46 protein-coding genes are annotated in these 48,455 nt (G+C 53.4%); 25 read left to right on the plus strand and 21 right to left on the minus strand.

The annotated features are described in order from the left end of the window. The first annotated feature begins 435 nt into the window (after window positions 1-435). From GOV53_RS20040 to GOV53_RS20055, 4 genes are read left to right on the plus strand one after another with little or no spacing between them, the layout of a single operon-like run. Window positions 436-1,086, plus strand: coding sequence for a histidine phosphatase family protein (locus GOV53_RS20040; RefSeq protein ID WP_170469936.1), 651 nt, complete (start codon window positions 436-438; stop codon window positions 1,084-1,086). Between the two features lie 20 nt (window positions 1,087-1,106). Next, window positions 1,107-1,721, plus strand: a complete 615-nt coding sequence (locus tag GOV53_RS20045) for a glutathione S-transferase family protein (RefSeq protein WP_170469939.1) — start codon at window positions 1,107-1,109, stop codon at window positions 1,719-1,721. Window positions 1,722-1,735: 14 nt separating this feature from the next. Beyond that, entirely contained in the window at window positions 1,736-2,791 is a 1,056-nt protein-coding gene (locus GOV53_RS20050; RefSeq protein WP_170469942.1) for a saccharopine dehydrogenase, read from the plus strand. Between the two features lie 3 nt (window positions 2,792-2,794). Further along, entirely contained in the window at window positions 2,795-3,937 is a 1,143-nt protein-coding gene (locus GOV53_RS20055; RefSeq protein WP_170469945.1) for a saccharopine dehydrogenase family protein, read from the plus strand. Between the two features lie 93 nt (window positions 3,938-4,030). On the opposite strand, the gene GOV53_RS20060 is transcribed toward GOV53_RS20055, so the two are convergent. From GOV53_RS20060 to GOV53_RS20085, 6 genes are all read right to left on the minus strand, one after another. Beyond that, window positions 4,031-4,234, minus strand: a complete 204-nt coding sequence (locus GOV53_RS20060) for a hypothetical protein (RefSeq protein WP_170429771.1) — start codon at window positions 4,232-4,234, stop codon at window positions 4,031-4,033. 42 nt (window positions 4,235-4,276) lie between these two features. Continuing rightward, window positions 4,277-4,504: a DUF1127 domain-containing protein gene (locus GOV53_RS20065; RefSeq protein WP_217361266.1), complete on the minus strand. Its 228-nt coding sequence runs from the start codon at window positions 4,502-4,504 to the stop codon at window positions 4,277-4,279. 210 nt (window positions 4,505-4,714) lie between these two features. Then, window positions 4,715-5,209 (minus strand): universal stress protein, encoded by a 495-nt coding sequence (locus GOV53_RS20070; protein WP_170469948.1) that lies wholly within the window; start codon window positions 5,207-5,209, stop codon window positions 4,715-4,717. Window positions 5,210-5,226: 17 nt separating this feature from the next. Further along, window positions 5,227-6,567, minus strand: coding sequence for a TRAP transporter large permease (locus GOV53_RS20075; RefSeq protein WP_170469951.1), 1,341 nt, complete (start codon window positions 6,565-6,567; stop codon window positions 5,227-5,229). A gap of 17 nt (window positions 6,568-6,584) precedes the next feature. Next, window positions 6,585-7,121 (minus strand): TRAP transporter small permease, encoded by a 537-nt coding sequence (locus tag GOV53_RS20080; RefSeq protein WP_170469954.1) that lies wholly within the window; start codon window positions 7,119-7,121, stop codon window positions 6,585-6,587. A gap of 67 nt (window positions 7,122-7,188) precedes the next feature. Continuing rightward, on the minus strand, window positions 7,189-8,205 hold the full coding sequence (locus GOV53_RS20085; RefSeq protein ID WP_170469957.1) for a TRAP transporter substrate-binding protein: 1,017 nt from the start codon (window positions 8,203-8,205) through the stop codon (window positions 7,189-7,191). Between the two features lie 99 nt (window positions 8,206-8,304). Between GOV53_RS20085 and GOV53_RS20090 the strand changes: the two genes are divergently transcribed. Together GOV53_RS20090 and GOV53_RS20095 are read left to right on the plus strand one after the other, a co-directional pair. Continuing rightward, window positions 8,305-9,303, plus strand: coding sequence for a LysR family transcriptional regulator (locus GOV53_RS20090; RefSeq protein WP_367648812.1), 999 nt, complete (start codon window positions 8,305-8,307; stop codon window positions 9,301-9,303). Between the two features lie 193 nt (window positions 9,304-9,496). Continuing rightward, window positions 9,497-9,739 carry a hypothetical protein gene (locus tag GOV53_RS20095; protein ID WP_170469963.1) on the plus strand — a complete coding sequence of 81 codons (243 nt, stop codon included), beginning with the start codon at window positions 9,497-9,499 and terminating at the stop codon, window positions 9,737-9,739. A gap of 646 nt (window positions 9,740-10,385) precedes the next feature. Here the strand turns inward: GOV53_RS20095 and GOV53_RS20100 are convergent. The 5 genes from GOV53_RS20100 to GOV53_RS20120 form a co-directional block, all read right to left on the minus strand. After that, window positions 10,386-10,820: a hypothetical protein gene (locus GOV53_RS20100; RefSeq protein ID WP_170469966.1), complete on the minus strand. Its 435-nt coding sequence runs from the start codon at window positions 10,818-10,820 to the stop codon at window positions 10,386-10,388. A 610-nt stretch (window positions 10,821-11,430) separates the two neighbouring features. Further along, complete coding sequence (locus tag GOV53_RS20105; protein WP_170469969.1) at window positions 11,431-12,117, minus strand: hypothetical protein; 687 nt, start codon at window positions 12,115-12,117, stop codon at window positions 11,431-11,433. A gap of 192 nt (window positions 12,118-12,309) precedes the next feature. Then, window positions 12,310-13,320, minus strand: coding sequence for a HupE/UreJ family protein (locus GOV53_RS20110; RefSeq protein ID WP_254439354.1), 1,011 nt, complete (start codon window positions 13,318-13,320; stop codon window positions 12,310-12,312). Then, a complete protein-coding gene (locus GOV53_RS20115) occupies window positions 13,313-14,110 on the minus strand; it encodes a peptidyl-prolyl cis-trans isomerase (RefSeq protein WP_170469972.1) in 798 nt (265 codons plus the stop codon). The genes GOV53_RS20110 and GOV53_RS20115 overlap by 8 nt, the downstream gene beginning before the upstream one ends. 204 nt (window positions 14,111-14,314) lie before the next feature. After that, window positions 14,315-15,589 carry an arginase family protein gene (locus GOV53_RS20120; RefSeq protein WP_170469975.1) on the minus strand — a complete coding sequence of 425 codons (1,275 nt, stop codon included), beginning with the start codon at window positions 15,587-15,589 and terminating at the stop codon, window positions 14,315-14,317. 68 nt (window positions 15,590-15,657) lie between these two features. Here GOV53_RS20120 and GOV53_RS20125 point away from each other — a divergent pair, with 68 nt between their 5' ends. After that, window positions 15,658-16,752: an AraC family transcriptional regulator gene (locus GOV53_RS20125; RefSeq protein WP_170469978.1), complete on the plus strand. Its 1,095-nt coding sequence runs from the start codon at window positions 15,658-15,660 to the stop codon at window positions 16,750-16,752. Here the strand turns inward: GOV53_RS20125 and GOV53_RS20130 are convergent. Further along, the gene (locus GOV53_RS20130; protein ID WP_170469980.1) at window positions 16,749-17,684 is read right to left on the minus strand and encodes a helix-turn-helix domain-containing protein; all 936 of its coding nucleotides are present in this window, start codon (window positions 17,682-17,684) and stop codon (window positions 16,749-16,751) included. The genes GOV53_RS20125 and GOV53_RS20130 overlap by 4 nt on opposite strands. 145 nt (window positions 17,685-17,829) lie before the next feature. Between GOV53_RS20130 and GOV53_RS20135 the strand changes: the two genes are divergently transcribed. The 3 genes from GOV53_RS20135 (at window position 17,830) to GOV53_RS20145 (ending at window position 21,346) form a co-directional block, all read left to right on the plus strand. After that, on the plus strand, window positions 17,830-19,116 hold the full coding sequence (locus GOV53_RS20135; protein ID WP_170469983.1) for an arginase family protein: 1,287 nt from the start codon (window positions 17,830-17,832) through the stop codon (window positions 19,114-19,116). A 537-nt stretch (window positions 19,117-19,653) separates the two neighbouring features. Next, on the plus strand, window positions 19,654-20,598 hold the full coding sequence (locus GOV53_RS20140; protein WP_170469986.1) for a cation transporter: 945 nt from the start codon (window positions 19,654-19,656) through the stop codon (window positions 20,596-20,598). 244 nt (window positions 20,599-20,842) lie between these two features. Continuing rightward, window positions 20,843-21,346, plus strand: a complete 504-nt coding sequence (locus GOV53_RS20145) for a hypothetical protein (RefSeq protein WP_170469988.1) — start codon at window positions 20,843-20,845, stop codon at window positions 21,344-21,346. A gap of 183 nt (window positions 21,347-21,529) precedes the next feature. On the opposite strand, the gene GOV53_RS21555 is transcribed toward GOV53_RS20145, so the two are convergent. Continuing rightward, window positions 21,530-22,840 carry a carbohydrate porin gene (locus GOV53_RS21555; RefSeq protein ID WP_170469991.1) on the minus strand — a complete coding sequence of 437 codons (1,311 nt, stop codon included), beginning with the start codon at window positions 22,838-22,840 and terminating at the stop codon, window positions 21,530-21,532. A 59-nt stretch (window positions 22,841-22,899) separates the two neighbouring features. Next, window positions 22,900-23,964 (minus strand): hypothetical protein, encoded by a 1,065-nt coding sequence (locus GOV53_RS20155; RefSeq protein WP_170469994.1) that lies wholly within the window; start codon window positions 23,962-23,964, stop codon window positions 22,900-22,902. Between the two features lie 232 nt (window positions 23,965-24,196). Here GOV53_RS20155 and GOV53_RS20160 point away from each other — a divergent pair, with 232 nt between their 5' ends. From GOV53_RS20160 to GOV53_RS20170, 3 genes are all read left to right on the plus strand, one after another. Beyond that, entirely contained in the window at window positions 24,197-25,195 is a 999-nt protein-coding gene (locus GOV53_RS20160; RefSeq protein ID WP_170469997.1) for a helix-turn-helix domain-containing protein, read from the plus strand. 488 nt (window positions 25,196-25,683) lie between these two features. Next, window positions 25,684-27,075, plus strand: coding sequence for a DUF1214 domain-containing protein (locus GOV53_RS20165; RefSeq protein WP_170470000.1), 1,392 nt, complete (start codon window positions 25,684-25,686; stop codon window positions 27,073-27,075). A 378-nt stretch (window positions 27,076-27,453) separates the two neighbouring features. Then, on the plus strand, window positions 27,454-28,605 hold the full coding sequence (locus tag GOV53_RS20170) for a mechanosensitive ion channel family protein (RefSeq protein WP_170470003.1): 1,152 nt from the start codon (window positions 27,454-27,456) through the stop codon (window positions 28,603-28,605). Window positions 28,606-28,631: 26 nt separating this feature from the next. Here GOV53_RS20170 and GOV53_RS20175 read toward each other — a convergent pair whose 3' ends face one another. Next, window positions 28,632-28,865 carry a hypothetical protein gene (locus tag GOV53_RS20175; protein ID WP_170470006.1) on the minus strand — a complete coding sequence of 78 codons (234 nt, stop codon included), beginning with the start codon at window positions 28,863-28,865 and terminating at the stop codon, window positions 28,632-28,634. Window positions 28,866-28,951: 86 nt separating this feature from the next. Then, complete coding sequence (gene cls / locus GOV53_RS20180) at window positions 28,952-30,364, minus strand: cardiolipin synthase (protein WP_170470010.1); 1,413 nt, start codon at window positions 30,362-30,364, stop codon at window positions 28,952-28,954. A gap of 225 nt (window positions 30,365-30,589) precedes the next feature. On the opposite strand from cls, the gene GOV53_RS20185 reads away from it, so the two are divergent. Then, window positions 30,590-31,804 carry an AI-2E family transporter gene (locus GOV53_RS20185; RefSeq protein WP_170470013.1) on the plus strand — a complete coding sequence of 405 codons (1,215 nt, stop codon included), beginning with the start codon at window positions 30,590-30,592 and terminating at the stop codon, window positions 31,802-31,804. Between the two features lie 3 nt (window positions 31,805-31,807). On the opposite strand, the gene GOV53_RS20190 is transcribed toward GOV53_RS20185, so the two are convergent. The 3 genes from GOV53_RS20190 to GOV53_RS20200 are packed head-to-tail and all read right to left on the minus strand — an operon-like array spanning window position 31,808 to window position 33,496. Further along, window positions 31,808-32,269 (minus strand): hypothetical protein, encoded by a 462-nt coding sequence (locus GOV53_RS20190; protein WP_170470016.1) that lies wholly within the window; start codon window positions 32,267-32,269, stop codon window positions 31,808-31,810. 9 nt (window positions 32,270-32,278) lie between these two features. Then, window positions 32,279-32,578, minus strand: coding sequence for a hypothetical protein (locus GOV53_RS20195; protein WP_170470019.1), 300 nt, complete (start codon window positions 32,576-32,578; stop codon window positions 32,279-32,281). Window positions 32,579-32,635: 57 nt separating this feature from the next. Continuing rightward, the gene (locus GOV53_RS20200; RefSeq protein WP_170470022.1) at window positions 32,636-33,496 is read right to left on the minus strand and encodes a hypothetical protein; all 861 of its coding nucleotides are present in this window, start codon (window positions 33,494-33,496) and stop codon (window positions 32,636-32,638) included. A 400-nt stretch (window positions 33,497-33,896) separates the two neighbouring features. Here GOV53_RS20200 and GOV53_RS20205 point away from each other — a divergent pair, with 400 nt between their 5' ends. From GOV53_RS20205 to GOV53_RS21380, 6 genes are all read left to right on the plus strand, one after another. Further along, the gene (locus GOV53_RS20205; RefSeq protein ID WP_170470025.1) at window positions 33,897-34,943 is read left to right on the plus strand and encodes a DUF1214 domain-containing protein; all 1,047 of its coding nucleotides are present in this window, start codon (window positions 33,897-33,899) and stop codon (window positions 34,941-34,943) included. After that, window positions 34,940-36,016, plus strand: a complete 1,077-nt coding sequence (locus GOV53_RS20210) for a DUF1254 domain-containing protein (RefSeq protein ID WP_170470028.1) — start codon at window positions 34,940-34,942, stop codon at window positions 36,014-36,016. The genes GOV53_RS20205 and GOV53_RS20210 overlap by 4 nt, the downstream gene beginning before the upstream one ends. A 47-nt stretch (window positions 36,017-36,063) precedes the next feature. Next, complete coding sequence (locus tag GOV53_RS20215; RefSeq protein ID WP_170470031.1) at window positions 36,064-36,345, plus strand: DUF3302 domain-containing protein; 282 nt, start codon at window positions 36,064-36,066, stop codon at window positions 36,343-36,345. Continuing rightward, window positions 36,342-37,469, plus strand: a complete 1,128-nt coding sequence (locus tag GOV53_RS20220) for an HlyD family secretion protein (RefSeq protein WP_170470034.1) — start codon at window positions 36,342-36,344, stop codon at window positions 37,467-37,469. The genes GOV53_RS20215 and GOV53_RS20220 overlap by 4 nt, the downstream gene beginning before the upstream one ends. Before the next feature lie 872 nt (window positions 37,470-38,341). Further along, entirely contained in the window at window positions 38,342-40,177 is a 1,836-nt protein-coding gene (locus GOV53_RS20225; protein ID WP_170418661.1) for an amidohydrolase, read from the plus strand. After that, a complete protein-coding gene (locus GOV53_RS21380) occupies window positions 40,174-40,968 on the plus strand; it encodes a DUF3299 domain-containing protein (RefSeq protein ID WP_254439355.1) in 795 nt (264 codons plus the stop codon). Before GOV53_RS20225 ends, GOV53_RS21380 begins: the two co-directional genes overlap by 4 nt. A 228-nt stretch (window positions 40,969-41,196) precedes the next feature. On the opposite strand, the gene speB is transcribed toward GOV53_RS21380, so the two are convergent. Both speB and GOV53_RS20240 read right to left on the minus strand, forming a co-directional pair. Continuing rightward, entirely contained in the window at window positions 41,197-42,177 is a 981-nt protein-coding gene (gene speB, locus GOV53_RS20235; RefSeq protein WP_170418658.1) for an agmatinase, read from the minus strand. A gap of 190 nt (window positions 42,178-42,367) precedes the next feature. Continuing rightward, the gene (locus GOV53_RS20240) at window positions 42,368-42,730 is read right to left on the minus strand and encodes a GNAT family N-acetyltransferase (RefSeq protein ID WP_367648811.1); all 363 of its coding nucleotides are present in this window, start codon (window positions 42,728-42,730) and stop codon (window positions 42,368-42,370) included. A 648-nt stretch (window positions 42,731-43,378) separates the two neighbouring features. Between GOV53_RS20240 and GOV53_RS20245 the strand changes: the two genes are divergently transcribed. The 5 genes from GOV53_RS20245 (at window position 43,379) to GOV53_RS20265 (ending at window position 48,445) form a co-directional block, all read left to right on the plus strand. Beyond that, complete coding sequence (locus GOV53_RS20245; RefSeq protein ID WP_170470037.1) at window positions 43,379-43,534, plus strand: hypothetical protein; 156 nt, start codon at window positions 43,379-43,381, stop codon at window positions 43,532-43,534. After that, the gene (locus tag GOV53_RS20250) at window positions 43,527-43,739 is read left to right on the plus strand and encodes a helix-turn-helix domain-containing protein (protein WP_093965312.1); all 213 of its coding nucleotides are present in this window, start codon (window positions 43,527-43,529) and stop codon (window positions 43,737-43,739) included. The genes GOV53_RS20245 and GOV53_RS20250 overlap by 8 nt, the downstream gene beginning before the upstream one ends. Before the next feature lie 168 nt (window positions 43,740-43,907). After that, window positions 43,908-45,587, plus strand: coding sequence for a site-specific integrase (locus tag GOV53_RS20255; protein WP_170470039.1), 1,680 nt, complete (start codon window positions 43,908-43,910; stop codon window positions 45,585-45,587). After that, a complete protein-coding gene (locus tag GOV53_RS20260) occupies window positions 45,580-46,638 on the plus strand; it encodes a site-specific integrase (RefSeq protein ID WP_170470042.1) in 1,059 nt (352 codons plus the stop codon). Before GOV53_RS20255 ends, GOV53_RS20260 begins: the two co-directional genes overlap by 8 nt. A gap of 157 nt (window positions 46,639-46,795) precedes the next feature. Continuing rightward, entirely contained in the window at window positions 46,796-48,445 is a 1,650-nt protein-coding gene (locus GOV53_RS20265) for a recombinase family protein (RefSeq protein WP_170470045.1), read from the plus strand. Window positions 48,446-48,455 lie beyond the last annotated feature (10 nt).

Here is a 48,455-nt window from a genome sequence, read left to right on the forward strand (position 1 = left end):
AATCAACCAACTTACCACCCAACTCTACATGCAAAGAATGGAGGGGCGTGCGCTTCAGTTCACCCGTCATTGCAGAGACCTTTCTTTAGCCCGTGGCAAAATGCACCGCGACATGTGAGCCCGTTTATCTGAACTGCCGTAGAATGACACCAAGGTTCCCGGGACTGCGAGGCAAGTCAACAGGCTTGAACCTTTGGTCATTTTCGGCTCCGAACAGTAGGTGTCACAGAGTTGAGTCTGTGGCACTCGCGGTGGTTTTGTATCCTATAGGAAACTTTTTTCCGTTAGGCAACATCACTGATCGCCTGTCCTCGGTGATTATGTGCGGCACAAAAGCCCGCCCAGAGCATCAAATTGATTTTTAGCCGCAATCTGTTCGAGGGCTCTGGTCCCTGCCCGGAACCTGCCCTAAGACTTCGCGCAAGAGGGGACGCTATGGCACATATTACACTGGTGCGTCACGGGCAGGCCAACACTGCCGCGCGCGACGAAGCAAACTATGACAAGCTCAGCGATTTGGGCCATCAACAGGCGCGATGGCTTGGGGCGCATCTGCAGACCACGCAAGCCTTTTACCCGCGGGTTTTCAGCGGCACCCTGACCCGCCATGTGGAAACTGCTGCCAGCATGGGGCTACCCGAGCCAATCCGCGATCCACGCCTGAACGAAGTGGAGTATTTCAACATCGCAAAGCTCTACGAAGAGCAGCACGGCATCGCGGTGCCAACGGACCGCGAAGGCTTTGTCGAGCATCTGCCCCGCACATTTGCGGCCTGGGCCAAGGGCGAGATCGAAGACACGCCCGAAACGTTTGAAGAATTCGAGACGCGGGTCTCGGATGCCTTGCGCGATATCGGGACCGAGGGCGGACCGGCCATAGTTGTGACCTCTGGCGGGTTGATCTCGATGGTCGTACGTCAGGCGATGGGACTGGACATATCGGCAATGGCACGGGTGGCTCTTGCCATCATGAACACCTCTGTGCATCGTCTGCATCCGATTGGCGCGCAGATGAGTCCGGTTTTGTTCAATGCTGTCCCGCATCTGGAAGCGCCCGACCGGCAATTCGCCCAAACGCATCTGTAATCAAAGCCCGGAGGCCCCCGATGCAGCTTTACTATGCCCCCCGCACCATCTCGGTCGCGATCGCAATCGCGCTGGAGGAGGCTGGGCTGAACTATGAACCCGTTCGCCTGGACTTTGCCGGCGGGGAGCAGACCAAACCGGCCTACAAGCAGATCAATCCCAAGGGCCGCGTTCCTGCGCTGGTCGTGGATGGTGGCATTCTGACTGAAACCGGCGCTTTGCTGGAATACATCGCAGCCGTCGCACCCGAGGCGGGATTGGTTCCCGATGATGCAGTGATGGCTGCGCGAATGCGCGAGGTGATGTTCTACTTGGCTTCAACCATGCATGTGAACCACGCGCACAAGATGCGCGGACATCGGTGGGCCGACAAGGAATCCAGCTGGAATGACATGGCGGGCAAGGTGGCCCAGACCATGACCGAGTCGTGCGAGTACATCACTTCGAACGGATTGCGGGGGCCTTTTGTACTGGGCGAGACGGTCTCGCTGGCGGATGCCTATCTGTACGTGGTTTGCAGCTGGTTGGAAGGGGACGGGGTCGATGTCTCGGCCTTTCCCAAAATCCTGGCCTTCCGCGAAGCAATGGAGGCGCGGCCCTCTGTGCAGGCGGTGCGCGCCGCCGGGATGCTTTGATTAAAGGACACGTTATGACACATCTCTGGGTCCGGGCAGAACAGCGCCCGAACGAAGAACGGGTTGGTTTGACCCCCGAAGGCGCGGCGGCCTTGATCGCGGCTGGCATCCGCGTGACGGTCGAGGAAAGCCACGTCCGCGCCATCCCGATCGACGGCTACAAGGCCACCGGGTGCGAGATCGCACCGGAAAACTCTTGGCCTCAGGCTCCGCTGGACGCCATTATCTTTGGGCTGAAGGAACTGCCTGAAGACGGCACCCCATTGCCGCATCGCCACATCATGTTCGGTCACGCCTATAAGGGCCAGCATTCCGGTCGTGCGTTGTTGCAACGGTTCAAAGCCGGCGGCGGAACGCTTTACGATTTGGAGTATCTGGTCGACGAAAACGGTCGCCGGGTTGCTGCCTTTGGGTACTGGGCCGGGTATGCCGGGGCTGCGGTGACTTTGAAAACCTGGGCGGCGCAACAGCGCGGCGAGGAATGCCCGCCCGTCGGCGTTTACTCCGGCAAGGATGCTTTGAATGCCGAGCTTCTGGCTGAGCTGGACGCAACCGGAGCCGACCGACCGCGCGCCATCGTCATCGGTGCGTTGGGCCGTGTTGGCACCGGGGCGGCAGACCTGTGCGAAGCAATGGGTGTCAGTGTCACCAAATGGGATATGGCCGAAACCGCCTCCGGTGGGCCTTTTCCTGAAATCCTCGAGCATGACCTGTTCCTGAACTGCATCTTCGCACGCCCTGGCACTCCGGTCTTTGTCCCGAAAGAGGCGCTGACTGCCCCACGCAAACTGACCGCCATTGGCGACGTGGCCTGTGATCCGGACAGCGATTACAATCCAGTGCCCGTCTATGACCGCGCAACCACATGGGAGGCCCCCGCCCTGCGCGTGGCCACTGATCCGGTGATGGACGTCATGGCCATCGACAATTTGCCTTCGATGCTGCCAGTCGAAAGCTCCGAGGACTATGCCGCGCAACTGCTGCCCTCGCTGCTGACGCTGACTGATCTGGACAGCTGCGTCTGGGGCCGGGCAGACGCAACCTACAAAACCCATATTGAAGGACTCTGAGCGATGACGATTCACTGGTGTGGCACTGGCCTGTCGGCCATCCCCGGACTGCGCCGCCTGATCGAAGGCGGGCACAAGGTCACCGTCTGGAACCGGACCATCGAAAAAGCCAAGGCCGAGATCGGAGATCTGACCGACGACATCCGTGCCTTTGACATCGACGCTTTGGGCGAGGTGCTGGAGAAAGGCGACGTGATCGTTTCCATGCTGCCGGGCGACTGGCACGTTCCCCTGGCAGAACTGGCCATTTCGAAAGAGGCCAACTTTGTCTCGTCTTCCTATATCGCCCCCGAGATGCGCGCGCTGGACGACAAGGCGCGCGAGGCCGGTGTGGCGCTGGTCAACGAGGTGGGGCTGGACCCCGGCATCGACCACTTGATGGCTCATGCTCTGGTCGCAGATTACCGCGCATCGGACGCGTTCGATCCGCAAAACCACCTGAGCTTCATCTCTTATTGCGGCGGAATTCCCAAGAACCCCAACCCGTTCCGGTACAAATTCAGCTGGTCGCCGCTGGGTGTGCTCAAGGCTCTGCGTTCGCCATCGAAATCGATCCGCGACTACGCCCCGCTGGACGTCGCCCGCCCGTGGGATGCGATCAGCAGCTATATCGCGCCGCTGCCCACCCCGGAAAGCTTTGAGGTCTATCCGAACCGCGACTCGATCCCGTTCATGGCCGAATACCAATTCGAAGATCACTGGCCGGTCAAAGAGTTCGTTCGCGGCACCTTGCGCCTGAACGGCTGGGCGGATGCCTGGTCGGACGTGTTCCGGGAAATCGAAACGCTGTCTGGGCCGGAGGGTGACGCACGACTGAAAGAGATGTCGGATCAGTTCTGGGACGAAAATGCCTATGACGAAGGCGAGCCCGACCGCGTGGTTCTGTGCGTCGGGTTGAAGGCCGAAAAAGACGGCATCGAAGTCTGGAACAAAACCTATGTCATGGACGCTTGGGGCGATGCGCGCGGCACAGCGATGGCGCGACTGGTGTCCATCCCGGTCTCGCTGGCGGTCGAAGCAGTTCTGAACCGCGCGATCCCGGTCGGTGTCCACGCCGCCCCCAGCGATCCGAAACTGGTGCAGGGTTGGATGGCCGAGATCGACAAACTGGCCCAGCATCTGCAAGTCGTGGATCACCTCGGCTAACACATCAAAAAAAGCCACTCCGAATTGCCGGAGTGGCTTTATGTCATTGTCTTTATCATTTTCGCCTCGGTCGCGACGAGCCGTTGCCCGTCCTCAGATGTACCTTCGGATCGTATCCTCAAGGTCGCTTCGGTTTATACCCAGTTCCGACAACTCCTGATCGGAAAACCCGCTCAGATATTGCGCGGCCCGGACAATATCGGCGCTGATCGCGCGAATGCGCATGGCCCGATCGAACAACAGCAGAGCGCTTTCTGATGGGTGCAGGTGCTTGTTGGGCGGGATGACGTCGAACATGATTTAACCTCCTGATTGGCTGACGCAGGCACAATGCACTTGTCACTGGCGGTAGGGTTTGCCGTGATAGACGCTGTCATACGCACGCTGCTTGATTTCATCCCGCGGGACACCGATGTCGTGCAATTGGCGGTCACTCAGCGCCTCAAGCTCGCGCACGGTGTTCGCAAAAATCCGGCGGCGGAAAGGCTCGGTCCGGGCCTCTGCATAGTCCGCGAACATGGTGGCAAATACGTTGCGATTCTGGGTTACGGTTTGGGTTGCTTGCATTGTCTTCTCCTCCTGAATTTGCGTTGCGGTTTTGGTCACAACTCAAATAAAGGGATCCGATCTTAAGAAGAGCAGTACACAGCATTAAGGTCCGTTAACCTGGTTCAACGGCGCAAAATGCGTTGGGTTGTGGGAGAGTGGGTCGGACAAGCCTGAGTGGCCGTCACATGGTGAACGGGCCGCTGCGGTCGGTAGCGGCCCGTTTCAGATTTAAACTTCGTCCGGGTTTGGAACGATCAGTGTGGGTATCTTCGAACGCCGCAGCACCCGTTTGGCGACCGTGCCCAGGAAGGTGTGGGAAAAGCCGTGGTCATGCGCACCCAACACGATCAGATCACAGCCCATCTCGACCGAACGCCGCAAGATCACCTCGGCCGGATGACCATCCGTGACCTCGATCGAGGATACCTGATCGCGGATCTTGGCATCCTCACCTTCGAACTGCGCCCAAAACTTGGCCTGCCGCTCGGCCAGAACCTTGCGCACCATTTCGTGGCGGCGCTGCGCTGCAGTTTTGCGGGTCTCTTCGTTTAGTATGAACATATCCATCGTGATTTTCGCGTCTTCGGACAGCGGCTCATTCACGTGCAGCACGTGGATCTCAGCTCCGGTCGCCATGGCGATGCTTGCCGCGTTGCGCATGGCATGACCCGAATTTTCGGACAGATCCGTCGCGAACAGGATATTCGTCACCATTTGTTTCATATCGTCATCCTTTCAGGTCAGTATCCCAATAGCCTTGGAAGCCAGAGTGACAATTCAGGGAAGAACGCAATGACAAAGATCGCGATCGTGTTGGCGGCCGCGAAGGGCAGTGCGCGCAGCGAGATCTGTTCGATTGTGATGTTCGAGATACCCGAAGCAATGAACAGGTTTTCACCCAGCGGCGGCGTTTGGAAGCCAATGCCCAGCGTACAGACCATGACCACGCCAAAGTGGATCGGGTCGATCCCCACCGAATAGGCCACCGGCAACATCACCGGAACCAGGATCAGGATGGTGGCCAGCGTCTCCATGAACATGCCGACGAACAGCAGGAAGAAGATGATCAGCGCCCAGATCACATAGAGGTTGTCCGTGAAGCTGAGCATCGAGTCCGCGATGATCGCTGGAATCTGGTTTTCCACCAGCAGGCGGCCGAACACGGTTGCGGTGAACAGGATTAGCAGAACGCGGCCGGTCAGCCAGGTTGTGGCTTCCAGAGACTGGAACAGCGATTGCCACGTCAGTTCACGATAGATGAACACGCCGATGACCAGAGTGTAGAAGATCGCAACGATCGCAGCCTCGGTCGGGGTGAAGAAGCCGGTATAGATACCGCCCAGGATCACCAAAGGTGCCATCAGAGACCAGAACCCGCGATACATCTCGCAGCCCACGTGGCGGAGGGACCAGCCTTCAGCGACGCCTTTGTAGCCACGCTTCTTCGACATGAAGAAGTTCAGGATCAGCAAGCTGGTGGCGATCAGGAACGCCGGAACAAAGCCCGCGATGAACAGTTTCGAGATTGAAACCGACTGGAAAGTGCCGAATTTCTCAACCGCTTCCACAGGCGGTGCCATACCAAGCGCGGCAATGCCGAAGATCACCATCGGGATGGAGGGAGGAATAATAATCCCGAGGCCGCCGGAAGAAGCGGTAATGGCAGAGGCATAGCCGCGCTCATAGCCGCGGTCGATCATAGCCGGGATCATCAGCATCCCGACAGCCGCGGTTGTTGCCGGGCCCGAGCCCGAAATGGCACCGAAGAACAAACAAGCCATAACCGTCGCGGCCGAGATACCACCGGTGAATGGACCGGCCAGACTTTCAGCCACATTGATCAGGCGTTTTGAGATACCGGCAGCCTCCATAAGAGCCCCGGCCAGAATAAATGCAGGAAGCGCCATCAACGGGAAGGATCCCACCGAGGTAAAGGCGATCTGCACGAACTTGATAGGGTTGTCGCCCAGATACAGGAACGAGAACAGCGAAGCCACGCCCAGAGCAACCGTGATCGGCGCACCAATGAGCAGCAGCAGAAGAAACGATCCAAACAGGATTGTGACGATTTCGGATTCCATGGTTTTTCCTCCCTGCCTCAGTCGTGCTTGGCTGCTTCGGTGGCAGCTTTGATTTCATCAAGGTCGATCTGATCAGGATCATGGATGTCTTCACCCTTGATCAGGCGGCGGTAGTTCACCTGAATGATGCGGAAGGTCATCAGCGCAAAGGCGATGGGCAGCACCATGTAGACGTACTTCATCTCGATCCCGAGGGTCTGGGACTTCCAGAACTTGTTCATCTTGTTGAAGACAAAGTCCGTCGCCAGATACAGGAAGTAGACGTTGAAAAAGAGCCAGAAGAGATCGGCAAAGGCCTCGATATACTTGATGTAGCGGTCGGGCAGGAACTTGAACTGGAATGTCACCCGGTTATGCGCGCCCTTGAGGGCGGCGTAGCTGGCGCCGAAGTAAACGAACCACACGAACATGTAGACCGAGAGCTCCTCGATCCAGCTGATCGAAAAGCCAAAGACTTCGCGCGCGACGATTTGTGTGAACAGCAAACATACAAAGCCAGATAAGAGCACCCGGCAGATGACGCTTTCTATATTGTCCAGAAATTTCCAGAACATCGGAATTCCCTCCTCCCTGATATGAAAAGAGCGCCGAAGCGCTCTTCTCTTTTTCGCTCTGCGGCGATTATTCTTGGACCGGATCCCGACCAATGGCTGCCAGCGCGGCGTTCACTTTTTCGACGCCACCAACAGACTCGTAGAACTGCGGCCATACGGCTTCAGTCGCCAGGGTGATGAACTCTTCTTCGTTGTTGGCCGGGTCAGAGATTTCCATCCCACGTTCCTGCAGGACACCTTTGATTTCGGCTTCCTGATCACGCAGGTACTGGGCAGAGAATGCAGTTGCGGCTTCGCCCGCGGCCAGAACGGCCTTCTGCTCTTCTTCGCTCAAGCTTTGGAACACGGACTCGGACACGATCAGCGGCTCGATCGAGAACAGGTAACGCAGGTTGGTGACGTATTTCTGAACTTCGTCGAACTTCATCGCGTAGTTGGTGATGTAGGGGTTGTCCTGACCGTCAACCACTTTGGTTTGCAGCGCGGCAAAGGTTTCCGACCAGGCCATCGGCGTGGGGTTCACACCCCAAGACTGATAGGTGGCGATCATGATTTCGTTCTTGGGAACGCGGACAACCAGATCCTGCATATCCGCAACCGTAGTCACGGGTTTTTTCGAGTTTGTCAGAACACGGAAGCCGGAATAAGCCCAACCAATGATACGGACGCCCGCGTCACGGATGGTGTTCTCGACCAGCTCTTGACCCACTGGACCTTGGGTCAGCTTTTCCGCGTCTTCCAGGCTGAGGATCATGTAAGGCAGAGTCAGCGTACCAACCGTTGGCGAGAACGGCGTGACGTTGTTGATCGCCAGAATTGAGAAATCCAGCGTGCCAATTGCGGCATCGTTAACGGTGTCCTGCTCCGATCCGAGCTGACCGTTCAGAAACAGCGAAGCAGTGTGTTGGCCGTTCGTGTTTTCTTCCAGAGCCTCGATGAAGGCAAGCCCCAGGGCTTCTTGTGTGCCGCCACCACCGTCGCCTACCGCGATCTTAAAGTTCTTCGCGTCTGCCGCGCCCGCGACCATCAGAGCCGCGACGGATACAGCGGCCGTCATGGTGCCAAGCTTTTTGATGAATGACATAGATGTCCTCCCAGTTTTCAGTTTTCGAGGAGCGCGCCGTTCTGGGGAGAGATGAACGGTCCGAATCTGCCTCGGTCCGGGGACACTAGCTTGTGGAAAGTGTTTCTATGTTGTTATTCTCTGCGCGATAGGTTTCATACATATCGAACCTTGAGAGTTAGGAAGAATATGGTTGCCGCGCGCATCGCAGACAGCGACATTCGGTTGCTACGCGTTTTCAAAACCGTGGTCGAAAGCGGTGGACTATCCGCTGCCGAAGTCGAGCTAAATGTCGGCAAATCAACGATTTCCAAGCACATCACAGACCTTGAACTGCGGCTGGGCCTGAAATTGTGCAACCGTGGCCCGTCCGGATTCGCCCTGACGGAAGACGGCGCCAAAGTGCTCGAAGCGGCCGATCACCTTTTGGTGTCCGTTTCGCAGTTTCGAAACGAGGTCAATGAAATCAAGGAACAGCTCGCAGGCACCATTCGTGTTTCCTTGTTCGATCAATGCGCTTCGAACCCGGAATCCAGCCTCGCGCGTGCAATCCACCGATTCAATGAAGCCGCTCCTTCGGTGCAGCTTGAACTGTCATTGGAGCCGCCAAACGTAATTGAAACCCTGGTGATCAGTGGCAGACTTGATGTGGGGATCATTGCATTGCATCGGCCCTCTACCAGCCTGAATTACGCGCCGCTCTATGGTGAGAATATGTTTTTGTATTGCGGCAGAGAGCATCCGTTGTTCGATGCCCCAGATCATGAACTCAAAACCAGCGATCTGCTCAGATACAATTATGCAGGCCTCAGCGTGAACTCACCAAACCTGATCGTAGGTCAGCAACTGGGCTTTCGCAGATCCGCCAAAGTCCAGAATGAACAAGCCCTGGCAATACTGATTTTGTCAGGCCGCTACTTAGGTTATCTGCCGGATCACTTTGCTCAGGAATTCGTGAACACAGCCCAGATGCGCAGGCTGCTGCCTGAAGAAACGCATTATCGTACGCGGTTCGCCGCAGTGACTAGAAAAAACCCGGAACCGACAAGAGTCACGAGGCTTTTCCTGGACGTACTGCTAAGCGAACACTCGAACTCCGTGCCTTCGAGGAATAGATAACATCACAGGTGTTTCGCTTGTTGCTGCCTCCGATTGGGGTTCAACCACCGAGCAAAAGTACTAACACCGCGTCCTGAATTCACGTGCAGATATAGCCGTGGTTTGAGGCGCCAAAATTTTGTGACTTCTTGCCAAATTGGTGAAATCCACACGACGCTTTCCCATATGCGCCTCACCCACATGAGGCTGACTGATGATCGACGACGAACCGCAACCTGTCACGTATTACGACGAAAACGATATCTGGACACTGGACCCTACTCCGGCAGACCAACAGGTTTACGATGCCTTTGCGGTAGGGGTGGTCGATTTACTGCAATTGTTGGATGACAACAAGACAATGCTATCCCGAGATGTTTACGCTAGGCTTTTTGCCTCACTGCGGCAACTGTCCCGTGTTCTTGGTGAATACGAGGACGGTTGGAAGCGGGAGTAATCACGGTTGTGATCAATTCAGCTAGGTCGACCGAACAATTCGACAGGTTAAATCCTCCGGTCCGGTTTATTGTTTTTTTTGATTTTCTACGTTTGCGCGATTTGGATTTGCACGTTTGACGTTCAGGTTATGAAGCTGACGAAGTGAGTACGTTAAGCAATTGATCCTGGGGATCAATTCTAGTCGATTGTGTGGATTGATTTTTTCTGACACTGGTTGCGGGAGCAGGATTTGGCCTTTGCCGAACAACTGCAATTGTCAAGAAGCCCGGCTAAACTGGCGGCCAAAGCTCGCAATAACACGCTGATCAAACAACACTGCCTAAAGCGCACGTGCAACTGGGCCAGTACTCATCGTTTCCCGTCGGTCAGTACGGTTCTCCAGCGTAGATCAAGGCGTGACAATATTGGATTTTTTGTCTGAGCGACGAGCAGGTGGCTTGCTCAAGGCCTAACTTCCAATATACCATGGCAAAACTCGCGCAAATGATCGGCGCGGGCTGGTCAGTATTAACCTCATCGGTCGAAAAGGCTTGCATTGAAGGGACGCGCCTAGGGAATACGGTCCCTTCAGGCGCGCTACGATCATTGGATGTATTGGAAGGTAAAAAACATCTTCGCCGAGATGATGGTTAGCCTGCCACACGTCAAACCTGAAATGTGCTCGCGTGTTCTTGCCGACCAATTCCTCTAGCGACCAAGCGCTCTCCTTTAACCTGAGCAAGAGCGTCACCCAAAATGGATGGCTCCTGCTCAGTCGCTTCAAGCAGATAGTCCGTTGCTTGGGGCAAAGCCTTATTCCAGCTGGGACAAGCTAGAGCAAACTGAGCGAGAAAACTAGCGGTGAACTTGAACAGTCGCTCCTCGCTCGTTTCTCCGGATTCCCGAGCTGCCCAAAGCAGCGTTTCCCACATGGCGTTTTCGAACGCGACTTGTGCTTTGCAGGCTCCTTGAAAGTCAATCCAGACTTGATTTTCACGTGCAAGCCTCAGTTCAGAGGTCTTTAGCACGAGGTTGTGAGCAGCAGCAGTGGTCGAAGGATATTGATCCCGCAGGATCTCCAGAAGTTCGAATTGAGGCATCATATTGCTCCCGTTTCCGTTTTCACCAAACAGAAATGGCAAAGGGCAAAGGCTGCCAGCAGGTGTCCTACAGTAGTCTAACTGTAGTTTAGAGCAGTTTATTTACGTCAGACTGAACAAGTTAATCTTCCAGGCCACGCCCAAATTCCTTAAAATTCAAGACCTTGTTAAAGCCCCAACCTGGGCTGCATCAAAACTAGAAAACAAATGCGGCTTACCCTCATTGATGGCTTCGAATTGGGCACGTGTACGAAGTGCTTGCCCAATCATTGTCCAGCACGACGGATAGGGTAAACCTAGGCCCATGATGTCCGAATGTCGACACAACTCATGCTCAAAAACGAGCGGTGAACATGCCGGAACCTTTCTAGCTAAGCGATGCGTAGATTGCGCGTCTTTAGCCCACTTCCCCAGATCTTACCGCAAAAATCGCATTGTAGACCGGTTTATTTAGTGTGGAATGATCACGTTCAGTCGCAATGGGCTACGCCGACAGCGCCCCCGCTAGCTTACCGATATTGAATGGTTGGTTGAAGATCGCAGTTTGGGCGCAATCGTCGTCCGTTTGCTTCAAAACTCAACGGTTCCTGAGCCTCGCTCCTTCTCGTATCTAGAAAAAGAAAGAAATACCAAACTTAAACTGGCGATCTGCTGCGCCGTCGGGGGCTCGGTCAAGCACATAGTATCCGGCATTGAGATCCATCGCAGTGCCTGACTCTTCGTTGGTAACGATTGTGCGGCCAACCATTAACCCAATCGGAACGGTCCAGGCTTCGTTGCTGTTCGAAGAGTTCCAATTGTAGGAGATCACGTTGTTGTACCCAAAGTACCAACCTGCCCCGAGACCATAACTCAAAATGGGTTGAAGAATGGTCGTATTGAAGCCGTCCTCGCCCCACATGTGCGCCAACACCGCTCCCCAAGACAGATCTCCGGTTTGCCCAAAAACAACAGCAGCTGGACCTGCGCCCCACCCAGCCCCTTTCAGTGAACCATTGGTGTGTGTGGGCAGGGACACCTGTGCTCCGTATCCAAATGCGACGTTGCCAGTGGGTGTGGGAGCATAGAAAGCTTGTACAACCGAGTCTCCGATCCCCCATTCCAGATCTGAATTTGGTGTTGGGTTAGGAATACCCGGAGGCAGGACCGTACCTGGTTGAACCCCTTGAATCGGGATGATGCCCCGAAGGACAAGATTTGCACCATCAAGAGGTACTGCGTAGACTGGCTGTATCTGAAAATTGTAGCTCGTTTCTTCATCAGAACCGGTTTTGAAAGCTATCGTGTTGTCGGTCATAACCGCCCGAATGTCCGCTAGAGGGTTAGCGGCTTTGCGCGCCGCCTGGCAAGATGCATCGCAACCCGCGTCCTGAGCGATTACTGGATTGAGGGTTACCAGCACCCACAAACCCGCCAATGTCGGAACTGCTACTCTCATCAATACGACCCCTCTAAGTGTGGCTATTTGTGCAGCTCCACTTCGAACTGCCTAAACAAAAATTGAGTAAGTCCGCTCTATCATCCAGTATGTGGCTATTGTTCCAATGCCATAGACGAGGATCAATTGAGCGCTTGTCTCCCATCGTTGTGCGGCGGGTATTTGCAAAAACGCCCATCCTACGACCAATGCTGCAGCAACAAAGGTTAGCTGACCAAGCTCGACGCCAACGTTGAAGAAAAGAAGAGCAATCGGAATCTCAGATGGCGGCAGTCCGATTTCGGCCAAAGCACCAGCGAATCCGAGCCCATGCAATAGTCCAAACGCAAATGCTACAACCCAAGGCGCTCTTGCCGCCAAAGAAGAACGACCGCGGGACTTCCAGACGATCTCGGACGCCAGGAAAACGATCGAAAGAGCAATTGCCGCCTCTACAGGCGCAGACGGTAGCGAAACAAATCCCAGCGTGGCCAAACCCAGTGTTATCGAATGGGCTACTGTAAACGCAGTTATCGTTTTGATCAGCATCCACCAGCCTTCAACAAGAAACAGCAAAGCCAGCACGAACAGCAGGTGATCCAAACCCTCCAAAATGTGCTCAAATCCCAAAATGGTATAGCGCTTAGCCGCGCGTGACGCAGATCCTGAAACAGCCAGCCATTCGTCCAGGTTGACTTCGATAGTCGTCCCCTCTCGTTTAACCAAACGCGTGACCGGCTCCTGCCCGAACCAACGAACCGTCAACAGAGCCCCTTCGCGGTTCCACGGCAGCACCAGGCGATCTTCGGATGTCATGGGGGTGGCACAGGTGAAGGTAAATGTGACCGAATAAGATCCCCTTTCGCCATTCGGGCTACTCCCAAACTCACACTGCTCAGGCAAATACGGTGACAATATCGCAGCTGACAATCTACTAGGTACTTTTGAGACCAGTCTGTATTCGCCGGGAGCCGTTTCAATCAGTTCCGCTCGATCCAAACCAAGTGTATGCGCATGAGCACCGATCCCTTGTAGCGCTATTAGCGTCGCAGCCCATGCAGCGATGAGGAATAACCTAATCAACTTCTTTGGCCTTTTGCAGCGGCGCTATCTCAATCTTGTAATCGGCTGCTACAGATTCCAGTTCTTTCTCCATCAACTCACGGGATTTGTCTGTCATCCACCGGGTAGCAACCCAATCTTGGGCCTGCTCAAACTCAGGCAACTGAGCCGGGTTTTCCTTGAGAACCCTGAGGAAGTGAATCGTCCCAGTCTGAGAAGGGAACGGCCCTTGCCAATCGTCGTTCTGGTCAATGGCCGCCAAAACCTCTTTTGCCGTTTCGCCGCCGAACGCCTGCACAAGGCGTTTCTGGTCCATGTATCTCAGTGTATTTCCAAAGGTGATGTCGATTTCACCGAGGGATGTTGGATCTGCGCCTTCGTTCAAGTCTTCCAGAAGGTTAGGTGGAACTTCGCTGATCGAATTAAACATCACATGTTCAAGGTCATAACTGGGAGGACTCAGAAACTTTTCCTGGTTGCTGTTAAAGTACTCTTTGAGTTCCGCTTCTGTCGGCTCTGCCAAGTCTCCGGCAATGAAAAACCGCATGTTTTGAAGAAGTAAGGCACGAATACGGGATCCGTCAGAAAAACCTCGCTTTACTGCCTCACGGACCAGAATCTCTTCCTCTACGAAGTTCCTGACTAGGTCCTGTTTTTCTGCTTCACTTAGCGGGCGCAAAAGCAATTCCGCCTCTTGATCGAATAGGTACTCCTGCGTCACTGCATCCACCACGATCAGATCTCGATCGTCCTTCGCAAACAGCGCCTGCGCGATGAACAAAAGTCCAGCGAGGACGAGAAACTGAAACAACGGCTCTCTGACGAGATGAAAGAGAAATGAGTGCGGTGTACCACTGTCGTTACCGGCAGGACTTCCCGAGGGACGGTCTGAAGTACTTATGGACATTTTTGAACCTATGTTACCGCGCCGGAAAAAGACGCCTCAATTCAAGGCGCCTTTTCCGAAAAAGGCAACTCTTTGGAATGCACCGCATCCTTCGCCCAATTCATTACGTTATTTGCTGTTATCCTCGAGCATTGCAGGATGAACATAGTTTGGATCAGTTATACCCTCTTTGCGAGCGGCCATCGCGGCCAGGGTATGCCTCTGCAAACGGCTGATAACGTTGCCTGTGGAGCGACGGCGGTCATCTAAAAGCGGAGAATACTCGACCCAATCGATCAGCAGTATCTCGTTTTGAAGAGCCAGTTTTCGAAGAATCTGCATGAATTGTAGCGTGGTAAAGCCACCTATTTCAGGGTTTGATACACCCGGCGCCAACGAGCCGTCCAGAACATCCATATCGATTGAGATATATAGTCGGCGTCCTTCGAGTTCTGCTATCAGTTCGTCGACAGTTGCGTCAAATCCATTTTTTTCAAACTTCGGCATGAAGTAGTAGTTGGTCTGATTGTTGAACATCCAGTCCATTCTCTCGACGCTCTCGTAAGCGCCGCGAAGGCCGATGTGAAAAATCTGATCTCCCGTGGTCCACCCTTGTTCATGCGCGAAACGGAGGGCTGCACCCCCATGGGTGAACATTCCAAGTCGGCCATCAGGCGGCGCAAGATCGGTGTGGGCGTCAAAATGAACTGTTGTGAAACTCTGCGGACCGTAGTGATCAATCAGAGCCATTAGTGACGCAACCTGAGTACCGTGGTCTCCACCTATTACGAAGGGTATCGCGCCGCCATCCAGGATTTCCTTAAACACGCCGGCCTGATCCGCAAAGTTCTGCATCATTAAAGATGGATGGGCGTTGGCATTTCCATAGTCTACAACGTTCAGGATATCGAAGTACTGGTTGTTGAACCACATATCATGCCCCGACTGGGCAAAATCATAGTTATGGTTTACGCGCATGTAATTCGCTGCCCAGCCATTGCCGTCAGCTGGATTAAACTGGCTCGGTGCCCCGACAATAGCCACGTCGACCTCTCCCGCAATCAGGTCTTCAGTTGTCAGAGCAATCGGCAGACCGAAATACGTGGGAAATGCGTGCTTTGTCGGCACGACGTAGTAGCGCTGCAGATCAATTGGGCCGGGCTCCCGCGGAGGGTTATCACCTACCATATCCTTGCGCAGATAATATTTGTTCCAGCCTGGATCGAGGATTTGAACATTTGGATTGCTTGGATCTCTCCACGGCTGCATTGAAGATGGGAACCCATCAATTACAGAATCAGCGGAAAAATCTGGTGCGGGATTGTCTTGTGCGTAGCCCACTCCAGCAAACGTTGCTGTGAGCAGAGCGGACCATTTGAACAATACTGATAAGCGACGCGCCACTTTCTAATCCTCTCATTTTAAGACTAAATTTAACTTGACTACGGAGAGGATAATTTCTCAGGCTGTTGATGACTGTGCAAAAAGTGCAAGTAGCACACATCTTTGCAATCGCTCGGGATGCGTTATCTGATCGGGTGTTGGCATTCGACCAGGATACCTATCCCCAAGACTTTGGGTTCGTTGATGGAGGGGTAACTGCTTTGGCTTTCGATCGTTATTCCATTGATCTGGCAGATGAGGATACGCTGGAAAATTTCTATCTTGAGCAAACCAATACCAACACCCGCTTTATGCAATTCACTTCTGGCCCCGCGATCCTGAGCGCCCGTAGCATCGATTTTGGCGACATCAGGCTCCTGCAAGTATCAGGGGATGGCAGGCATCTCTGGACTGACACCATGTTGGCCCGTGAGTGGCGATTTGCGATCATGGTTTCGGCAAATGGCGGGCCACGGATAGGCCAATCTGGCATTTCTGGCACCACCGCACATCTACTGAGGCCAGGTGAAACGGCAGAGTTGTTTACAAACGGCAGATATAAAACTCTGGAAGTTACGTTCACGGAAGAATTTCCAAAAAAGCTCGGGTGGAATTGCCGTGGCGGCCAAACTTCTGATGTGCCTGAGGGCGCTGTGAGAAACCTGGCGGCAATTGCCAGGGAAAGCTTTTCTGCCGCTCTCAATCACGACTTTGGTGATTGGAGTTTAGGGACTCTCGCGGACACTCGCTCTAAACTCATCGACACTTTAGAAATTGCCCTTCAACCTTGGGCTCTGTCCAAGAACCATGACGGCGATGTACTTTCGCGCGGTGCTCGGGCTGATGTGCTCCGCAAAGCCCGCAGACTACTGCAGGACGCCGACAACAACTTTTGCGTCAGTGTCGAAGCTCTGGCTGAGGAAATTGGCGTTTCTAAGCGCAGTATTTTTCAGGCTTTTCGGCAAGAATATGGGATTGGACCAAGGAGATTCCGAGAAATCGTTCGTTTGAACGCGCTTCGCGCAAGCTTGTATCGTAGCGAGCCGGACAACTCGTCTGTGACCAATTTAGCGAACGATCATGGCTTTTCAGAATTGGGACGTATGGCTGGCAAATACCGGTCATTGTTCGGAGAACTTCCAAGCGAAACGCTCAAGCGGCCAAGACAGAGATGGTTAAACTAGGAGCGCAAAGTGTGGCTCGGGCTCTCTCCAAATTGTCGACGATACTTACCGGCCATACGCCCAAGATCCCCAAACCCAAGTTCGGTCGCCAGTTCAGTAACTGTGTTCTCTTCAGGGCCAGAGTTTTTCAACCGGGTTCGCAATTCTGCGAGGCGTCGCACTTCTATGTATCGCCTGGGCGTAATGCCTAACGATTGACGTAGCGAATAGAACAACGTGCGCCGCCCAACGCCCAATTCCTTTGAAATGGAGCTTAAGCCGGGCAACCCATCGCCTAACTCTAAAAGAAGGCGATCAAAGTTTTTTAATACCGAGTATCGCTTCGTGCATTCATTAAATTCCGAGTAAGCCTTGTCACCTTTAGGTAACCAAGGGAATAACACCCGCTCCAGAGCATCTAAAACCATTCCGCGTACTTCCGCCGTTGGTTCAGGCCTCAAATCTTCGCCGTTGGACGCAATGATCTTGCTTGCTTGGCGACACACAATCTCGAGGCGTCGCAATCGCGTCCCACGGATGCGTGCCAAAGGAGCTCCGGAAAAAGTCCAGCCAAGACTGTCTGCAATTTCTTTGGATACACCGATTTCAAGTGTTTTGACCGGCCCCAGGAATGCATAGTCCATTTCCTGGCCGGGGCGAAACAGCATCGCGTCTGTTGGACCAATTTCGTGACCAAGCGATCTGACGCCGTCTTTTGCGTTCAGCACTATGCCAAAATGCACTCGGCCATCATCAGACATCTGGTCTTGCCATCTGCAATGAGCGACCCCCGAAGCCCACAACAGCGTGACGCCATCCAAATCGACGACCTTGTATTCGAGTTTAGCGGGGCCCGCCGAAAACTGGGTATAGCCGGGCATCATCCCAGTGGTCTGGAACAGAAACTCCGAAATATCTTCGGCCTCGTGCAGAAGAATACGCTGTGTAGCCATACAGTTAGTTTTTACGAACGGCAAAGTGTTCGGCAAGAATTAATTCTGCAAATGTAAATTCCAAATGCACTTATTACGTAGCAACCTTGCTACCCGTCCTACAAAATCATCCGCAATCTAAACTCAAATCCAGATTGCTTTGAATTTGAAAGGGCAGACGATGAATTACTGCAAATTGTTGTCCACCGCTGTTTTGACCGCCTCACTTGGTGTCGTTCCTTTGGAAACTTCGGCACAAATGCTCAAGGGTATCGCCACAGCTTCGCCGAATGAGAATATCGGACCGATGCCTCACCAAGTCCCCGACGACCCATCAAAGATGAATATCAAACAGGACAAGTCGACGGACATCTGGCGGGCGGAGCGTGAAGCATCCGGACGTCCTGCAGGACCAATGGACGTACAAAGATACCAACTCCAGATGGAGCCTGTAGGTATTCAAACGTTCTTTAAGCTGCCCGTCGCTCTTACACCCGAAGATCTACAGGCCGGCGAGATCGATGTCGCCATATTCGGCGCACCAACCGGAGCGCTTCCGCATTCGGCGGGCAATATGTGGGCACCGGCCGAGGTGCGGACCACACGCGACTATGGCGGTTACGGAGATCCCAAATTCCCGCTGAGTTGGGTTGAATACGAGACCCTTCTCGCTCCTTTCACAATCCTAAATGCGGTTGATTACGGTGATGCTGGACTAAATGCCTACAATCAGGCGGCAACCTTAGAGGAAATCCGTCGGATGACACGGGAAGTTGCTTCCGTCGGTGCAATTCCCTTTATCGTTGGGGGGGACCACTCGGTTCCAAACGGCACGTTCCGCGGCATCGTCGATGTCTACGGAAAGAACAACGTCGCTTTCTTGCATTTCGATGTCCATCTCGACCGAGACGCTGGCATGGGTAAGTTTGGTGCCTATTACCATTCAGGTAGCTTTATGAATCGCGCTGTTCAGGAAGGTATGGTCGAAGGACGACATGTTATTCAATACGGCATGTCTACACCAGTCTTCGGTCCCGAAGAGTGGGATCAGGTGGCCTCTGAAGGGGGGAAAGTCTATCACATCCACGAAATCCGCCGGGATGGCGTCGAGGAAACGTTCAACAAAATGTACGAGGACCTCGCGGACATTGATTTGGTCTATGTGAGTTTTGACATCGATACTTTTGACATGAGCTATGCGCCCGGAACGGGCTCCTCTTCGCCCATTGGATCTCATCCTGAAGACCTTTTCCCAATGCTGCGCCAATTTGCCGCGACAAAGACCATCGTTGGTGTTGATTTTGTAGAGTTCAACCCCTTCTACGACAACCGCGGTCAACAGACCGCGCGGCTTGTTCGGCGAACAATGTTCCAGTTTCTAACCGGCATCGCAATGAAAAAAGACGGGATCGAACCGGACTATATTCACCCGCGCATTTCCGGAGAACCATAGAGGAGAGTCCGGCACCGGCGATTAGCAGCGCTCATGACCCGCAACTGCCCGGAGAATTTACCTCCAACGGCAATGGCGTCGCGGAAGGACGCTAGGGCTAAATGGTGTCAGATCAAAAGGACACTTTTTGGCAAAGCGACACTTGGGTTTTCTTTTGCCACGATAGACACGTCGCAGGGGTATCTCTGCGTTTCGTGTATCAGGACCGGGGTATGACAAGTTTACCAAAACACACAGCGGCGGTTCCAAATTCCCCTGTCAGGGTCCAGCTGAGTGTATTTTCTGAATTACCCCAGGATGTCTTTTCGTGCCCGTCGGCTGGAAAAGACGCGTCACCTCTCGGAATAGGCTTTTTAAACATCGCTGGAACTGGCGACGAGAGAACATCTGTCTATCAGCCGGAAAGCTCAACTAGTATCACAGGACTACGTAATGCTGAGGGATATGTCGCCGGACCTTCAGAAACTGTATGTAAGGGCATGTCTATGTCAAAACCGGAAATAGCAAGGAAATCCAAACCAGCAGAAGCAAGGTAGAATGTCGGTTACAGCACAGAATGTTGAACGCTCCGCCCTGCGAGTTGGCATGGTGGGCAACCTTGCAATGGGATTCGCTGGCGTCTTGGCTTCGATCCTCTCGAACTCCCAAGCCCTTCTAGTTGATGGGCTCTTCTCTCTCGTGGGCTTTTTTGCTGCAATCATAGCTGTTCGCGTAGGCAGACAGTCATCAGCCCGTCCCGACGATTTAAGACCGTTTGGCTATGCTGCCGATGAAGCAGTTTTCACCACGTTTCGTGCCTTGTCGCTTTTAGGTCTGGTCGCATTTGCTTTTACCAACGCGTTGGCGAAAATTGCTTCATATATAGGCGGTACAGTTCCCGCGCCGGTGAAATTCGAAGTCATTGGTGTCTACACCGTCGTGATTTGCCTAATTTGCGTTGGGCTCTGGGCAAATCACCTACGTTGCTGGAAAAAAACAGGAGAGCAGAGCGACATTTTAAAGTTGGAGTCCCGGGCAGCAGCATTTGATGGGGTTATCACTGGCACTGCAGGCATCGGTTTTGGCTTTGTTTACCTGTTTCAAGATGGCCCTCTCTCGGTTGTTGCTCCGATAGGCGATTCGATAATTGTCATTTGTTTGTGCTGTGTTGCCTCTGGCACCTATTGGGCGGACTTCAAAAGCAGCTTGGGTGAGTTGGTAGGTATCTCAGCGGGAAATGAGATCGTCAAAGAGGTGAGAATTTCCGCAGAAGAGCATTTCTCCAATGAAGACATAGATATTATCGACGTCGTTGTCATGAAAACAGGTCGGACACATTCTGTGGTCGTTTTCATAGATCCCAAAAAGCAGGTTTCAGGAAGAGACATGGACAAACTGTCCATGTCACTGAACAAAAGGCTAAGTTCGCAATTTGCCCGGGTAGAAGTTCTAATTGTGGTTTCGGAGATCGGTCGTGAGGTGTTTAGATCGTCGGAGGACTAACTGCACTGCTGTCGCCTATCGGCGCCTACACGAACTCTTCTTTGCCAACACATTCTCTTGGCAATGTTTTGACTTAATTGAAGATAATAAATCTGTATTTGGACCAATCACTTAGATTGCACCTACGTATAAAATACTCTCCTTCCCTTACAAGCGTCGTCTGACAAAAACTGCTGCCTGAATGGCAGCAAAAGACTGGCGTAGATGAGGTGTCAGCAAAGCGGCCAATGCAGAAGCAGGCACAGTGGAGGCAGCCCGGACCCGTCTGCAATCCGAGCGGGACAAAGCTGCGTGCAAACTGAATGGGTTTTATGACGCAATCGCTGAGGGCATTCGCACCCCCGGACTTCAAGCGAGGCTCGAAGAGCTCGAAGCGCAGATTGCCGATCTTGAGGCGAAGCTCTCCGAACCTGCGCCCTCGCCGATGCGACTGCATCCGAACCTATCCGAACTCTATCGCTCCAAGGTCGCAGATCTGGCGCAGGCTCTATCGGATCCGTCGATCCGCACCGGGGCCTTGGAGATTATCCGGGGCCTGATCGAACGAGTTACGATCCAACATGAACGGGATGGCGTGCAGATCGAACTGGAGGGTGCGCTGGCAGCGATGATTGGTCTGGCCCAGAACGAACAATTCCGCTCTTCGGCGGCTCGAATGACGCTGTGTTCGGTACAAGTGGTTGCGGGAGGGCGCAACCGCCGTTGTCGAACGCAGTTAAAATGCATGATTAAGGCGTATTCCTTCTGAAAGCAGACGTTACTATCAAAACACTTGTATGACCGCATTGAGCCCGAAGCTGCCATTAACTAAGCTACTAAATGCCGCCATGCAGAGGAGGCCTGCCTCGAACCCGCAGCTTCTGTAACCTAAGTGCAAAATAGTGTTTCTGGAGAAGTCGCAGCGGTCTCCGGCAACCGCAATTTAAGCCAATCAAAATGTCAGTCGCGCTCGTAACCCAAGAACGGTCACCGCGCTGTCGCTTGTGTTGAATGCAGGGTTGTCTAGGTACTGGATGCTTGGCGTAATGGCAAAGTTCTGAGCGATTTGCCAGCGATAGAAGGCTTCGATTGCGACTTGGTCTTCATCTGACTTTGGAGGGCGACCCCAACTAGCTCCCAAACCCACTTCACTGGCACGGAAAATTCCCTTGGTGATGCCAATTGCTGCATATCGTTGATATGGTGTGCTTGCATCTTCGTTTGCCCAAGCAAGTCGGGCAAATGTTCCAATGCGTGAGTCTTCAAACGCGTAGCTACCTGTTAGGCCCAGACCATAGTTGTAATCGTCGGTGTGCCAAAGAGCAACATGAACATTGTTAAAGAGAAATGACGCATCAGACACGCTTTGATCGGTCCAACCAAACTCGAGCGCTTTAAAGAAGTCACCGTCACCAAGAGTATCGAAGCTCAAGCTGTCGTATTGGCCATTGGCATCCATGATCATGCCAAGAACATAGAGATTGGTTCGAGGAATGCCGATATACCCAGAAATTCCAAACGAACCAGCTGACGGATACCCTATTGTAGGGTTCAATATTATACTGTTGCTCTGGAACGACGTAAGGTTGTCAGAGTATGGCGTAATGTCGAACTGTGAGAATGCACTCATGTAGCCGACACTGAGCTCGATCGGAGCATCGCCAGCGTCCAGTCGCTGGCGCCATTTCAAAACCGTGATACCCCATTGTTGATTAGACCAGTCGGGTGCGCTTGTTCCGACCCATCCAAAGTTGGCTGCAAGTTCTTCTGGAGCCAGAGCCGTGCCAATCCGGTGGCGGTTTTCAACTCTGAAGTCCAACGTGCCTTTTCTGGAAGGATCGTATCGATTCAGCAGGTCCCACGAAAAGAAGGCCCGGAAAATCCCACCAGTTGCGTGAGTGTCACCTACAGAATTGTCGGACCACTGCGTGTTAAAGCTGTAATCGAAACCTAGATTGAAGCCGTAACGTTCGGCCAGACGGGCTTTCCAATCCAACCACGGTTTCAGCGCATTATCGATTGCAGGGAAATCGAATTCGGCCTCTCTGGCTACTTCAAGTTCCTCCAGCGTTCCCTCTACCGAGGTGGGAGCAGTTGGAATTACCGGTGCTGAATCGGTGGTGTTTCCAGCATCCTGCGCTCTCAATTCAAAAGGTGAAGCTAACAGAGTAAGTGTTAACAGAGTTAGAAGTGTGAAAATGCGCGAGGAAGCCACACTTGCACCTTTCGAATTTGGCTCTTGTGTACGAAATAGTTCGGTCACGATCAGATACCTGCTTTTGTACCCGACGACCAAATCGACCGCCGGGGGCATTTTTTTGATCAGATAATCCCGAGGAAAGGCTTGCGCAGCGTTCCTTCGTAGACCCATTTAGTTAGTGTCGTGTAGTCCCAGACAGGCATGCGCACTGCGTCCTGAACTTTGTAAGCTGCGGGCGGCAGTTCAGTGCATTCCAAGAGGATACATTTAACTTCCGGGTTGTTTGCGACCAAAGTCTTCGCGCCTTCTACGATCTCATTCTCAAGCGCGAGCATGTTGTAACTACCAGTGAGTTGCAGCACGTTTTGCATTTCAGGACCATTCTCTAGGCCTTGGATAACGAGCCGCTCGGCTTTCTGCTGCGGGGTCACGCCACAGTTCTCTATCGCAGGCGAAGCAGCAAGTGCCTCACCGTTGGCGGTCACGATGCCAACTTTTGAACGTGCCGGTAGACTTGCAATCATGGCAGGCAGTTGAAGTAGGCTGGAGGAAAAAAGTGGAGTATCGATTTGCTCGGCTATCGCTTGTTGGTAGGTTCCGTAGAACCCGCAGTTCGCCATGATCGCACGAACTCCCTGCAACTCTAGCCATTTCGCGGCCTTTACCATTTCACTAGTGAAGGACTCGGTCGGTTCGGGAGCAAGAATGTCAAAGACATTCGGGGGAACGGCTTCCCGGTAAAGCATCGGAAAGTCGAAGGTAGTCGCATTGCCCATGTTGCCTGGTGCCATCGGCAAATACGCTCGGGCTTGAATAAGACCGATTGTTACGCCTCCGACGTTGCGGCCGAACCACCAGTCAATATTGGCATCTTTTCCTGCCGTAAACTCTGGAACATAATAGTCACTTGTACGTTTTTCCGGTGGCGCCAATTGTTCGGATGGCGTCGCATACCAGTCGGGTGTTTCTGCAGGAGGATCGGGGGTGTAGAGCGCTTGAGCTTGAGCGTCTCGGGTGGCTGCAACAAAGCCAGCGGCTAGCGCAGCGGCGCTCCCTGCTTTAAGAATATCACGCCGGATAAGCGAACTTGGTGCATCATCATCTGGTCGGATGTCAGCGTCTGTTGTTTCCTTGATTTCTTGGAAACGAGCTTTCGTGTCGTTCGTGTTTTTAGGATACTCGGTCACGGTGAGTCCTCCGTTTGGCTAAGAGCGCGGTGTCAGAAAGGGTCGCTGGCGGTAGCCGCAACGAGACAGATTGTGAGGTTAACTCTGACAGTTCTGATCGCGTTCGGTCTGACGATTTCGATCAAGGCAACACGATTGTTGACGGAAATCGTCAGCGTCGCGACAATAGTTCATATTTTTATGTCAAGATGGCTATGTGGATCATGGACCCTGCATATTCCGGGGATCAGGCATGAGCGGTCCAACGCAACCCCTGATCCGGCTGGCAACTGGCAAGCCAGTGCTTACAGCGCTGGATGCTGTATATGATCGCTCAGACGAATTACTTACTCGGATAGGATTGGCCAGAGAGTCCTTCGATGATCCTGAAGTCTTCGTTCATGCAATCGTTATGTATCAGTTCTTTGAGGAAGTTGCAGCCGCAGCTGAGAACCCATTCTTCTTGGCGGGAATTGGCAAAATGATTGCAAGATCGAAGTGGCCACCGCTGGTTGAGGCAGCGGACTGTGCAATCACGTTAGGATCGTTTCTTACCAAGCTGGTTGTGGTGGCAACCGATCATTCGAGCTCCACCGAGCATCACTTGGACGTTAGTGGCAAGTCTGGTTTCGTGTTTGGTCGCAGATACTACGATACGCCGTTCATACCAGCCCAAATAGATGGGTTCTTCGCGGCGATGTTTGGAGAAATTATTAAGAGATCTGTTGGCGAAAAATGGAACTCCGATGATGTGATGGTCACTATAAGTGACCCCAGAGCTCTTCCGATTGAATTTCTTGGATGTACTGTTTTGGCTGGAGATCGCCGCGGACACCAAATCGCGTTTCCGGCTGTCTGGCTAACGGAGCCATTCTCAGCCGATGACTTTTTCAAAGGTCCGACAGAGCAATCTGGAAAGTCGCCACCTCCGAAACGGGCAATATTCAGCGTCCGAGAAGCACTCAAACCGCACATTGGGGTGCAACTGGTAAATAACGAAGTCGCCGCGAGTATCTGTGGTCTTTCTGAGCAGCAACTATCTCGCAGACTGCGTAAGGAAGGCACAAGTTTGGGCAAATTGATTGCTCAATTGAAATGTGAACACGCAGAAAGGCTTCTTACTGAACAGAATGCCAGCGTTGCCGAAGTCGCGGATGTGCTTGGGTATTCCGACGCCACTAGCTTCGCTCATGCTTTTCGCAGTTGGACTGGAAAAGCACCGAGCGATTTAAAGAAACAAATGGATGAATAAGCGCCTCGACACCCAGTACTTGGGGCAAAACTGAGGTCAAATATCGCCCGAAGCCCAAAAGGGAGCCGTTACACTTGAAACCAATTGTTGCGGTGCAGCTAAAGTTGGGTTTGTCCGCAAAGCGGACGATCATGCCTAGTGCAGCGAACGACCGCTTCGAGCCCTTCCCGACCGATGCAGCTTTTGTCACGAACGGGCAGAATGCCGACCTTACGGACCTTCGCTGCGGGCACGAGAAGTCAGAGTTCGCAGAAACCAAGGCGGTCAAGATGGGCGGGAAGCAGTCGTTCGCTAGAGCTGCGATGCGATCTGGAAATTTTCGGCAAAGCTGACGTTCGACATGGGAACTGTAAGCTCCACTACGCGAGACAAAGTAGAATTTTGAGGTCGACCGCGCATACCCATCGTTTTCAATTCCGGGTGATCCTCGACAAAATTGCATAATTGCAAAATAGTCACAGGAGTTACCCGAAACAGGAGCTCGTATCATGAAGCTAATTCGCACCCTTTCCACTTTCCTGGCGATAGCGATGACCATCGGACAGTTGTCTGCGCAAGAACGGGATTTTGAGCGGGAGCGGTTTGAACGTCGTGCATACGAGAGCGCTCTTTGGGCGCAGCCGCTCGTTTCTGGCAATCAAATGATTGTCGGAGCATTAGACTCAGGCCAAAAACTCAACCAAGTCGCCTATTTTTCTAAACCACCCAATTGGAAGTTCCAGTCACCGACGCCCAATAACTCTACGCCTTACGTAAACCTCATTTATGATGTCAAGGACGGCCCAGTGGTGGTGGAGCTTCCGGCTGCGACTGAGAGATATAGCATCTTTGGCACATTCCTCGATGTCTGGCAGCGACCGGTCGTTGATGTCGGTTCGGATGGCGATGACAAAGGCGAAGGCGGAAAGTACTTCATCTATGCCGCAAACACCGATGCCAAGGTGCCGGAAGGATATCTGCCTGTGCCCCTCAAAACCTATCGCGGTTACGGTACTTTACGCATCATCACGCCTGATCTCGAGCCTGCGACCCTCGAAGGTGCAGAAGCCTACATACGTGCCGGCATCCAACAATATCCCTACGGCAGCGATGAGCGTTTGCCGCATATGGACATCTACGATGTTTTGTATTCTGCGCAGTTTCCGTTCGACAGCAGCTTCTTCGACCGTTTGCAGGAAATAATAAATCACGAAGAGGTTCGCGAGATCGACAAATACCCGTTGGGTATGTTGAGCAGCCTCGGAATTGAACGGGGTGGGGCTTTTGATCCCACCGACGGAGAACGGGCAATTCTTGACGATGTGATGGCCCGTGTTCACGCGGAATTGCAGAATAAATTGAGTGTGATACCTCCTCTCAGGTGGGGCAACGAAACGCAATGGACGCAACCAGTTGCAAACTCAATGATCCAAACGATGATGACCTACGAAGACGAGAACAAGGTCTTTATCGATGATCGGGCCTTCACTTACTACACGTACATTGCGCCCCCAGTGAAGCTCGGCTCAGCGACGGCGTACTTGATGGTGACGCGTGACAAATTTGGTGAAGCATTGGAAGGCGACAAAAGCTATCGAATGACTGTTCCTGCCGATGTCCCGGTCGAGCAGTTCTGGTCTATTCTCGTGTACGATGTAGCGACGGCTTCTTATATCCGTGGAGCGGACCCAATCGGACTGGCCTCGACAGAAAGCCCGACGCCCAAAGTCAACGACGATGGCAGCGTGGACGTCTACTTTGGCCCGGAGGTTTTAAACGAGGGAGTTAACTACCTCCCGACCACGGGCGCTGCGAATTACTTCTTACTTTTTCGATTTTACGGCCCGACGGAGGCCTACCGAAACGACAGTTGGAAACTAAACGATCTGGAGCCAATGTAAGCGTGTGAGGCGCGCTGCTTCGAGTGTTAACCCTGAGTCGATTGTGTTGAAAATTTTGAATGCGAGCCGAGGCGGGAAAAACTCCTGCAAAAACAATATTTTGTGAGCTTTGTGTCCTGAGGGCTAAATCAAAAAGAAGGCGTTCCAGATTTTTGGCGCTAGTTCCGCGGCGGCGAGTTGTCCAAACCAATCTGCCGCAATAGAGTCTTGGTACTGAGCTCAGCGCTCGGTTCGAAGAAGAATTAGGAGGGCACCGCTCAACCGCTCGAAAATAGTGCCGGTGGATATAGTCAATTGCGCCGACAGACACCACTGCCTATGGTCAATCGGGTGCTTTTGCGCCACTCTTTCAGGCCCAAGGTGCACAGCGTAGATCGCATGGATTTAACCACAACATCGTTCGAGACCTTTGTGGCTTCAGCCACAGTTAGCCTCAATGAGTGGATGGCTACCGTGTACCCTGACCAATTGGTTGGGGCGGTGCTAGTCTGCGCTCTGCTTGTTGGTCTTCGTCGTAAGATCGCCGCACTTGGGTTAAAGCTGCTGAGGCAGATTTTGGATCGTTTTTCGGTATCACTTCCAGACGAAGTCAACGCCCAGCTAAGGTCTGCGTCTGAGATCCTTGTGTCCGCGTTTGCTCTGTTTGCTGCAACTCAATTGTTAGTGCCAGATGGAGTAGCAAAGCTCTTGTTAGAACGGATCATGGGCTCTGTCGCGATTATCGCGGTCTTTGGCGCATGGTATCGACTAAGTGGCCCGTTCGCGGCATTGCTGTGGACTGACAAATTGTCTTTGGTTCCGTCAGAAACGGGCTGGGTTCAGCGTGTAATGCAATTCGCCATTCTGCTGTTCGGTTTGACGTCGTTGTTGCGTGTTTGGCAAGTGGATATTTCGGGCGCGCTGACAGGAGTTGGGGTTTTAGGAGCAGGGTTAGCCATCGCCGCTCAGGACTTAGTGCGCAATCTCGTGGCTGGCATGACTAACATTAGTGAGAAGCGCTTCGAAACAGGAGATACCATCGCTGTTGGTGGCGACGTTTTTGGAACTGTTGAGGCGATTGACCTTAGGTCAACCAAAATTGTGGGATTTGATCAGATACCTAGACACATCCCCAACTCGGACTTAGCGAATGCCACAGTTCTCAATTACTCACGGCTGAAGCGGCGACGTGTGTATCTAAAAGTTCCCCTGGTGCTTTCGTCTACCCAACAACAGATAGAAGCCGTTCGCGACGGTATCAGAGATTACCATCTTAAATCAGGCGACTTTGATACTGGCGATGGTGCACCAAAATACATCTACGTGAATGAACTCGGGCCAAGCTCCGTTGATATCATTATTTACGCATGGACTAAGGGACCGACCTGGGAGGAGTTGCTTCAGGTCACAGAGCGGCTGACTTTAGCAATCCTCAGGATAACCCGCGATGCAGAAACTGAACTCGCTTATCCGACTCAAAGCCTACACCTTCAGGCAAATGGCGACGCTAAATCATTGAAGATCTCTGACATTACAGGCGCTTATGACTAGCTTACCTTTGTCAGAGGCACAGCAATCTACGTAGCCTTCTTCATTCGGTCATATGCTGCTTTCATCTTGAGGCCGAGTGAGCGGGCTGCTTCGCCCACTTCTTCAGCAGACTTGTCAAATTCTGATTTGCTCAAAAACTTGTCCCATTCGGCTTGGAGTTCTGTCCATTCATCCTCTGCTTCTTTTGAGGCAAGATGCAATTGCAGCTTCAGTTCGTCGCGGCGTTGCTGGAGTTCTTTCATGAGTGACGTTAAATCCATCGGCGCTTGTCCCAGTACGGTTTAGGTTCACCAAACGGTGCCAGAACAAGCGACAAAGTCAAGCGACTTGGGCCCTGTCTGATCGCTCACAACAACGGGCTCAACAAGCGTGCCAGCGGGGCACCATGGCGCTGTTTGAATCCGCGGTCGGCAAGCTTTTCTTTCAATCGGAACGATCTTGCGAAGTCTGCCTCAAACATGGCTGCAACCTCGGAAGCAGTGTGTTCGTCAAAGATTACTGCTGTCTCCTCAAAGTTGAGGCGACAAGAGCGATTGTCCAAGTTGGTGGTCCCTACTGATGATATCGTGTCATCCACCAGAACCACCTTCTGGTGCATAAAGCCATCGTTGTATCTCCATACCTCGACGCCAGCATCCATGACCTCATCAAAATAGGCGAGTGCGGCCAGCCACGGAATGGTGTGATCGATTACTTCAGGAGTTAGGAGTTTTACGTCTACTCCCCGCATGGCTGCAAGCTTGAGCGACGTCAGAATATCGTTCTCGGGGACAAAATACGGTGACGCGATCCAGAGACGTTCAGTTGCTGCATTGATCAAAGTGCAAAAATAGAAGCTCCCGGTATCAAAGGTATCACCCGGCCCGGTCGCGATGATAACGGCGTCTTTATCGGCTTCTGTTTTCTTCACATCCCAATCGAGTTCGCTGATCAGGTTTTCGCGTGTTGCCCAGTGCCAGTCTTCAGCGAAGATCAGTTGCAGTTGCAAAACAATGGGGCCGGTAAGCTGCGCGTGGGTGTCCCGCCATGGACCAAATTTTGGGTCTTCGCCCATGTACTCATCGCCCATGTTCAGACCGCCCGTGAACCCAATCTCTCCGTCGACCACTACCGTTTTTCGATGGTTCCGAAAGTTGATCTGGAAGCGGCTTTTCGGTCCGTCATAGGCATGGGCGTTTACGACCTGAACCCCCTCGTTGGACAGCGACTCGAGATAGGATTTAGGAAGTTTGGCGCAGCCTACAGCGTCATAAATCAGTCGCACAGAAACGCCATTTTGAACCCTATCCAAAAGAACATCTCGTAGGCGGCGCCCGATCTTGTCGTCGTTAATGATGTAAGACTGAACCAGAACATAGCTTTTGGCAGAAGCAAGGGCTTCGAAGATGGAGCTAAAAGTTGCTTCTCCATCAATGAGCAAATCCAGGTCGCTACCTGAACCTACAGGTATGTCACCAATTTTTTCTAATGCTCTGTAGATACTCTGGTTTTCAGTTCTGGTTGGAGGAAACTGCTGTCTGAATCCCTCCAAGCCTGTTATCACTTCATCGCTGTCGCGACGGCCTGTCAGATAGCCTTCATAGTTGAAAGACCCAAGGAACAAAAACGCTGGCACGGCAAGGTACGGCGCCGTGATCAGAAACACGACCCAAGCAACAGAACCTTGCGGCGTCCTTGCATGGCGGACGGCTAGAACGGCACAGTAAATCGCTGCGATTTCCAGCAGTACGATGACGACAACGATCAGTTCAGCAGACATGTGCGCGCACTCAGTTTAATATGATCCATCCTAAGGAGTTAACCGTCCTCTCATAAGAGCATAAGGCATCCGAATTTGGCACAATAATCTAGAGTGGCGAGACAATCTGCTCCCCAACTTGCTTGAAAAACACGGGTTTTTTGACCGTTGCCATGCAAAGCTCTGTATCGAGATTTGGTCGACGTGATAGGCTATCAGTGGAACATACATGCGCCTGGGGAATCTATGCCACAAGACAGCAACGGCTCACCTCGCTCTGAGCAAAAGTCCACCATTCCCGTATGGTTCATGACAACTGTCACTGTGCCCATCATCGTTGCTTTCCTATGGTTTGGGCGCGACTTTTTTGTTCCGATTGCCTTGGCAACACTACTTTTCATTCTAACGATGGCGCTTATTGAGCGCTTGGATGCCGCGACAATTGGGAGAACGCGTGTACAGCGCTCATTGGCCTATTTTTCCGCGACTGCCCTTGTGATCGGGCTGCTGATTGGTCTTGGTTACGGTGTTTCAACACAAGCAGCGGCGATGGGGGAGGCTGCGTCGAAATACAATGAACGATTAGTCGAGCTAAAATCACAACTGGAAGGTTTTGTCGGTACTGAAGTTGTTGCCTCAATAGAGCGCGCGGTCAAAGAGATCGACTTTGAGGGGTTCCTATCAGAGCTAGCCGCATCAGCTGCCGGAATGATTGGGAACATTGGTCTGATTGTACTTTATCTGACTTTTATGATTGCTGAACGCGGAGCATTCACTGAAAAACTGCCCAAGCTCTGCAAGAACGAAGCGCAAGCGCGTCAGGTCGGCGACATATTGAAGTCGATATCCATCGGCGTCAGGCAATACATGTGGATCAATGCTGTCACCAGCGCGATGAGCGCAACTCTGTCTTTCGTCGTTCTGAAGTTCTTTGGCGTCGACTTTGCTTTATCGCTTGCATTCACCGTATTCCTTTTGAATTTCATACCAAACATCGGTTTCTTTTTAGCCGTCGCAATGCAAGCCATCATGGCACTTTTGCAGTTCTACACACTTACCCCTGCTCTGATCATTGTTGTGATCTACGGTGGCGGAGATGCAATCATTGGCAACATAATACAGCCTCGAATGCAGGGTAAGTCACTCAATCTCAGCACGTTCGTCGTCATGGTTGCGCTGGCATTCTGGGGTATGATGTGGGGCGGTATCGGCGCGTTCATTGCTGTGCCGTTGACCGTCGTGATCATGATCGTTTGCTCGCAGATCCCAGGGTTGCAGCCTTTTGCACGGCTGCTTTCAAGCGATGGTGTTCTTCCCGGAGAGCACTCTCACCCTGTGAGCGAACAGCAGGGATCCACATCACGCAGCAAGCCTAAATCGGAGATAGAAGCTGAGCTTGCTGCCATGAAGCAAGAACTAATGGAGCAGAAATCATCCAGAAATCCAGATCAAGAGTCGTGAATTCTAACTTTTTTCCTTGTTTTTCAGCGCGGCAGTAATCAACGGGACGAGAAGTGTGGATAGTGACCCTAGCGGGTTCGAGCCCAACGATTTGACTGAGTTAACAACATCCCTAACTTCGGTTGCCATACCTTCCAACTCATCCTCAATATCGGCGATGGCCATGTCCCGCACCTCGACGGCTGGTGCAATTTCCTCTTCTACGCTTATGCGTCCAGCAATCACCGACAAGAGCGCAGCGAGCAGGAGGTTGCCAGCTGTAAGGATGCCAGCTGAACCAGCAGGCGAAATCCAAGTTGTCAAAACAAGGTATAGCGTCAGGTTCAGCAGAACCAAACCAGCCAAGGCAGCCAGACCAGCGAGAGCCATCAGTACCGTTTGCTGTTGGACAACCGCCAGCCTTCGGCGCGTGATCAGTCGTTCTGTCCGAAAAATGATTGTGAGATTTCTGCCAATACGGTTCATCGAACTGTCCTATTTGAATGCGCGGCCGACGATACATCCGACGGCAAAGACTCCCAGAAGCGTGACCAACGGGTGCTCTTTGTGAAGTGTAATCATTTCATCAACGAGCTGGTTGCCCATGGCTTCTACATCCGCCGCATCGACCCCATGCTTTTTTAGCGCGTCAGAAAGCTCCGTCGGTAAATGAAAGTTATCAGATAGCTCCGGGGTCTTGTCACTCTCAGCGCTTATCTCTTTTTGAGTTTTTAATGCCTCATTCTGCTGCCGGAGTTGTGCGACTTCGGCTTCCAGTTCGGCTTTAGTGGCCATACAGACCTCCTTCCAAAGAAGGGCGAGTAACTCCAGTCACTCGCCCCAAAGTTCTGGTCAGGCTTCGATCTTGTCAGCCATTCTCCGCACAGAAGCGGCGAGCTTGTTTTTGCGCTCCTGCCACTCTTCTTTGATTTCTGATTTTCGCTTTTCGAACTTGGCTTTTGTTGCATCCGCGGCTTTATCAATTTGCTCATCGATAGCTTGCAGCCTCGCCTCGAACTCGCGGTCGATCTCGTCCAGACGAGTGTCAATCTTCTCTTCGGTCTCATCCATCTTGGTCTTGATGCTATCCATTCGGGCCTTTATGGCGGCCCTGGCTTCATCACTGGCAGCCTGCAGCTCTTCATCCATAGCTTCCCATTCGCGGTTTAGGGCATCCATTTCTGTCGCCATTTCGTCGTCCACCGCGTCTGCACGAAGTTTCCGGAAAACGGTCCCGCCAAGATCCTTCATCTTGCTGTCCAGTGGGGTGATCCAGACCTCATCAACCGACGCGACGACGCAGGATTTTCCAGGCAGGAGCTCGGTGCTGATGTTGTCAAGCATTATGCTATCGATCCCAGCAACCCAAAGATCGCGATATGCCCCAAAGAGCCCGCCTGTCATACCGCCTACAGCCATTCCACCGGCTGCGGCCGAGGCCGCTGCCGCGGTTCCAGCGGCCGCAGCACCGGCCGCCACTGCCGCCGGACCCGCCAAAATGCCGATCATGGCACCAATCGTAATCCCAAAAGCCGTGCCAATTGGTCCCTCATCAATACTGGACTTTAGTTTGACAGCGCCGTCGGCGTCCTTTGAGATAACCGCCGCTGCATAGACAGTGAGCTCTGCGTTACGATGCAAATCACGCATCGCGTCAGCTCCCTTGTAGGCACTTTCTTCACTATCGAAAACGATGGCCACGTATTTATCCATTGGAAATCTCCTTGCGTTTGTAGAGGCTGGATCGACTGGTTGGTGCAATCATGTTCGTTGAAATTGCATATTCATAGCTATTTACTTCTGCTCCTTGGGTAGGCCGTTGCCCTTATCATGTACGGACCATTGCGGTTCGCCGCAAATTCCACAGTGATCGCTCTGGAGTGATTAGTCAAAGATCGAGGTAAGTGACCGACAAAAAAATCGAAACTTGGAAAGGCAAAGACCCGTTTATGGCAGCTTTTTTGGCCACTTGGAGCTCATCCGCATGCCGCCCGTGGGTTAAATCCTGCGCCATTTCAACGCGTCGTTCAAATGATCTTGCTTCGTCCCGCTAACCGTCTAGTCTTGGAAAGGTGTGAATTCAGTGAACCATTTCTAACAAACTTGGTGCGACATGCTTCTGCGAAAACTTTACTCCCTAATTTTGTTTCTGCCGGTCTTCACTGCACCTGCATCCGCTCAGGACACCATCGAAAACTATATTCGCGAGTATCCCAACCAAGAACAGGTGCGCATGATGCAGCGTTGGCTTGAAACCAACGAGCCGGGCAGCTTTCAGTTCACGGGACTCGTCGATCCAACCGATGACACTGTGATCACGCCACAAGCGACGGTGAACTACGGCTATAACTGGTTCAGCCTGTCCGAAGGCCCGGCGATCATCCGCACGCCGCAATATGACCGTTACTTCTCGGTGTCGATTTTCGACATGAAGCACAACGTACCGGGCGTCCTCGTGAACCCGGATTTGCCGATCCTGCTATACCGGCCAGGGCAAACCTTGCCCGAAGGCGATTTTCACAAACTGGCCCTTGAAACCGACCAAGGGCTTGCCTTCACCCGAATGGTCGTGGTCGACAATCTTGACGAGGTCATGGCGCTGAGCGGTGAGATTGTGATGGAAGGCGGCCAGGGCGACATGGACCGCGACGTGCAGCGATTTTCGCCCGAGACCGAGGCGGCAGCACTAAAGCTGATCGAAACTGCGGTGCCACTGGTGGATACCGACCAGGTCTTCGGGTATGTTTCCGGCGACGTGGGCGAAATCCACGCTGCTGTTGGCGTATTTCAGGGCCAGCTCGGCACGCCGTCGGACATCGTGAGGTACGGCCTACTGGTGTTTGACGAGAACAGACAGCCTTTTAATGGTGATGACACATACGTTCTGACCGTGCCTGCAAACATCGTTGAAGAAAGCGGCTATTTTTCCGTTACGGTCTATGCTTCCGCCAACAAGCTGCTAATACCAAACGATCAGGGCATCTACGATCAAACCACTTATACAGCGGAACCAAACGACGACGGAACTTATACCGTGACGCTCAGTCCGTCCGGCGAGGGTCAGAACGGCATTCCAACCGGGACACCATTCTATGTTATTCTTCGTGCTTATGTTCCGGTTCCCGGCGCTGACTTGACAGTCGAGGTTGAAACAAAATGAAAAACGCATCCAGGAAGTTCCACAAGATTACAGCTGTCCTGTTGTGCAGCACTCTGATCGCACCGGCGTCGTTGGCGGATATCCCGGACATAGACAGTTCCGGCTGGTCAACAGATCCGAAAGATTACGGGATGAGCGCCGCCGAGTATATCAACGCCGACAGCCGGGCGTTCTTTGCTAACTTCATGGGCCGCTCTGGCGTCAACCAGTTCTTTCACTTCACGAACTTGTCTACTGCCGACGACCGCTGGGTCGTTTCGCCCAATAACGACACGATCTATTCGATTGCTATCGTCAATGCGAGACAGGGGTTCACGTTGGATGTGCCGGATGTGGGCGACCGGTTTCTATCGATCCAGATCATTACGGAAGACCACATGACGCCGTTCTACCTGTATGGGGACGGTCAATACACGTTCTCGTCCGAGGATTTCGAGACCGATTTCGTCGCTGTTGGTATTCGAACCGGAACAGATGCCACTGCTGACGATGTGCGTGTCGTTACCCAAGAATTGCAGCCACAGTATGCGATTTCAGGCGCCGCGCCAGAGGATGATCTGCCAATCTTTGACGCGGAGGCACTTGAAAGGGTGCGCGCCGCCCTGCTGGCTGAGTATTCCAAGCTGCCTTCATCGTTCGGTGCGATGCAGAAACGGGTCGCCGATGTCGATGACTGGGAGTATTTCACCTATGTCACGGCAGGCGCCTGGGGTTTGTCGGCAGACGAAAACGCAATGTACGCTATCGGTGGTCCTGAAAACGCGGTGGGAGGCTCTTGCTATACGGCAACATTCCCAGAAGTGCCGGTCGATGCATTCTTTTCCATCACAGTGTATGGCCCGCAGAAGTACCTGATGTCGGACACGGATAACATCGTCAGCTCCAACCAGGGCGTTATAAGCAACGACGACGGGTCATTTGACGTGGCATTCGGTGGCGAGGACTGTCGCGGACTTGCTCCTAACTTTGCCTTTACGCCTGAAGATGGTTGGAATCTGCTGCTTCGGGCATATCGCCCGAATGTCGAAGAATTTCGAGCCTACCGTGTTCCGGATATTGCTCCGGCCGAATAGGCCACATGAATCCTGAGAGCCATCGCTAAAATAGAAAGGCAATTCGAGTGAGTGGATTGGACATTTTTGCCTGGATCGTACTTGTTATACTGATCCTCACAGTCATTGTAGGATTTGTGACTTTGGCAATGCTGCCTGGAAAAATTGCAAAGCAACGGGAACATCCCCAAGCAGATGCGATCAATGTAGCTGGCTGGTTGGGCGCGATTACCTTTGGCGTATTTTGGCCGCTTGCATTGATTTGGGCGTTCACAAAGTCGCCGCTGCAAGCAATGGCGAATTCAGCAACCGATCCTGAAACCGGTGCTCGGTCGGAAGGCGCGTCATGATTGTCTTTCTTACCCTCATTTATGTTGCCGTCCTCTTCGTTCTTGTAAAACTCAAGGTTCTTCCAAACTCCAAGGCGACATGGCTTTCGACCATCGGCTGGATGGTTATCCTACTCATATTTCTATTTATTCCAATGCAATGGGGAGCGCCCTCCGGACCCGTTAAGGTTTTGACGAGAGCTGTTCCAATTGTGCCAAACGTCGCTGGCCAAGTTGTAGAAGTCGTAGCAGAACCGAATGTTCCGATGCAAAAAGGCGACGTTTTGTTCCGCATCGATCCGGAACCCTTCGAAATTGCGGCTGCACGAGCGCAAGCAACAGTTTCACGTGTCGAGGCACAAATTCGGCAGGACCGTGAGAGCCTTGCCTCCGCCCAAGCGCAACTACGTCAGGCAATCGCGCAACGAGACCTTGCTCAATCACGCTTTGAGGATGATAGCAGGCTTGTCGAAAGCGGAGCAATTTCCGAAAACCGTCTCGAAACACGCCAAACAAATCTAGACGCGGCACAAGGCGCGGTCGATCAAGCGCAGGCGGCTGTTTCTCGTGCACAGGTAGAACTCGATGCCCTCACACCGGATGGCGTTGTCGCTAAGCTTGCAGAAGCGCAAGCGGCGCTTGATCAAGCGCAGTGGAATCTTCAAGAGACAACTGTCCGTGCTCCGTCCGAAGGTTTTGTGAACAACCTTGCGATCACGGAAGGTCAAAGAGTGGTATCTTTCCCGTTTTCGCCCGCGGGAGTGTTCGTTGACACCGCGGAAAAAGCCTTGGTTGTTCAGGTGCATCAGATCTATCTGCGTCATCTTCGACCAGGCCAGCCTGCCGAAATTGCCTTCAAAATCAGACCGGGAGAGCTGGTAACCGGCACGGTGGATACGATCTTTGACATTTCTTCACAGGGACAAGCTCAAGTCAGCGGAACTGTCTTTCAGGCTGGGGAGATCGTAAGCGAGCCCTTCATCGTTACCATTATTCCGGACAACCCTGACATACTGGAAACGATCCCTCCGGGCGCAGCCGGTTTAGCGGCGATGTACACTGATTCAGCAGCGGCGACGCACGTAATCCGCAAAGTGATTGTCAGGATGAACTCAATCCTGAATTACATCAGACCAAGGCTATAGCAATCAGAGACCGATTGGAACTCTACCAACCACCCGTTACCCATACGTTTGAAGATGCTGCCCCGATGATCGCCGACCAACGGATCTAGCACATACCTGCGAAGACTACGCAATTCTTCAAGAGTCTTGTTTTCGTCGGCTTTCATCTGCTCGGAGTAGTTCACAACATCAGCTGCGAGCACGGCAGACAGTCTGCTGTGTGTGATCATTTTTTCTACGTACCGCAAAACGGTCATTCAGGAAAACCTGCATAGAGCTGCAATGAGCAAAAAACTCCCACTCATGTCTGTTTTGTCCGCAGACCACCAGTCCGTCGCCTGATCGAATTTGCAGCCGCGGCGAATGGCAAGTTCGGCGGGCCGCACCGCAGCAATCAAGATCGCCGACGAGTGACCGCAATGGGCCGTTCACGAGGGTCTGAGATCGTGCTGCGCTTGCGAAGTGCGGTGCTCGACCAACGACCGCAATGCGCAGATAGCGGCCGTATAGGGGCGCAAGGCGAACGGCGGGAAAGTCCGCGAAGCGGACATTGAACAGAGTTGCGACGAATGACCGTTCTGCGGACAAAACGGCCGTAGATTTTACAGCCGGAAAGCCGCTTGTCTCGGGTTGCGAGCAAGATTGGAAGAGACCGGGCTTTCCGGTCAATGACTTTCTAACTGCAGCCCCTAAGCGCAAGCTGTTTGCATCCAACGGTACCGGTGTCGTTCTGGCCATGCGAGCAATTTGTCCGGTGCGCCGGGGATACGCTGCATCAGATTGCCAAAGTTATTGAGTGAGATCCTGCGTCTTTTTGGCCAAACAATTGATTTGACGCAAAATCAAATCTTTTGCCATTCTCAAATCAGTCAACTCAGAGGGAACCCTTGAGAATGAAAGCTGCATACAGTGCACTGGCGTTAGCCATCGGCGTGACCGGGTCGCCGTTACTTGCTCAACAAGCCGACATCGTTTTTCTGAGTGAAAACATCATCACGTCCAACACGGAGATGCCACTGGCAAGATCGGTTGCGGTTGCGGGCGACAAGATCGTTTGTGTGCTCGTCGATGACAGTTGCCGCGAGCTTGCCGGCGATGGCACCCAGATCGTCGACGCGGGCACAAATACCGTCATGGCTGGTATCATCGACACGCATTTGCACACACGCATCTTTGGACAGACACATTTCGTCATGCTCAACCTTTTTGGTTACAACGATGCGTCGCGTGAAGAGGTTGTCGAAGTCATCCGGGAATACGCGGCCACCCTGGGCCCGGATGAATGGGTGATTGGCGGCGGTTGGTCAGACGCGCATTTCCAGAACCCGACCAAGGAAGAACTGGACGAAATTGTCGGGGGGCGCCCTGCATTGATCTCCGACAACACCCAACATAACGGTTGGTATTCGACAAAAGCCTTGGAATACCTTGGGATCACTGCTGATTGGGAGCCACCCAAAGGCGGGTACATGCCACTGAACGAAGCAGGCGATGAACCCTCCGGACTTTTGCAGGAGAAAGCGCATCTTTCGACGGGGTTTGTGGAACAGCACAAACTCTATTCCTTTGAGAAACAGGAAGAAGCGATCGTTGGAGCCGCCCGCGTGCTCAACGCAGTTGGGGTCACCGGTGCAACTGAGGCCGCCGCCGGTTCCAAGGAGGGTGCAGATGACGTCTATGTCCGTCTGGCGAAAAAAGGTGAATTAACGCTCAGGCACGAGTTGGCCATGGTCTTCTGGGGCACCGGCACGCCCGAGGGCGATACTGCAATGATCGAACAATTAGAGATGCGGCGGGCCGCGGTAGAGGATGCGGGCGTTGATCCCAGTATTCTCCATGCAAACACTGTGAAGTTCGCGATCGACGGCACGCCGGGGCGCTTTGCCTACATGGAGGGTCCGTATCTGGACGGCACACGGCCGGATATGAACTTCCGTCCAGACAATCTGGCGGAGATCTTTGACGCGCTTACTGAGCGCGATTTTACCCTGATGCTACACGTTGAAGGGAACGCCGGGATCCGCCGCTCGCTCGACGCACTGGAATATGCCCATGAAACCGGCGAGCCCGTGCGCGAAGATATTCCGCAGATTTTTACGCACGTGGACCATCTCTCGATCGACAATGCACGGCGCATGGCCCGGCTCGGGGTTTCCGGACAGCTTCAACTTCACTGGGCTGATCCCACCGAGGAATACTTTCGCAATGTGACCAGTCAGAACCTGCCGAAGGAGGTTCTGGAGCGCATGTACCAGTTCAAGCTCGTGACTGAGTTCATGGAGTATGGATTTGGGCCTGACGCGCCGACGTCTCCGGTGTTTTCGCCGTGGGAAGGTATGGAGATCGGCATGACACGGCAGGCCATGGGAACACCCGGTGGTCTTGTCATGCCAGGCGAGCCATTGACGTTCGACGAGGTTATCCACGGCTCAACACTGGGCAGTGCGCGCCTTCAGGATCGAGGCGATGTGTTGGGGAGCCTTGAAGAGGGTAAGCTCGCAGACATCATCGTACTCGACCGCGATATCCGCATGCAGGCCGAAGAGAACATCTTTGACTTTCACAAGATCGAAGTCTTGCAAACCTATCTGGGCGGCGAGTTAGTCTATGACATTGATCGCGACGGCGAACCGGACAAGCTGCTGACGGAACCCGTGTGGGAAGAAGGCGACGATGAGAAACTGCGCCGCGGCGTGGCGGTCACAAGCGTGAAGGTGCCAGAGGGATGAACAAGCCGCTGTCAGTTTTTGCGATTGGCGCTCTGCTCGCTCTGATATCTCTCCCGGTAGCGGCGCAAAGTGTCGAGCAGGCATGGCAGAGCGCGATTGCAGGCCAGCAACACGGCGGCGTGCCGATTGATCCGCTTGCAACACCGCTTGATTTAACGCGCACGCCTGTGAGCGCCTCTCCACCAAATCTATCGACAGGCGTCCGCGTGATCGGCTGGCCGGACTTGCGACCCGCGCATGTCCCGAGCGAAACGCCTTTCGACGACCTGCGCCCATTCTTGCGCGATGCCATGCGCATACATGTTGAATGGCGCACGTCCACACCACGCGAGCGAGAAGACACGGTATTTATCGAACGGCACGAAGCAGCACTTACGCTCCTTTCCATGCATCAGGTTGACGTTGAAGGTCTGATGAAAGAGCGGCGAAAGATCATCGCTCAAAATGGCAAAGCCGGTCGCGGTCCAAATCTCGAGCTTCTGGGACAATCCATTCGACTGCCCGGCTACGTCGTCCCGCTTGCCTTTGATGAAACAAAAGTAACCGAGTTCCTGTTCGTGCCTGTCGCAGGGGCCTGCGTTCACACGCCAACCCCGCCCGCAAACCAGATTGTGCACGTGACCTACCCGCAGGGTGTCGCGTTCAGCTCGATCTTTGAAGCCTTCTGGATCGAGGGGGAATTGGTTGCCGAGGATACCAGAAGCGATGTGCTTTTTTACGATGGAGCCTCAAATGTCGAGGCGCGGTACCGTTTGACCGCCAAAGCTGTAGAGGTCTACAAAACATGGTGACGGTGGCTATTAGCCTCGATCCACCGCGTGTGCGCCGCCCAATAAAGAGTAAGCCCGAACGACCCTTCCAAAACCATCGAGTTCAAGGCGCAATCGATCTTCGGAACACAGAACTACCGGACGTTTGAATTTGAATAGGCAGAACGGTGCAATCTGCAGACGGCTTGATAGCACGTAGCCGTCTGCGATGCCCCTCGGCCTCTGAGCCAAGCGGCCGACGACTATCCGCTATTCTGACGCGGCCCGTGCGCCTCTGGCCCAGGCTTTGAGGCAAAGCAGCTCGGCGGAGATCATTGCTGCTGCGTTTGAGGTCATCTCCGCGTGATCAAATGGCGGAGAGACTTCAACCACATCCATGCCGACAGGATCGAGCCCCTTCAGGGCACGGATTATCGCGAGGGCCTGATAGCTGGTAAGCCCACCGGGGACAGGTGTGCCCGTGCCCGGTGCAGTGGACGGATCGAGGCAGTCTATGTCGAAGGTCAGATAGGTCGGAGCATCCCCAACGATGGACAAGATGGTTGCTGCAATCTCTTCGACGGGCGCAGTATGCACGTTGTCCGCATATAGGATCTTCATGCCGTAGGTCTCTTCGCCTTCGAAACAGGTGCGGATGCCCACCTGAACCGTTCGCTGCGGGTCTATTATTCCTTCTCGCACCGCAAGGTTGAACATGGTCCCGTGATCCATACGTCCACCTTCGTCCGGCTCGACGTCCCGATGGGCATCAAACTGGATCAGGCCAATCGGTCCGTACTTCTCCGCATAGGCTTTAAGTACCGGATAAGTGACGTAGTGATCGCCGCCAAGAACGAGGCTGGCGACTCCACTCGAGATTATCCCCGATATATGGCGCTCGATCGCCAACGGTGCTTCCTGAGGCACGCCCCAGTCAAAAACACAATCACCGTAGTCAATAGTCGCGAGCGTATCGAAGGGATCAAACCGCCATGGCCAGACGGGGCCCCAGGCATGTTGCGCGCTTGCTTTGCGAATGGCCTCCGGGCCAAAGCGGGTGCCGGGACGGTTGCTCACGGACAGATCGAACGGAACTCCGGTGACTGCAACATCCACCCCCTCGAGATCCTTTGTGTATTTGCGGCGCATAAAACTCAGAGCACCAGAATAACTCGGTTCAATCTTTGAGCCTTTGAGTGCACTGCGGTTAAAAGCGGCGTCGATGCTGTGAGATTTGGGTTTTGTGATCATGGTGTCTTGGCCAGTTTTTTGTTGTCGTCGATCGCATGTGACCGGTACTTCACCTGCATAAATCGTTTCGCGATAGGAGCAAAAGGACTTCTGGGCGCCGTCAGTCGTCTTTGTGGTAGACGAGGAAGGGTGTTTTTGTGGCAACCTTGTCGTACAGCATGCGGCCTTTGTAATTGAATTCCTGGGTCATCTAGTAGGTGGTGGGCACACCGTCCGCTTTAGCCCGAGCGTGAACTCCTTCTATCAGCGCGCGGGCCACGCCTCGGCCCCTGACGTCCTCGTCGCAGAAGAGATCCATCAGGTAGCAGGTATCCTCAACAGTCCACATGGAACGATGATACAGAAAATGAGCAAGTCCCACGGGACGGCCGGACATCTCTGCGAACAGACCGCGGTATTCCCCTGTATTCCCGGACAACAGGCGCGCAAAGGAAGTGGCATAGACCTCTTCACTGACGCTGGTTTCATAGAAATCTAGATAGGCAGTCCACAACCGGCGCCAGTCCGACGCATCTGTTTCTTTTAGGGGGCGAACGGTCAGGTCATGGGTCATTGCGCGTGTCCTTGTCTGTGACGTGTCTCACTTAGCGAACAACGCGGGCTTCGATGGTGTCAACGTGCAGGTCTACCGGACGCTCGACGATAGAAACATGTTTTCGTGCACATTAAGAACAACGTAGGTTGCTACGCGATTTACTGTTCCGCGACATTCGATCGCATTCGTTCCATATCTAGTTTCGACACTTCATGCGTCTCCGCTCAGCGCGGATGTTTTTGATATTTTTGATTGAGTCTCTAATTCCGTCCGGCTCCTTTGGGCTCTAAGCAGTCGCTCGGTGGACTGCAAACGAATGGCCGCTTTTTGTGAGAAGCGACTATTACTAAGACTTTGAAAAATCCGCCATAGTTCTTTCGATCTCATGGCAACCATAATTTCTGTAAAAAGTAAGCAAAAGGTAACCAAAACAATAGGTTGATATAACTAAACGCGTCAGATAAACTGAAAGAACTATCAACCTACCAGCCGTGATGGCTGGGCCGCCAATATTGGGATTGGACAGGACGGCACTTCGTCCTCGACGCACTCGATGGCAATGATCCTGATCTCGTTTGAGGTCAGTGTTTTGTCGTCTGGAGTGCGCTCCGAAGCCAGAACATCGCGATCATTGTCTCGAGCGGTTCCTTTATAAGGAACGTATCGATGACGTGTTCGTCTTCTGCTCCCAAGGGCAACCCGCCCAATTTCACTATTCCTGAACCCCTGATCAACCTTGTGCGGCTGTTGGCACGCGAGGCTGCGCGTTCGGATTTCGCAACCCGTTGCAACGGTGAAGACCCAGAGGTGGATCATGGTTGATCTGCCGATCACAGAGGATGCCGCCTATCTCAGCGTGCGCGATGTCGCTGCGCTGTTCCGCATCAGCACCAAGACCGTTCGTCGCTGGATCAAATCCGGCGAACTGCCTGCGACACGGTTAGGCCGCGATTGGCGCATTGCGCGCAGCGACCTGCACGCCCTTGCCCAGCAACGCGGCAATCAGGCAGCAGCCCATGTTCTCTAAGGCCTTCACAAAAATCGGCTTTTCCGGCGTTCGGGAAAACGGGGTCATGGATTTTGGCTACAAATTCACGCCTTTGGTTTCCCGAATGTCCGCAAGAGGGCCGCCATGGGTCTGCATGTCCCCAAATGTCCCCTTTTGTCCCCAATTTCAAAACCGAAGAGGTTTATCATGACACATCACCAAGAGATCCAGCTACCAACAACCCTGGCCGAGGTTCTGGACGTTCTGAAGTCCAATCCAGACCCCGACAAGAAACGCCAACAATCCAAACTGTCCGCGATCTCGCGCATCAGTACATACATGAACCGTCCTCCGTCAGACATTCCGACTGATATCCCGCAACTGCGCAAGCTGCTGGCATCGTTGCATCCCGCCGCCTGCGGGGTGAAGCCCAACACCCTCAGCACCACCAAAAGCGATCTGGCAAGCGCGTTGCGTGCGGTCGGGGTGTTGCAGGATTTTGAAGGAAAATTTGAACTGACCCCAGAGTGGGACACGTTTCTGACGACTGTGCAATCCACCCATCAGGTTTGGGGTTTGATGCGGTTTGCACGCTATTGCAGTGCCCGGTCGATCCAACCGGCGGAGGTCAACAGCGACGTAGTTCAGGCATTTCAGGCAACCCTCGACGCTGCGCTGCTGAAGAATGAACCGGCCAAGTACATTCAGTCCATGATCGATACATGGAACCACGTGATTGACAAACACGGTCTCGATCTTCCCCGGCTGGACCGCTTATCGTCGGACCGCTATGTGGCCCGCCCGCTGACGGACTACCCGGAAAGCCTGCAGGCAGAGATCAAAGCCTATATCGACCGCTTGGCGCAACGTGATTTGTTCAGCGAAGGCGGTCCTGACAAACCGCTGCGCGAGACCAGTCTGCGCAACACCGAAGCCCATCTGCGGCAGATGCTGGACGCGCTGGTAACTTCCGGGCAACGCCCGGAAAAATTCACCAGCCTGTCTGTGGTGGTTACGGCGAACAATCTCAAAACAGCTTTCCGGACGATTATAGACCGGCGTGGGAACGAGGGTCTGCCGACCGGGCTGAGCAATGTTGCAGCAACTTGCATCGCCATTGCACGGCACCATCTGAACGCACCGGAAGACGCCATCAAGGCGCTCAAAGACATTCACAAGAAAGTCGCAGCGACCCCTCGTGGTATGAGCAACAAGAATGCGGAACGCCTAGCGCAGTTCAATGATTGGGAGAACGTGGCCTTGTTGTTGAGCCTGCCGGACACCCTGATGGCACGGGCGGATGACAATCCGACTCGTCGCGACAGCGCATTGGCGGCGATGCATGCGGCGGCACTGACGATCCTCCTGAGCTGTCCCATGCGCGTCAAAAATCTCGCGAACCTTGATTTGGACAAGCATTTGATCCCTGCCCGCTCGGGGACGCACACCTATTATTCCATCCGCATCGAAGGGATCGAGGTTAAGAATGGGGAGCCTATTGAGGTCAAACTGAACACCCGCAGTTCCAAACTTCTGCACCGCTATATCATGCAATTCCGTCCGCAGGTGTCGCAAGCGGGTGGGTGCGCTCTGTTCCCCCGCAGCAGCGATGGAAAGCCTCGTGCGCCCAGCAATTTTGGTGGTGAACTCACCCAGCGGGTCTATCGAGAGACCGGCCTGAAGGTTAACCCGCATCTGTTCCGGCACATCGCAGCCAAGCTGTACCTCGAAGAACGCCCCGGTGACTTCGAGACCGTCCGCCGCCTGCTCAAACATAAACGGCTTCAGACGACGATGGATTTTTATGCCTCGCTTAGCAACCAGTGGGCGCATGATCACTACGACGAGGTGGTACTTTCGAAGATCCGGGGGACGTCCAATGACTAATCCCATTCCGCTTGTTCTTCTTTATCAAGACTGGCCCCAGGCGGACAAAACCGCCTGGGAGGCCCTTTTCGTGGAAGGTGACATTTTTGACGACACAGGCCCTTGTGCGAGTTGGTCTAAAGGCAGCCGCACCAAACGGCGCCAGAGCTATGGATACTGGCTGTCGTGGGTCACGCGTCATCAGCCTGCCCTTTTGGATCAATCCCCGACGGATCGCATTACCAAAGATGCCGTGCGTGGATTTCTGGAAGAAGCTGAGGCGCGTGTGAACGCAATGACTCTCAAGAACATGATCTGCGATCTCTATGTACTTGCAAAAGCTATGCACCCGGCAGGAGATTGGAACTGGTTGAACACACTGTCCAACCGCCTGATATATCTGGCGGACCGGAAAAGCCTGCCGAAGCCAATCGCCATATCTGCGGCACACATTCTTAACAAAAGTTTGCAGCGGCTCGAAGATGTGGAGAATGATCCGTCTCTCACTGACATCAAGCGCGCAATTCACTTTCGCGCGGGTTTGATGATCGCCTTTCTGATCTCGCGGCCCGTACGTCGTCGCGCGTTGCTGGCGCTGACAACGGACCAGCATCTGCGCAAAAACGCCGAAGGGTTCGTGGTTCATCTTTCGGCGGAAGACACCAAAGACAAAAAAGCGCGGTGGTTTCCTCTGCCCAAGTTTCTGGTGCAACCGATGAAGTCTTATTTGGATGTCCATCGCCCGATCTTGCTCGGACCCAAGACATCCAATGCGCTGTGGATCAGCCAATATGGAGATCCGATCACCCCGGACGGCCTGTCTCGTGAATTGCCGAAAGTGGCGCAACGCATGCTGGGCGTTGAATTGCGCACACACAAGTTTCGGCACATTGCGGCGACAAGCATCGCCGAGACGGACCCGGAACATGTCAACATCATCCGGGATATCCTCGGGCATGCCACGTTGGACATGTCCCAGAAGCACTACAATCGTGCCACCGGACTGTCTGCCTGTGACGACTACCAATCTCTCTTGCAGGCAAAGATGAGGAGATTGGATCGCAAACGGTAGGCTTTCTCGCCCACCCGTCGATCTTAGGTGCGGTCAAATACCTATGATCAAGGCAATTTTCATTGCAACGGGTTGCAATCGAAAGTGGAAGACACCGCCCAATCCATGCCTATAATGGGTTGGGCCAACTTGTTTCTCAGTCCGAAAGGCCCGACCCATGCGCGCCGCCATCTACGCCCGCTACTCCACCGATCTTCAAAGTGACGCCTCCATCGAGGACCAACATCGGCTGTGTCTACGCTTGATCAATGGCAACGACTGGCAGGAGGCCCAGACCTATTCCGACCGGGGGCTGAGCGGAGCGTCCCATCTGCGTCCCGGATATCAACGGTTGCTGGAGGACGCTCGATGCAACGTGTTCGATGTCGTCGTAGCCGAAGGTCTCGACCGTATCAGCCGCGATCAGGAACATATCGCGGCCTTCTTTAAGCAGATGCGGTTTCAGGGCATCCCGATTGTCACCGTGGCTGAAGGTGAGATTTCCGAACTGCATATCGGCCTCAAGGGGACTATGAGCAGTCTGTTCTTAAAAGACCTGGCTCAAAAGACCCATCGCGGACTGGAGGGGCGTGTGCGCAAAGGTAAATCAGCCGGTGGTATCACGTATGGCTATGACGTTGTGCGAGATATGGGCGCAGACGGGTTTATCACCACAGGGGAACGGCGGATCAATGAAAGCCAAGCCCAGATCGTTCAACGTATCTTTCAGGACTACAGCAATGGGCTGAGCCCACGCAACATCGCTGCCCACCTGAACGATGAGGGCATTCCCGGCCCCCGTGGAACATGGGGCGCATCGACGATCTACGGCAACCAACAGCGTGGCACCGGCATCTTGAACAACGAACTCTATATCGGGCGGTTGGTTTGGAACCGGCAGCGTTTCGTCAAAGACCCTAATAGTGGTAAACGGCAAGCCCAACCGAACCCTCCCGAGGAATGGGTAATCGAAGACGTACCCGATCTGAGGATCGTGCCCGACGACCTGTGGAACGCGGTAAAGACGCGGCAGGAAAAGACGCGCAATGCCGCGATCAGCGATGGCATCAAGAAGCTGGGCCGCACTAAGCGGGCACGGCATCTGTTTTCCGGCATGCTGACCTGTGGGTGTTGTGGCAGTGGCGTCATCCAAGTCGGAAAGCAGTATTACGGGTGCTCCGCTCACAAGAATAAGGGCACCTGCGGCAACCGGTTGACGATAAAACGCACAGACTTGGAGGACCGTGTTCTCTCCGGCCTCAAGGAACAGTTGCTGCACCCTGATCTGATTGCGGAATTCACCATCGCCTATCAAGAGGAATACAATCGTCTTGCTGGGTCCATTCAACAGGAACGGAGTAAGGCCGAACGGAATCTGGCGAAAGTAGAGAGTAAGATCGCCAATCTAATAAACGCCATCAGCGATGGCATGTTTCACGCCAGCATGAAGGATAAGCTGACAGCGTTGGAGGTTCGCAAATCGGAACTCGAGACCTTGATCGCCGCCGCCTCTGATGAACCACCGGTTTTGCTGCACCCCGGTCTGTCCGATGTGTATCGGGAACAAGTCGCCAATTTGACCACAGCATTGCGCGATCCCTCTTCTCAAGCTGAAGTCACTTCGATCATTCGAGGATTGTTGTCGGAGATTCGATTGGTCCCGGTAGATGGGACATATGCAATTGAATTGGTTGGGGAGTTGGCAGGTTTGCTTGCGTTGGGAGTACCCCAGAACGAACGAAGCCGCCCTGAGGCGGCTTGTTCGAGACTCTGTTCGCCAACGCTGGTTGCGGGAGCAGGATTTGAACCTGCGACCTTCAGGTTATGAGCCTGACGAG

Origin of the sequence: Ruegeria arenilitoris (assembly GCF_013035315.1) — a bacterium.
Classification (GTDB): Bacteria; Pseudomonadota; Alphaproteobacteria; order Rhodobacterales; family Rhodobacteraceae; genus Ruegeria; species Ruegeria arenilitoris_D.

What these genes read in the sequence shown, in the direction of transcription:
- GOV53_RS20045 (WP_170469939.1), top strand. Translation starts at nt 1,107, where the DNA reads ATGCAGCTTTACTATGCCCCCCGCACCATCTCGGTCGCGATCGCAATC.
- GOV53_RS20225 (WP_170418661.1), top strand. Translation starts at nt 38,342, where the DNA reads ATGAAAGCTGCATACAGTGCACTGGCGTTAGCCATCGGCGTGACCGGG.
- GOV53_RS20185 (WP_170470013.1), top strand. Translation starts at nt 30,590, where the DNA reads ATGCCACAAGACAGCAACGGCTCACCTCGCTCTGAGCAAAAGTCCACC.
- GOV53_RS20085 (WP_170469957.1), bottom strand. Translation starts at nt 8,205, where the DNA reads ATGTCATTCATCAAAAAGCTTGGCACCATGACGGCCGCTGTATCCGTC.
- GOV53_RS20250 (WP_093965312.1), top strand. Translation starts at nt 43,527, where the DNA reads ATGGTTGATCTGCCGATCACAGAGGATGCCGCCTATCTCAGCGTGCGC.
- GOV53_RS20260 (WP_170470042.1), top strand. Translation starts at nt 45,580, where the DNA reads ATGACTAATCCCATTCCGCTTGTTCTTCTTTATCAAGACTGGCCCCAG.
- cls (WP_170470010.1), bottom strand. Translation starts at nt 30,364, where the DNA reads ATGTCTGCTGAACTGATCGTTGTCGTCATCGTACTGCTGGAAATCGCA.
- GOV53_RS20190 (WP_170470016.1), bottom strand. Translation starts at nt 32,269, where the DNA reads ATGAACCGTATTGGCAGAAATCTCACAATCATTTTTCGGACAGAACGA.
- GOV53_RS20205 (WP_170470025.1), top strand. Translation starts at nt 33,897, where the DNA reads ATGCTTCTGCGAAAACTTTACTCCCTAATTTTGTTTCTGCCGGTCTTC.
- GOV53_RS20075 (WP_170469951.1), bottom strand. Translation starts at nt 6,567, where the DNA reads ATGGAATCCGAAATCGTCACAATCCTGTTTGGATCGTTTCTTCTGCTG.
- GOV53_RS20055 (WP_170469945.1), top strand. Translation starts at nt 2,795, where the DNA reads ATGACGATTCACTGGTGTGGCACTGGCCTGTCGGCCATCCCCGGACTG.
- GOV53_RS20245 (WP_170470037.1), top strand. Translation starts at nt 43,379, where the DNA reads ATGACGTGTTCGTCTTCTGCTCCCAAGGGCAACCCGCCCAATTTCACT.
- GOV53_RS20100 (WP_170469966.1), bottom strand. Translation starts at nt 10,820, where the DNA reads ATGCCTCAATTCGAACTTCTGGAGATCCTGCGGGATCAATATCCTTCG.
- GOV53_RS20265 (WP_170470045.1), top strand. Translation starts at nt 46,796, where the DNA reads ATGCGCGCCGCCATCTACGCCCGCTACTCCACCGATCTTCAAAGTGAC.
- GOV53_RS20195 (WP_170470019.1), bottom strand. Translation starts at nt 32,578, where the DNA reads ATGGCCACTAAAGCCGAACTGGAAGCCGAAGTCGCACAACTCCGGCAG.
- GOV53_RS20220 (WP_170470034.1), top strand. Translation starts at nt 36,342, where the DNA reads ATGATTGTCTTTCTTACCCTCATTTATGTTGCCGTCCTCTTCGTTCTT.
- GOV53_RS20105 (WP_170469969.1), bottom strand. Translation starts at nt 12,117, where the DNA reads ATGACCGACAACACGATAGCTTTCAAAACCGGTTCTGATGAAGAAACG.
- GOV53_RS20200 (WP_170470022.1), bottom strand. Translation starts at nt 33,496, where the DNA reads ATGGATAAATACGTGGCCATCGTTTTCGATAGTGAAGAAAGTGCCTAC.
- GOV53_RS20240 (WP_367648811.1), bottom strand. Translation starts at nt 42,730, where the DNA reads ATGACCCATGACCTGACCGTTCGCCCCCTAAAAGAAACAGATGCGTCG.
- GOV53_RS20130 (WP_170469980.1), bottom strand. Translation starts at nt 17,684, where the DNA reads ATGGCTACACAGCGTATTCTTCTGCACGAGGCCGAAGATATTTCGGAG.
- GOV53_RS20050 (WP_170469942.1), top strand. Translation starts at nt 1,736, where the DNA reads ATGACACATCTCTGGGTCCGGGCAGAACAGCGCCCGAACGAAGAACGG.
- GOV53_RS20175 (WP_170470006.1), bottom strand. Translation starts at nt 28,865, where the DNA reads ATGGATTTAACGTCACTCATGAAAGAACTCCAGCAACGCCGCGACGAA.
- GOV53_RS20070 (WP_170469948.1), bottom strand. Translation starts at nt 5,209, where the DNA reads ATGAAACAAATGGTGACGAATATCCTGTTCGCGACGGATCTGTCCGAA.
- GOV53_RS20165 (WP_170470000.1), top strand. Translation starts at nt 25,684, where the DNA reads ATGAAGCTAATTCGCACCCTTTCCACTTTCCTGGCGATAGCGATGACC.
- GOV53_RS20125 (WP_170469978.1), top strand. Translation starts at nt 15,658, where the DNA reads ATGACTGTGCAAAAAGTGCAAGTAGCACACATCTTTGCAATCGCTCGG.
- GOV53_RS20160 (WP_170469997.1), top strand. Translation starts at nt 24,197, where the DNA reads ATGAGCGGTCCAACGCAACCCCTGATCCGGCTGGCAACTGGCAAGCCA.
- GOV53_RS20140 (WP_170469986.1), top strand. Translation starts at nt 19,654, where the DNA reads ATGTCGGTTACAGCACAGAATGTTGAACGCTCCGCCCTGCGAGTTGGC.
- GOV53_RS20080 (WP_170469954.1), bottom strand. Translation starts at nt 7,121, where the DNA reads ATGTTCTGGAAATTTCTGGACAATATAGAAAGCGTCATCTGCCGGGTG.
- GOV53_RS20060 (WP_170429771.1), bottom strand. Translation starts at nt 4,234, where the DNA reads ATGTTCGACGTCATCCCGCCCAACAAGCACCTGCACCCATCAGAAAGC.
- GOV53_RS20170 (WP_170470003.1), top strand. Translation starts at nt 27,454, where the DNA reads ATGGATTTAACCACAACATCGTTCGAGACCTTTGTGGCTTCAGCCACA.
- GOV53_RS20040 (WP_170469936.1), top strand. Translation starts at nt 436, where the DNA reads ATGGCACATATTACACTGGTGCGTCACGGGCAGGCCAACACTGCCGCG.
- speB (WP_170418658.1), bottom strand. Translation starts at nt 42,177, where the DNA reads ATGATCACAAAACCCAAATCTCACAGCATCGACGCCGCTTTTAACCGC.
- GOV53_RS20210 (WP_170470028.1), top strand. Translation starts at nt 34,940, where the DNA reads ATGAAAAACGCATCCAGGAAGTTCCACAAGATTACAGCTGTCCTGTTG.
- GOV53_RS20065 (WP_217361266.1), bottom strand. Translation starts at nt 4,504, where the DNA reads ATGCAAGCAACCCAAACCGTAACCCAGAATCGCAACGTATTTGCCACC.
- GOV53_RS20255 (WP_170470039.1), top strand. Translation starts at nt 43,908, where the DNA reads ATGACACATCACCAAGAGATCCAGCTACCAACAACCCTGGCCGAGGTT.
- GOV53_RS20095 (WP_170469963.1), top strand. Translation starts at nt 9,497, where the DNA reads ATGATCGACGACGAACCGCAACCTGTCACGTATTACGACGAAAACGAT.
- GOV53_RS21380 (WP_254439355.1), top strand. Translation starts at nt 40,174, where the DNA reads ATGAACAAGCCGCTGTCAGTTTTTGCGATTGGCGCTCTGCTCGCTCTG.